Raw genomic sequence first — 45,329 nt, 5'->3', positions numbered from 1 at the left:
CCCCCGGCCAGGCCCCCGGCCAGGCCCCCGGCCAGGGCTTCGCCGCCCGTCACATCGCCCGTGCCTGCGACGACACCAGGGCCGAGGCCACCATGGACATCGCCGCCGCGTACCCGCGGCCGGACCTGCGGCATTGGTGGCGCACCGCCCGGCTGGAGCGGCACAGCGGCCGCGTCGTGGTGGTCGACGCCTGGACGCTCGACCCGACCGCCGAGCCGCCTCCGACCCACGTCCACCTGCTCGTCGCCGGTCAGGTGCGGCTCGGCGACGGGCGCGCCGAGGTCACCGCGCTCGACGGTGCCGGCCGGGTCGGGCTGAGCTGGCGCCCGGCGTCCGCCCCCTGCACAGCGACGGTACGCCCGATCGAGGACCCTATGCTCTTCGACGTGTGGGGAGCGCGGCTGCACCGGCTCGCGATCGACGTCACCGCGTTCGGACCGGCCGGCGAGTTCGTCCTCACCGTGGAGGCGCTTCCGCCGCACGAAGTGTTCTTCGGAGGTGCCCCATGACCAAGGACAGTCCCGCTGCCGGCACGACGGAGGCTCGCGGACCGCTGCAGGTCGCCCGCCGCCAGCATCTGCTGGAGGCGCTGCAACGCGACGGGGCGATGCGCATCTCCGACCTGTCCCACGCGCTCGGCGCCGCACCGGTCACCATCCGCCGCGACATCGCCCAGCTCGCCGCCGAAGGTCTGGTCAACCGGGTCCACGGCGGGGTCGCGCTGGTCACGCCGGGCGACACCCCGACCGCCGACGAGGCACCCGGCGCGGGCCTCGACTCGCTCGACGGACGCTCCCTCGGCATGCTGGTGCCCTCGCTGGACTACTACTGGCCGGACGTGGCCCGCGGCGCCGAGGAGGCCGCCCGCGAGCTCGACATGCGCGTGGTGCTTCGCGGCTCCTCGTACGACTCCGAGGACGACAAGCCCCAGCTGGCCCGGCTCGTGGAACGGATGGCCGTCGACGGCCTGATCATCGCGCCGCGCATGGACGCGCCCACCTCCGAGCGCACGATCGAGTGGCTCGACCAACTCGGCTTCCCCGTCGTCCTGCTGGAACGCACGGCCACGGTGGGCAGCCACCACGCCGTGATGGAGTCGGTGGTCACCGACCACGCGCTCGGCGCGGCCATGGCGGTGCGGCACCTCACCTCCCTCGGGCACCGCAAGGTCGGCCTGGTGGTCGCCGCCAACAGCCCCACCAGCCGGCACGTCCGGCGCGGCTGGCTCGACGCCACGGCAGAGTGCGGGCTGGACCCGGACGCCACCGTCGCGGCCGCGGTGCCGGACGCCCGCGCACCAGAGCGAGACGCCGCGCTCGACGCCGTCCTCCACCAGTGCCAGGTGACCGGCACCACCGCACTGCTGGTGCATGCCGACCCCGAGGCGATCGCGCTGGTGCAGCACTGCGAGGAGCGGCACCTGGCCGTGCCCGGCGATCTTTCCATCGTTGCGTACGACGACGAGGTCGCCGAGCTCTTCAGCCCACCGCTGACCGCGGTACGACCGCCACGGCGCTCGATCGGCCGCGCCGCGGTGCGGCTGGTCGCCGACCGGCTCACCGACCCCGAACGCCCCGCACATCGGGTCGTCATCAGCCCGTCCCTGCGGGTCCGCGAGTCGACCTCTCCGCCGCGCGCGTGACGGGCCGCCCCGGCCGGGGCCGCGCCGCACGCGAGGCCCGACCCGGTCGACGTCGCCGCGGCGTCCCACCCAGCAGCGCGGCGTGATTTCCCGTGCCCGCCGAGCCGCGCGGCACGCACGCTCCGGTACCGAGCACAGGCTCGGTACCGGAGCGTGCGGTCCACGCTCGGCGGTGACGTCGAGGCGACCGTCAGGCGGCCGTGCGCGACCACTGCTGGTTGGTGCCGGTGTGGCAGGTGTACTGGGTGAGGATCACGCCGTCCGCGGTCGACGCGGACGGGACGTCGACGCACTTGTTGCTGTGTCGTACGCGGAGTTGGAAGTAGCTGCCGTTGGTGAGCATCTGGAACTGCTGGTTGGTGCCGGTGCCGCAGGTGTACTGGATGAGTTGGGCGCCGTCGGCGGTGGAGGCGCTCACCACGTCGATGCACTTTCCGCTGTGTCGGCTGACGATGCGCCAGTAGCCGTTGCCGGCGTCCTGGAATTGCCACTGCTGCCAGGCGTTGCCGCCGTAGGTGTACTGGCCGATGCGCGAACCGTTGTCGGTGTTCGGTGATTGGACCTCCATGGCCTTGCCGCTGTGGCGCACATTGATCCGGTAGAACGTTCCTGTCGTTGGCGGAGGTGTCGTGGGGTCGCTGCCGATGGTGTCGCCCCAGCCGTAGCGGATCCGGTCGGCGCCGGAGGTGTTGCGGACGGTCAGGTTGAGGTCGGTGCCGCTGCCGCTGAGGGAGAACATCGAGTACCAGTCGTAGCCGATGGTGCCGGGTTTGCCACCGAGGGCGGGCCAGTAGGTGCCGCCCATGCCGTTGTCGCGCATGACCTGCGCCATGGCGCGGATGTAGCGCACGAAGTTGTCGGTGCTGCTCGCGTCGGCGTAGTTCCGGCCGTCGTTCATGGGCGCGCCGAACTCGGTGGCGACCGCCCGGGAGGCGCAGTTGCCGAGGCGGGTCTGGATGTGGCTGCGGAAGGCGTCGTAGGTCATCGCGCCGTAGAAGAAGGCGTAGTAGTGGAAGGAGAGCAGCGTCGAGTTGAAGCGGGTGTCGTTGCAGACGTCCCGAAGGTCCTGGCTGAAGCCGGTGCCGCCGATGAGCACCCGGCTGGGCGTCGCGGAGTAGTGGTAGCTGAGCCAGTTCGCCGCGACGTTGCGCCATTCCGTCGAGCTGTAACCGTGCGGTTCGTTCATCGGCTCGAAGTAGACGTTGGTGTTCGTGCCGTAGGTGTTGGTCACCGTCGACCACATCGTGTTCCACGCGGCGAGGTTGGTGATCCTGCCGCCGGAGGCGGCGCCGTCCTCCCAATAGGCGAGGATGACCTTGAATCCGCGGGCGGTGGCGGCGTCGATGGCGCCTCGGTAGGCCTCCCACCAGGCCGTGCCCACCGTGTGGGTGTTGATCGGCAGCCGGATGGTGTTGACCCCCATGGTGGAAGCCATGTCGTCGTAGAGGGCATTCGCCTTGGCCCGCACCGTCGCGTTGCTGTCGGACGAGCTGAGGCCCTGCACGACGAGCGGGCCGGTGCTGAAGTTGTCACCCAACACCGCCCAGTTCATCCCGCGGAACTGGCTGGTCGCGGCAGCCGCCGGCGACGACGCGACCACCACCACGCCGCCGCCCACCACCACGGTCAACGCAGCCACCAGGGTGACCAGCAACCGGGTCCTTGTCGTGAAATGTCCAATCACTAGATTTGGCCTCTCTGGGCTCCGACATCAACCTGATGTCTTCTGGGTTACATCGGTATCGGAACCGCCAACAGGACACCAGCCTTCGAACCCATACGTTCACGAACATTCGGATTCGTACACGGGACCGGTACGACCGCCGCCGATCGCACGGCGATGGCGGTTGTCAGGATGTCCGGCGGAAGGTGGCGTCGGCGCGGTCCGTGTCGGTGCCGATCACGTCGATCCGTAGTACGTGGTTGCTGTGCCTGACGTACCGGTCGGGGAAGTTGTAAGGACCGGTCGGGGAAGTTGTAAGGACTCCTTACCAGGCTGGTTTATGCTTCATGCGATGGACCTCGGGGACCGAGGGTCCCAGTTCAGGTTTCTGATCCGGGACCGGGACACCAAGTACACCGCTATCTTCGACGACGTGTTCACCGCCGAAGAGATTGAGATCCTGCGTAGCCCCCCGGCGCACCGCGCGCCAACGCCCACGCCGAACGGTGGGTACGCACGGTACGTCGGGAACGCCTGGACCGGATGCTGATCTACAACCCGCGGCACCTGCGGATCGTGCTGGACGAGTACGTCACGCACTACAACGACCCATCAGCCCCATCAGGGTCGGGCACAACGCCCACCGAACCGCGAGACACCACCTCCACCGGTGGTCGACCTGGCCACGATCCGGGTACAGCGGCGGAAGATCCTCCACGGCATGATCAGCGAATACTCGCAGGCAGCGTAGCCAGAACCAGGTTTACGAACGGCACAGGTGCGAGGGCAGAGGTGATGGTCGCGTCGGCGGTACCGGTCAGCTGGTGGGCTGGAAGACGGCCCGTACGCATCCGTCGAGCTTCTGTTTGAACATCTCGTAGCCGCGTGGAGCTTCGTCCAACGGCATGGTGTGCGTCGCGAGGTGCTCGGTGACCAGTTCGCCGCGGGCCATCCGCTCCAGCAGCATGGGAATGTAGCGCTGTCCGTGCTGTTGGGCGCCGCGCAGGGTCAGTCCCTTGTTCATCAGCGCGCCGAGCGGGAACTTGTCCACCAGGCCGGCGAACACGCCCAGGACGAACACGCTGCCGCCTTTGCGGCAGTTGTAGATCGCCTCCCGGGCGGCGATCGGTCGGTCGGACTCGATCCGCAACTGTTGCTTGACCTGGTCGTACCAGAGTTGCGGACCGTTGCTGTGTGCTTCCATCCCGACGGCCTCGATGCAGACGTCCGGGCCTCGACCGCCACTGCGCTCCAGCAACTCGGCGCCGATGTCCTGCTGCTCGTAGTTCAGCGTCTCGACGCCGAGATGCGTCTGGGCCATCTGGAGCCGGTTGTCGAGTCGGTCGATGACGATCACCCGGTCGGCGCCGAGCAGCACGGATGCGCGGGCCGCCATCTGTCCTACCGCCCCGGCGCCCCAGACCGCAACGACATCGCCCGGTTTCACCCCGGCGAGGTCGGCGCCCATCCAGCCGGTCGGGGCGGAGTCGGAGGCAAACAGCGCGCGTTCGTCGCTCACCGCGTCCGGGACGGTGAAGGCGCCCTGGTCGGCGTAGGGGACGCGGATGTACTCGGCGTGGCTGCCGGCGAAGCCCCCGAGGGCGTGCGAGTAGCCGTAGCAGCCTCCGGGCGCTGAGCCCCAGACGTTCTCGGTGATCGCCGGGTTCGTGTTGCCGTTGTCGCACAGCGAGAACTGTTGTTGCTGGCAGTACCAGCATTTGCCGCAGGAGATGAACGAGCAGACGACGACCCGGTCGCCTACTTTGTGGTTGCGTACCTGCGGGCCGACCTCGACGATCTCGCCGAGGAACTCGTGCCCGAGGACGTCGCCGCGTTCCATGAACGGGATGTACCCGCCGAGCAGGTGCAGGTCCGATCCGCAGGTCACGGTCCGGCGGACCCGGACGATGGCGTCCTGCTCGTTGCGGATCTTCGGGTCCGGAACCTGCCGCACCGCGAGTTCGTTGGCTCCCTCCCAGACCAGTGCCTTCACAGCCGTCCCTCCCGCCGACCCTGTCGGGTGGCCATCTGCAGTGGCTTGTTCAACGGAGTCGACTCGGTGGTGGGCGGATAGTCCGGGTGGAGAACCTCACTGGTCTCGATCAACTGTTTCGACTCTCGCAGCGCGGCCCGGATCGCCTGTTCGGGATCCCGGCCGGCGGCCCGCCGGGCGGCGGCGGCAAGAGGGAGTCGGGCGCCGTCGCGCAGCCGTACGGCGATCTCGGTGCCCCGGCCGCCAGCAGCCGGCCGGACCTGGATCTCGACGGCGTCGCCGAGCCCGGCCAGCGGCTCGGGGAACTGTCCGCCCGGAGCGACGTCACCGGCCGGTCGGTTCACCGTCGCCACATGCCACCTCGGCCCGCGCCGCCGTGCCTGACCCCGTTGCCACTGGTCGTTGCTCCGGCCAGCCCCGCCGAGCAGCCGCCGGGCGACCATCCCGCCGGCCAGCGCGACCGCTCCACCGATCAGCCACCGCATGTCCGCCCCCGTCGCTTGATCTGCTCGTGTGAGTGCCGTCGGTAAACGGCGTCCTTCAGACGCAAACCATCTCATATCGGATGGTCTCGTATGTGTGATTCGGACACTCGATGAGTTCCGTCAGCGGTCAACTGACCGCCGTCTGGGCAAGGCGGTGACGGATGTCTCGTGCCGGTTGGTTCGGACGGAGCCGCGCCGGACCGCCGTGGAGTTCGTGGAAGGGATGCTGTCGGGCGCGGAACGCAAGAGCTGCTGGTCCCGGCGGAATGGGCGGGTCACGACGATCCGCAGGCGATGCCGCGGCTGCCTACGGCGGTGTGGGAGAACGAGAAAGCCATGGCCGGTACCGCCTGCGGCTCGTGCGGCGGCGACCTTCCTCGGGTAACCAACCCGAGGGAGGCGGCACCCACACCGGGTACCGCCTCCGCGTCTCATGCGGCCAAATCGTCGTCAACGTCCGCCGTCCGGGTGCAGCAGCACCTTGGTCCAGCCATCAGCGCGGACATCGAAGTTCCGATACCCCTCCGGTGCCTGGTCCAGCTTCAGCTCGTGCGACACCAGAAAAGAGGGTTCGGCCTTGTGGTTCGCGATGAGGTTCATCAACTGCCGGTTGTAGTTCTTCACGTTGCACTGACCGGTGCCCATGCTCTGCCCCTTGAACCAGAACATGCCGTAGTCGAACGGCGCCTTCCCCTGCTTCTGTAGATCCGTGCGCCCGTCGTACAGGTGCAGGTCGGATCCGCAGATGTTCGTCGTCGTGATGCGTACCAGGGCGTCCGTCGGTCGCTCGATCCTGGCGTCCGGCACCTCCTAGACGCTGACCATCCGTGGCCCGTCGTACACGACCGTTTTCATCCACTACCCCGTGTGAAGATTCCGCCCTGCGGCGACTCCGAGACCGTCTGGCGGTCGAATTCTTGCAATCCGCTTCGCCCCAGACCTCGCGATTCGCACTATTGGTTCGGTTGCGCGGAGCTGGTTACCGTGGCCGTCGGTGGGTAGCCACCAGCCGTGAACAGGCCAACCGACGACATGGGCACCCGGTCGGACACCAGCCGTGCCATAGCGTTCAGCGATGCCGTCTTCGCCATCATCATCACGCTGCTCGTGCTGGATCTCCGGGTGCCAGACGTATCGCCCGGTCACCTGCTGTCGGGGCTGCTGGGGCAGTGGCCGAGTTACCTCGCCTATCTCGCCTCGTACGCCTACGTCGCCATCGTCTGGCTGAACCACAAGGGTTCGTTCAATCGCGTCAAGGAAAGTGATCGGGGCCTGCACTGGGTGAACCTCCTCGTCCTGTTCAGCACCGCGCTGCTGCCGTTCCCGACCGCCGTCGTCTCGCACGCGCTTCAAGAGCACGACCAGCAGGACCAACGCGTGGCCGTCGCCTTCTACTCGCTGATCGGCGCGCTGCTCTGCGCCAGCTGGCTGGCGTTCTTCCATTACCTGGCTCGGCGCCAGGACCTGCTCGAAGAGAAGGTGAGTGAACGGCATTTTCCCGCCGAGCGGCTGCGGGCACTCGTCGGGGTCATCCTCTATGTCGCCGCAGGGCTCATCGGGTACCTGGTCGCACCGCTCGCCGGCCTGGTGATCTTCGTCCTGCTGCCGGTCTTCTACGCCGTCACCAGCGCCGGTCTGTACCAGGTGCCTCTCATCCGCCGGCTCGCGCGTCGCCCCCCGCCATCGGGGAGCTGACGGTCAGGCGACCGGCTCGAAGACGGCGCGGGAGCTGATCACCCGCAAACGGGCTGAGATCGTGTGCGGTGTTCGCCGACGAGCCGCTGCTGGGATGTCACGGTCGGCGGCCGACCCGTGCTCAAGCTGTTGACCGCCAAGGCCACCTGTCGGACCCAGAGCAGGTCTTCCCTGATCGGGGGCCGGGACAGCGGTGACGTCGGGCTACGCGACGAGCCGCCACCGGGCAACCGCCGACCGCTGCTGACCCGGCCATGGCGACGGCCGTCGAGTTGGCCCGGGCCAACCCCCCGGGAGGGGTGCGCGAGCGTTACACCACCGTCAGCCCGCCGCTCACCGCCCTGCACCGCCGGATCGCCGATCGGACGGCGCCGACCTCGACCGGCGCCGTCTGCCGAAACGGTCGGTGACGCTACAACATCTCCAGCGGTTGTGGGCTGACCGGCCGCGGGAACGCCGTGTCGAGTGCCGCCACGTCCTCGTCAGTCAGATGCAGGTTGCGCGCGTCCGCGTTCTCCCGGGTGTGTTCGGGCTTGGACGATCGGGGGATGGCCGCGACCATCTCCTGCCGCAGCAGCCAGGCCAGCGCCACTTGAGCGGGCGTGGCCCCGTGCCGGGCGGCGACCTCCGCGACCTGGGGGTGGCCGAGCAGTCGGCCCTGCTCGATCGGCGAGTACGCCATCACCGGGATTCGGTGCTCGCGTAGCCACGGCAGGAGGTCGTACTCGGGACCACGGCGGGTGAGGTTGTACAGGATCTGATTGGTCGCGCAGGAAGTCCCGCCCGCCTCGAGTAGCTCCGTCATGTCGGAGAGATCGAAGTTGCTCACACCCCACTGCCCGATGTCACCGGCGCCGACGAGTTCTGCGAACGCCTCGATCGTCTCGTCGAGTGGATGCGTGCCGCGCCAGTGCAGCAGGTAGAGGTCGATGTGGTCGACGCCGAGTCGTTGCAGGCTGCGGCGGCAGGCCTGCACTGTTCCCCGTCGGCTGGCATTGGACGGCAGCACCTTGTCGACGAGAAAGACGTCGGCGCGTCGTCCGATGATCGCCTCGCCGACGAGTTCCTCGGAAGCGCCGTCACCGTACATCTCCGCAGTGTCGATCACGGTCATGCCCAGGCCGAGCCCGGCGCGTAGGGCGGCTATCTCGTCTCGCCGCCTCGCGGGGCGCTCGCCGAGGTACCAGGTTCCCTGGCCGAGAACGGGCATCGTCTGGCCGGACGGCAGCTCGATCACGTCGGCAGCGAGGGTCATGAGGGCCTTTCCGGGAGCCCGGGATACCAGGGTCTCGGCTGCGTTACCCGCTGCGACAGGCGGCACACCCTCGTAGCGCGACCTCTCCACCCAGACCCGTCGGTGTGCAGCGGGCATGTGGCCCGATTGTCCGCCCTCGAGCGGTGTTTGCTGGCCTGTTTGCCGGTGCCCGCACCGGGAAGGCGACCGCGAGCGAGCGATGCGCCGCCGACGGGGCGGCGCCACGAAGGGAGCCGCAAAATGGCGCAGAGCCAGCAGCCACTGACCGGCAAGCGAGTCGCTTGTCTCGCCGCCGACGGGGTGGAGGACGTGGAGTACACCCAGTCCCGGGCCGCCGCGGAGCAGGCGGGGGCGGAGGTTCACCTGATCTCGTTGAAATCCGGCGAGATCCAGTCGATGAACCAGGACATCGATCCCGCCAACCGCTATCGGGTGGACCGGACCGTGAACGAGGCCGACGCGGCCGACTACGATGCGCTGTTGCTGCCAGGCGGGACGGTCAACCCCGACCGGCTCCGGATGAACCCGCAGGCGATGGACTTCGTCCGGGCGTTCTTCCAGCAACAGAAGCCGGTGGCGGCGATCTGCCACGGCCCCTGGTCGTTGGTCGAGACCGGGATCGTCAACGGCCGGACCGTCACCTCGTTCCCCAGCCTGCGCACCGACATCCGCAACGCGGGTGGGACCTGGGTGGACCAACAGGTGCAGGTCGACAACGGCCTGGTCACCAGCCGCAGCCCCAGCGACCTCCCGGCCTTCTGCGCCAAGATGGTCGAGGAGTTCGCCGAGGGCAAACACATCCGCCAGATGGCGACAGCCTGACCCGGTGGGACCCAGAGCCGGGAGGATCAGCCCGGCCCTGAGCCCTCGCCCGGCGGGTATCCCGCCAACCGCAACGGGCTTGCGCCGAGCAGTGATATTGGCTCGGCACCGGATGCAGAGTCGTACCGTGTCGGCGTGGGCCGCCCCGACCATCGCCCGTACCACAATCCAACAATGAATCAACGACTCAGGACACTGGGGGCCGAGGCGGCCAGACTGCGACCCTCGGCGCCATCGCCATCGCCATCGCCATCGCCATCGCCATCGCCATCGCCATCGCCATCGACTTGGACCACGATGTCCCGTGGACCGTCCTCGCCGACTCGGAAGGCAACGAGTCCTGCCTCCTCGCCCTAGGCTGACCCAAAACGGCGATGCCGGCAGCGAGGAGGTTCCGCCGGACCTGCACCAGATCAACGCCGGGCGGCATGGACTCCTGCGCGATCACGGTCACGGGTGTGTCGCGATGCGCATGCTTGCCGAAGTACCGGTCGCCGACGATGCCCAGCCCCACCCGGATCCGGACCTCCTCGACCAGTTCGCCCGACAGCGCCGGCGCCGAACCGTCCGCGAGCCGGCGACACACCGTTGTACGGGCGAGGCCAGCAGCTGGACGATCCACGACATGGCAGCCAGCGTCACCCGATGACCTTGGGCGCTCGCATCGGTGCACCATCCAACGGATGTGCGGCCGGGGCCTCCCCGAACGCCTGGCGCAGGTGCAGGGCGACCTCCTCTTGGGCGTGCCCGGCCTTGTCCAGCACCGCGGCAAGGCCGAAGAAGTCGTGCATCACTGCCCCGTAACGGACCGACGTGGCCCGCACGCCGGCGGCCTCCAAGCGGGCGCACCACTCGTCACCCTGGCTCTGCAGCACGTCACGGTCGGTGGTGACGGTCAGTGTCGGCGGCAGACCGGCGAGGCCCTGCGCGGAGAGCCTGAGCAGATCGACCCTGGGGTCCTTCAGACTGTCCGTCACGCCAAGGAAGGCGTGCATCATCATCCAGGACAGCAGTGGACGATTCAGCGGTCGTGCGTCTGCGGCGTCCCGCATGGACGCGCCGTACTGGGCGGTGGTGGTCAGCGGACATACGAGCACCTGCGCCACGGGCAATGGCTCACCTGCCTGCTTGAGCTGACCGCAGGTCGCGGCTGCCATGTTCGCCCCGACGCCCTCGCCACCGATGGCGATGCGTGACGGGTCGCCGCCGAGGCCGGTGGCGTTGGTCCGGAGCCACCGGTAGGTGGCCAGCACGTCCTCGTGAGCGGCCGGGAACACGTGCTCGGGAGCCTTGCGATACTCCGGCGACACCACGATCGCGCCCGTCCGGTTGACCAGGGCGCGGCAGGACGCGTCATAGTCGTCGTTCGTGAACAGGACCCAACCGCCACCGTGCACCCACATCACGATGGGCACCGGATCGGAGGTCTGGCCGAGCGGCTTGTAGACGCGTACGACCAGATCACCACCCGGGCCGGGTACGGTGACGTCCGCTGCCGATCCGACCTCCTCGGGGTCCGTCGGCCGCCCGTCCTGCTGCAGGATCTCTATCGCCGTGTCGGCGAGGCTCGGCTGCTGGCGGGCCTGCTCGAGGGTGAGGAGTTCGTACGGGGCCAGTACCAGTCGGGACCAGGTGTCGAGGATCCGCTGGGCCTGGGTGTCGAGCAGCCAGGAGGCGTCGGTCGACAGGACGTTGCTGCGTCCGGACACCCGGTCGCGTACCTTGTCCATGAACCCGGCGCCCACGTGCATGAGCCTGCGACGGCGTCCGGTCGGCGGGACGGTGGGATGCGAGCGGACCGGGACCGACCGCTTGGCGGCGAGGTACCGCTCGCCGAGCCGACCCATCTCCTCCGCGCCCACCGCCCGACGCAGCGCCGGCAGGAACTCCCGTTCCTCCTTCTCGATGTGGTGCCGGATACCGCCGATGAGCTTGTTCAGCGCCCGCTCGAATTCGCGGCTGCCAGGATCCGCATGGTCAAGCAGGACGAGCAGCCTCTTGAGGGCCTGGTGCTCGTCCCGCCCCTCCTCGGCATCCACGGCGGCGCCGATCTCGGCCAACGCCGGATACAACACCTCCTCCTCGGCGTGGGCGTGCAGGGCGCGGCCGTAACTCACCTGGTCGACCAGCATGCGTCGGTCACCACGTCCGGCCCCGAGGTGCTCGAAGAGGCGGTTCGCCACCACGTGCTCGTCGGCGATCAGGTGGTCGAGGTCGCCCGGCAAGGTCGCGTACGGCAGCGTCATCGGACACCTCCTCCTTTACACCTACCGCAACCGGCACCGCCTTCGCGGCATAACCTGGCATGTCACCAGGAACCCGAACCGGCGGGTCGAGGGAAGCCGACGTCGCCGGGTTCTCGGCGAGATCGTCCAGTACCTTCCTGCCGTCTGCCTTTCTCGATATCCGTGGTTCGCCACCGGATCTGCTGGCACCCTGAACCCCGGGGAGCGGCGGTCGCGAGCCTGGGAGAGGCGGCGTCGGGATCACGGTGGACGACTTCTGATGCGTACCGCGTTGATCGTGTTGGCCGCGCTGGCCGCAGCCGTGGTCGTGGACCTGGTCTCCGGTGTGCTGGTCCGCCGGGTTGCCCGTGGCCGCTACAAGTGGCTGCTGGAGCCGCTGCGGCACGCCTGCCGCCGCCCGGCAGCCACGGTTCTGCTGGTCGGGGCGCTGTACTACGCGCTGCCACCCGAACCGGCCGGTTGGCAGCGTTATCTGCGGCACTCCATCCTGTTGATCCTGATTGCCGTCGCTGCGTGGCTGGTGATCAAGGCACTGCACGTTGCCGAAGCAGTCACGTTCAGCCGGCTGCCGACCGATCCGGTCACGAGCCGGCGGGTCCGGCGGGCCCGGACCCAGATCCGTCCGGTGCGGCGGCTCACGGTGGCCGTCGTCACGATCCTCGCGGTCGGCCTGATCATGATCACCTTCCGGCCGGTACGTCTCTTCGGCGTCTCCGTTCTGACCTCGGCCGGGGTGGTCGGCGCGGTGATCGGCCTCTCCGCCCGGACCGCGCTCGGCAACGCGTTCGCCGGCATTCAGGTCGCCTTCGCCGACGGACTGCACGTCGGCGATGTGCTGGTGGTGGACGACGAATGGGGCCGGGTCGAGGAGGTGAAGCTGACCAACGTGGTGATCCGGCTCTGGGACGACCGGTTGCTCATCCTGCCGACCACGTACTTCACCGAGCGGCCGTTCCAGAACTGGACTCGGAACGAGTCACGGGTGATCGGCAAGATCCAGTTACCTGTCGACCACACCGCCGACCTCGATGACCTGCGCCGTGAGGCACGCCGACTGGTCGAGTCCTCATCGCTGTGGGATCGAGACCGATGGGTCCTCGAGATGGTCGACGTCACCCCACAGACCGTTGTCATCCAGGTGCAGGCCTCGGCCGCCGATGGCGCCAGCGCCTGGGACCTGCGCTGCGACCTGCGCGAGGGACTGATCCGCTACCTGCGCGACCAGCATCCCCAGTGGCTGCCTCGTACCCGCAGTGAGTACCAGCCGTGACCGGCGGTTCCCGCGTGGCCGCCCGTGTGCTGATGAATGACGGCGCCTACCGGGGACCAACTGGATCATGCCGACAGGGACGGGCGGCGATGGGCGTCGACCAGGACTGCACCGAGGCGGGGGATGAATTCGCCCAGCTCACCCATACCCGGTTCCAGGGCCAAGCGGGAGTTGCGGGTATGGGTAACTCTGCCCGAAGGCAAGCCGTCGACCACGAGGACGGAGAGTCCTCGCCCGCCATGTGGCACGCCGGTCGATGTTGTGGCCTTCGCGCGAGGCTGGTGGAGGGCCAGCGAATGAAGGCGGGACGTATCCACGATCGGCTGGAAATCGATCGTCGCCAGCGCCGGCGGCACCTGCGGGAGCGCGCTGCTCGGCAACGCGACTCGCGGCCACGTTCGGGCTGACCGCGCCGAGCGCCGGCCAGGTGGACTCGCGGCCACGAGGTCTCCGGATTTTGCCTCTCCTGCTCGTTGAAGCAGAATCCGGAGAGCTCATGCGTCCTCAGCGGACGATCTGCTCGGCCGGCCAGGTCGAAGGATCCTTCATGTCCTTGCTGATCGCCAGGCCGGTCAGGATCTGGCTGGCCGTCGCCTCGTCGTAGCCGGTCACCGTGAGGTCGAGCGGCACCCCGTCGTAGTCGTCAGAGGTGAAGGAGCCCTCGCACACCGTCTGGGTCGGCGGGCATCGGCGTTCGGTCCACAGCACCTTGTGCCCAGCGACGGTGCGGTTGGGCTGCAGCGGCCCTGACGGGGCTCCAACGGCCGGATCGCCTGGCGACCTTGGCGAGGTGACCGGCCGCGAAGTCCCCCCGACCGACACGGTGAAGGTGTTGCCGCGGTCGTCACCCCAGTTCGCCGAGGAGAAGGCGTACGGCTGGTCCGTGGAGATGCCGGCCTGGAGGCCGGCCAGCCGGACGTTGGCCGGGGCCCAGGTCAGCTGGAACGGCACGACAATGCGTTGGGCCTGGTCCAGGCGCAGCGCGGCCACATTCGCCCACAACTCCGTCTCACCGTGCTCCGTCGCCGCGAACATGCCGACCCACAGCCCGTCCACCGGCTGCCACAGCACGCCGAAGTAAGGGAACTTTCCGTCCGGAAAAGTGGCGGCGTAGAGGGTCGCCGGGTTGCCGTCGACTGTCGTGGGAGTACTGGTGGTGTGCGGCGGAACCGGGCTGGACGAACCGGCCGGGATCATCGACACCTTGGAGCCGGAGTTGGCCGTGTCCTCGGCGGGGCCCCGGGAACGACTCACGGTCACGGTCAACCCGCTGCCGGCGCCAATGGTCTCGGCGCCCGCGCCGGTGTTGGTCGAGTAGGACACGTCACCCACCGGCCAGGCCGCTGTCGGCACCGAGAAATGCACCAGGTGCGGGTCGGTACCCACGGCAGAAGGCTGATCCGCCGCGCCTGGTACCCCGTCGGCAGCGGGCATCTGCGGCACCTCATAGGTATCCACAGTCGCGGACGGTCCGCCGACCGGAGTCTCGGTACCTCGCATCTGCGGCACGGCCACGACGCCCGCGGCCACGGCGGCCACGGCGGCGATGCCCATCGCGGCCGCTGCCCGGCGTCGGCGGCGTAGCGCGCGGCGGCCGGCGTCCAGGGCCGTTTCTCTGGTGATGGAGAGCGGCGGCTGGTCCGCCAAGGCTCGTTCGATCAACTCGTGGAGGTCGTTCATGGTCAGCCTCGCTCCTTCGATGCGAGAAATTGGTTCCCCAGCAGATTCCGGAGGGTCTGCAGACCGCGGGCGGCCTGGCTCTTCACGGTTCCCTCGGAGCAGCCGAGCGCCTCTGCGCACTGCTCGATCGACTGGTCCTCCCAGAAGCGCAGCACCACCACGGCCCGTTGCCGCGGCGGTAGCGCGGCGAGCGCGGAGAGCAGCACCATCCGGTCGTCGGCGGCGTCGCTGCTGTCCGCGCCCGGCCGCTCGGGCACCCGGTCGCTGAGCCGTTCCCGGCGGAACCGGGCCAGCCGGCCATTGTCGGCCAGTACTCGCAGGACGATGCGCCGCACGTAGGGCTCCACCGCGTCGACCCGATCCAGTCGTGGCCAGGCCAGATACAGCTTTACCAGCGCACTCTGCACGGTGTCCTCGGCGCGGTGCCAGTCACCACACAGCAGGAAGGCGAAGCCCACCAACGGCGCGGCGCGCGTCGCGACGAAGTCGCCGTACTGTCGCTCAGCCTCGGCCTGCATCCCGTCCCCCTTCTTCGGCCCTGCCGGTATCCACGGGGGCGGCGGCCGGAAAGGTTGCAATCAGCGGAAAACTACGCACAGCAACGGCGCTGCCCGACTCCTGGTGGCGGAACACCACCGAGCCCGACAAGACGATCTACACCATGTTGAAGGCCGACACCATCCCAGCCGACGACCTGCTCAGCCGAAGGTCGAGCGCTCACCGCCGAATCAGATCGACAGGAGGCTCCACCGCAGCATCATCGACGTGAGCTGGGTCCGCCGTTCCGGGTCGTCCGGTGGATCCTTGAATACCAGTAGATTCCGCGTGTAGATACGGCGTGTATAGTGTCGCCGTGGACAACACGACTGCGTTGCTCGGCCTGTTGGGAACAGGTGCGAGCCACGGCTACGACCTGAAGAACAGCTACGACCGCTGGTTCGGCATGAAGAAGCCACTGGCGTTCGGACAGGTGTATTCGACCTTGACGCGGCTGAGCCGTAACGGCTGGGCGGAGATGGTCGGTGAGGAGGCGGGGTCCGGGCCGGACCGCAAGCGGTACGGGATCACCTCGGCGGGCCGCGGTCGTGTCCAGGAGTGGATGTTCACTCCCGAGGTGCCGTCCGAGACGCTGCAGAGCAACCTCTTCGCCAAGACGATCATCGCGCTGCTGCTCGGGGACCCGGCCGGCCGCGTGCTTGACCTGCAACGCGCCCAGCACACGGCTCAGATGCGAGAGCTGACCAGGGAGAAGAAGGGCGCTGCTCTGGAAACGGTGCTGACATGCGATTACGCCTTGTTTCACATCGAGGCGGATCTGCGCTGGATCGATTTGACGGTCTCGCGTCTCTCCCAGCTGCGAGCGGCGGTGGCGGGATGAGCGAGGCGAAAGTGATGGGGTCGCCGTCGCTGTCGGCCGCGGGCGGGTCGGTTCCGCTGCTGCGGGCGCGCGGGCTGCGGCTGTCGTTCGGGTTCACCGAGGCCCTGCGCGGTATCCACGTGGACGTGCACGCCGGGGAGGTCATGGCGATCACCGGGCCGTCCGGCTCGGGCAAGTCCACGCTCCTGCACGTGCTCGCCGGTGTCCTGGTTCCCGATCACGGCACCGTCGAATACAAGCAGGTCCGCCTCACCGCCCTCGACGAGGCGGGCCGCTCACGGTTACGGCTCGGTGAGTTCGGGTTCGTGTTCCAGTACGGCCAGCTCCTACCCGACCTGTCCGCAGTGGACAACGTGACGATTCCCCTGCTGCTGGCCGGCACCAAGCGTCGCGAAGCGCTACGACGGGCCGAGGTATGGCTCGAGCGGCTCGGGGTGGCCGAGCACTCCGGCAAGTTGCCAGCACAACTGTCCGGCGGCCAGGCACAGCGTGTCGCCGTGGCCCGGGCGCTGGCCACCGAGCCGGCCGTCCTGTTCGCCGACGAGCCGACCGGATCACTGGACTCGCTCGCCGCCGAGAACGTGATGCTCGCCCTCACCGAGGCGGCGCGGGCGACCGGCACCACGGTCGTGCTCATCACCCACGACCCGCGCACGGCCGCGTACGCCGACCGGGAACTGATCGTCCGCGACGGGCAGATCACGTTCGGAGGGCCGACCGGATGAGCGTCTTCTCGTTGGCGAGGTTGGTCACGGCCGGCGACCGGGGTGCGCGGATCCGGCTGGCCGGTATGGCCGCGGGTGTCGCGGTCGGCGTCGCGTTGCTGCTGTTGCTGTGGGGCGCATATGACGCGCTCGCGTCCCGCGCCGAACGCTCGACCTGGACCACGCTGAGCGCCGGGGTGTCTCCCCAGCAGGTCAGCGACCCCGCGGCGGCTGCCCCGAGCGATGACACGGTGCTGGCGTCGAGCACCCCGGACTACTTCATGGGACGGACGATCACCCGGATCGACGTCGCCGCGTCGCCAGGCTCGACGGTGGCCGTGCCTGGGGTCGGGCGTGCTCCGCTGGCCGGCACGTACTACGCCTCCCCGGCGCTGGCCGCCCTCATCGACGCCCACCCGGCCGACGAACTCGGCGCCCGCTACGGCACGAGGGCGGGCGTCATCGGTCACGCGGGACTGGCAAGTCCCGACTCGCTGGTCGTCGTGACCGGTACGGCGGCTGGTGACCTGAATCCGTCGCGAGGCGGCAGCGGGGCGGACGAATCCCAGTTCGGCGTCTGGTCCGTCGCGGGGTTCGGTGGTGCGGCGTATCCGAACGTCGCCTACCGTACGGTCGCGATCATCGGCGCGATCGCCATTCTGCTGCCGGTCCTGATCCTCGTCGGGGTGGTCACCCGCCTGGGCGCGGCTGAACGCGCCGAGCGCTTCGCCACGCTACGCCTCATCGGCGCCACACCCCGTCGGGTCGCCGACATCGCGGCCGCCGAGACTGGCGTGACCAGCCTCGCCGGTGCCTTCGCAGGTGCCTTGTCGGCCTGGCTGCTCAGCCCGATCGCCGCGAGGATCGAGGTGGGTGACGGCCGGTTCTTCCGTACGGACCTGACCGTGGCGCCCTTCACCGTGATCGCCGTCGTCGCGGGCGTCGTCGCCGTCTCCACCGCCGTCGCGTGGTGGCGCACCGCCCACGCCGGGATCGGACCGCTCGGCGTCAGCCGCGAGCAGTCCGAACGCCGTCCCGCAGCCTTCGCCGTCGTACCGCTGATCGCTGGGACGACGCTCATGCTCGGCGTCACGCTCACGTCCGTGCTCGGCTCACCGCTCTACGGCGTCGAGATGCTCCTCGTCCTGGGTTTCCTGCTGATCTCGCTCGGGCTGGTGACCTCCGGACCGGTGCTTACGTACTGGGTGGCCCACCTCGCGGCACGCGGAGTCCGGGGCACGGCCGGGGTCATCGCGATGAACCGGATCCGCCAGCACCCGCGGGCCACCTTCCGCGCGGTCAGCGGCCTGGTCGCGGCCGTCTTCATGGTGTCGGTGTTCGCAGCAGCCGTCACCACCGTCACCGCGCAGTCCGCGCAGGCCGACGGCTCCGATCGGCTCGCGAAGTCCACGGTGCTCGCCTATCTTGCTACTCGGCCGACCGAAGCCGACGCGGCGATTACCCAAGCGTCCCGGGTCGCCCACACTCCGGGAGTCACGGTCGCGGCGATCGGTCACCACCACCCCGAAGAGGGAGTCGTCTTCGCCGCGTCCGACGCCGCGCGGCTCGGGCTGCCCGTCCCGGCCGGAGCCGACCATGTGCAAGTCGCCAGCGACTACTTCGAGGGCGGACCGCCGGTCGTCTCCGCGACGGCAGCACCCGACACCGCGCCGGCAATCCTCCTGATCGCCACCGACGGCACGGCGAGCTCGACCGAACGCGCCCGTACGGCAGTTCTCCGCAGCGGAGTTCGACTGGCGCTGCCGCCGGCCACGCGAACCGAGCTGGCGGCGTCAGCACTGCAGACGACGGCGAACCGCTACGCCGGCCTTACCGGCCTTGGCATGCTGGTCGCCACCATCATCTCCGCGGTCTCGCTTGCGGTCTCGACCACCGCCGCCATCCTCGATCGGAAGCGGGTGCTCGGCCTCCTGCGGCTCACGGGCATGCCCGTCTCGACCTTACGGCGCGTCATCCTCGCCGAGACCGCGCTTCCCCTCGCCACGGTCTTCGCCCTCTGCATCGGGCTCGGGTTCCTGGCCGCCTGGTGCGTCGTCGCCGGCCTCACCGAGGGACGCCGTACAGTCTCTTGGCCGGACCGGTCCTACTTCCTCGCCCTCGCCGCGAGTCTCCTGCTCGCCGCCGCCGCGGTGGCCGGAACATTCCGCACGGCGCACAAGAACACCGAAATCTCGGTGACCCGCTACGAGTAGCTCTTCCATCCTGCTCTGCCACCAGCGCCGCGGCCAGCAGGGCGCGAACCGGGCTACTCGCCCACGCGACGCCGGAGGACCTGATCCTGCAGGCGCTCACGAAGAGCGGCTTGCTCGGGAGTCTCCGGCTCGTCGGCCTGCCGGATCCGGGCGGGCTTGGGCCGCAGCGGCAGGTCGTCGTCCCCGGCGACCTGGCCTTCGAGGGTCTTCTCCCGGATGTAGTTGCGCTCGATCTGCCCGGCGACGGCGAGGACGGCGAAGAACATGGCACCCATGCCGTTGGGGTCGTAGATGCCGGTGAGCGGGCCGGTGAGCCACTTCGAGCTGGATACCGCTGGCCTGGAGCTCTTCGACGATCCCCAGGTAGACCGCTCGACCCCGATGCAGGCGCCGTTCGACCATGATGCCGCCCGCAGCTACCAGGACCGGGCGCGTCAGCTCCGCGCCGCCGGACAAACGCATCCAGCTCGCCATCACACGCGACCGCATTGCACCAATCGGCGAAATTTTGCTGTTTGGCGCAGGGCTTGTCACCACCACGCGCTCGCCTACAGAGCCGCCCCGCGGCGCTGGGACTCGCCGACATTGCATAGAGGCGACGCTTGGCAACCGGCTATAAAACTCGCGCTACAAACGAACGTTGGAGCTGGCTGACAGCGCCAAGCGCCCAAGAACGGAGCAGATTAATTGGGGAGTCGGCAGCGGATCAACTCCCACATGAACTGCTCCATACCTGGTCACGCACCGGCCCCGGCTCATTTCAAACGGAAACGCACAGCCGTCTTCCCGGCTATCCGGATGCCGAGATTCCGGGGGTGCCGGTCGAGCTGTGGGTGATGCAGTGCCGGTCGTTTGCCCCGCCCGGGTCGGAGGAGGAGCGGGGGCGGCTGCTGGCCGCGACGGTGAGTGTGGCGGGCTCGGCGGCAAGGCCGATGTCGGCCCGTGGGGCGACGTCGGCGGTGTCGCCGGCGGCACGGCCCGATCTGGAGCGGGCCGATCTGGAGCGGGGTACGGCACGTCCAGGCGGTAAGGCTGCGCGGCCGGCACCGACCCCGCCGGCCGGGTGCCGCCCGGGTCGCCGACGACGAGGACGAGGAGCATAACGAGGCGCTGGACGCCGATGATCCGCCGGACGATGCGGATCCGTCCAAGCCGTTTCGGTGCCGGCCGGCACAGCACGGGTGCCGTTCGGTGAGGCGGAGCAACTGCCGCCGGTGGAGGCCGGGAGGTGTTCCGCCAATACCTGTATGACCTGGCCGATGCCGGTATGACCAGGGTCAGGCAGGGGGAGTTGGGGGAGGTGTTGTACCGGACCGCGTACGGGGCCTCCTGGTTGAAGAAGGTGCTGACCGAGTTCACGCTCGGCAGACTCGGCGGTCAAGGCCCGCACCCAGGCCGTCAACCAGCTCAAGGCCGTGCTCGTACGAGCCGGCCCGACGCTGCGGGAGTCGCTGAACGGCCTCGGTCGCGTCGCGCTGATCCGCGCCTGCGCGACCTTGCCCACCACCACCCAACACAGCACCCACGCGGCGACCAGCACCGTCCTGCGCAGCCTGGCGCGCCGCGTCCTGGCCCTCACCGACGAAACCCGAGCCCTGCAACAGCAGATGAGCACCGCCATCACCGCCTGCGCCCCGCAGCTGCTCGACCAGTACAGCGTCGGCCCGGCACCGCCGCGGCGCTGCTCATCACCCCCGGCGACAACCCCGACCGGCTGACCAACCAGCCCGCGTTCGCCGCCCTCTGCGGCGTCAACCCCATCGAGGCGTCGTCGGGGAAGACCACCCGACACCGTCTCAACCGCGGCGGCGACCGACGCGCCAACAGCGCCCTCTACATCATCGTCCTGACCCGACTCGGCCGCGACCAACGCACCCGCGACTACGCCACCAAACGCTCAATCGAGGGCAAATCCACCAGGGAGATCATCCGCTGTCTGAAACGCTACGTCGCCCGCGAGATCTTCCCCCTCATCACCGCAGCCCTGCCGCCAGCACCAACACCGATCCAGACGAGTTGACAACCGTAGGGGCGTCATCACGCTCCATCGCCAACTCCGCGTTCTCCCGCCGCAGCCGGGCCAGCTCCACCCGCTCGTCCTCGGCCAACTGCCCGGCAGCGGCCCCACCGCGAAGCTCGCGGTCCCTCTTCACCCAGTTGGCCAGGGTTCCGCTATTGATCCCAAGGTCACGGGAGACCTGAGCGATCGACTTACCCGTCTCCCGTACGATCCGCACCGCGCCCGCCTGGACCGCCGGATCGAACTGCCTTCTCGTCTCAGCCATGAACCTCTATCCCTCAAGTTCTGGCCTCCACGCTACGAGGGGAAGGGCATAGATGAGCTTGACCGGCTCGAGGAGGCCAGAAGTGATCAAAACCTTCGCTGGCGTGCCGGCTACACCCTCGCAGTGCTCGACGACCTTTTCCAAGATCCTGACGGGCAGCCCGTCCTCTACCAATGCGGCGCGGAGCACACGACGTGGGAAGGTCGAACCGCAACAATCGAATTGCTGTTCGACCCGATCGGGCACCCACGACTCCCGGAAACTGACGACGAGATCATTGACCGGCTTGTTGCGGCTCAACCGCTCGCGGGCCGCGAGATTACGCTGGTCACTTACGACACTGGCATGGCGACGCGGGCGCGAAAGGCAGGGCTCCGTGTAGTGAAGCCGCCCCGCGACATCGGCCCGGAGCTCGAGCGGCAGCCCAGGCAGCCCGGGCGGCCCAAGCAGCGCGGACAGCAGGACAAGAGGGAGCCAACTAGATCGGAATGACCGGCAGTTCGTCTGGGTTCCCGTACGCGTCCGGCTGGGCAGTGAGCACGTATCCGTCGGAGTCGACCGCCAGTAGCAGTGCGGCGGCGGCGTCGACCTGCCCCAGATCCCGGGCGAGGCCAGCGAGCGCCAGCCAGTCGTCCGGGTTCGTGTCGACGACCACAACGCTGGGATGTCCGGCGAGGAGGCTCACCGTGGGGAGCTGGTCGTCAGGGACCTGTCGGTACGCCTCGGCGAGACAGGCGACGGGGAGGGCAACGACGGCGTCTTCCTCGCCAACCATGGTGATCGCTTCACCGACGGCTATCGAGGCTCCGGCGTAGGCGGTGATGGCGGTGGTGTCGAGAACGACCTGGATGGGCGCGGTCACGCGACGCGGCGCCCGCTTGGGCGACCCATTCGCTCACGCAACTGCTGTCGCCGTTCGGGGGTCCATTTGGCGTCGGCTTCGGCGAGGCGTGCACGGGCTCTCGCGACGCCTTCGTCAGTGATGTTGAAGCCTTGGTCGGCGAGGAGTTGGCGGCCTTGTTCGCGGACCATGCGTTGGCGGATGGCTTCGGCGACGAACGCTGAGGCGTTGGGTTCTTGTTCGAGGCGTTGCGCGACGTCGTCTGGGAGGCTGACCGTCACCCGTTGAGTCATACCTTATAGTGTACGGGATCATACTAGCCGTGAACAGGGCAAGTCCGCCGCGTCGTTCGACAGCCTTGTACCTGCCGAAATGTCATCCAGGCAGGTCAGGCGGGCGATCTGGTCCGGGGCGGTGATCGTTCGGGTAGCGGGGCGAGTGGCCGGGCGTTGGCGACGCCCTGGGCCAGGCAGGCGTCCTTGCCGCCGACGAACCCGACCTGATGCCAGCCGTCCGGCAGCGGGCGCTGCTCGGGCCAGATCGAGTGTTGCTCCTCGTCGTTGCGCACGACCTGGTAGGACTCGTGCTCCACCTGCTCGTCCATCGCTTCCTCCTCGGATGCCGCCGTGCGGACACGCGGCGGACGGACTGGCAGCCGGTGACGGTCAGTCGCGCACGCAGAACTCGTTGCCTTCCGGATCGGCCAGCAACGTCCAGACGTCGAACTCGCTGATCACGGAGGCGCCCAGGCCGACCAGGCGGGCCACCTCGGCGGCTCGGTCGTCGGCCCGCAGGTCGACGTGAACCCGGTTCTTCGTGGTCTTCTTCTCCGGAACGAGCTGGAACCAGAAGCGCGGGCGCACTCCCGGATCCGACTCCACCAGCACGCTCGGATCGTCCTCGGGGTCGTCGATGCCGTTCTCCCGCAGCCGCTTCAGCTCGGCCTCGTCGTACGGGGCCACCCGGTACCCGTCCAGGGCGGCGGCCCAGAAGCGGGCCTGCGCGGCAGGGCGTTCGCAGTCGACGACGACATCGTGCAGTTCTGCCATGATGGGGAGTCTTTCATGTGGACAGATCCGGCACGACGGCTCGCGTGGCGCCGTGCAGCTCCCCGATGCCGGTACGCGGATCGCGGGCGAGCGAGCCCAGCACCAGCCCGTACCGGTCGGTCAGCTCGGCCGCCGTGGCGGCCGGGTAGGCGTCCGTGGCATGGCTCACCGTGCCGTGCAAGCCGTCGGGCCGCCGCTCCCTGGCGAGCGTCAGGTCGAAGTCCGCGTACGCCGTGTCCAGCTCTAGGTCCGGAACAAAGTAGCCGAGATGAGTGCCCGTGTAGTCGCAACCTCGGCGTGGCGGGTTGCTGGCAATCCCACAGCCTGCTCGTTCGGGCATCGCTCTATGAGCGGTCAGGACGGCATCATCCATCCACCGAATACTCCTACAACGGTCATGCCCTCATCGGACCCGAGCGTTGCGGTGTCATGAGCAGGAACAAACGCGGTCGACCCGGTTGCCAATGGCTGCCTGCCGCATTCGGCACTGTCGACCCAGCCGCCACCCGAGATCACCTTAAACCCTTCCATGTCGCCGTTGCCGCTAATCGACACCTCGGAGGCAGGAGGGAGTGCGATGACAGTGACGACTACTCCAACGGGCAGGTCTTGGACCTTCGTGACGATGACTCCGTCGGAGCCTCGTGGGTGCTGACCACTCTGGAGCTGCTGATGAACGGCCCTGGCCATAACCAGATCCTAATGGCCCGCCCCATTGAGCCTGCTACAGCGGCAAGCCCGGTTCTGCCGCGATCCGTGCATTCGAGCACTACCCGCCGGCATCTGCCGTGTTGGCTGCGCATGCTGCTCACCTCGCCAAGCAGCCGCCGACAGCGAACCGATACGTCGATGCCGCGATCATCGCCGACCATCTGACGGCCAAGCCCCCGACCCGGTGCGGCTGCACTACTCAGCAGCGGGACCGCATCGTGCAGCAGTACCTCGCAATACTCGACCGGCCGGATTGGCGCGCCGCGGTCCGTGAGGGTCGTGGCATGAATAGCGATTTCTTCGCCTGGTTCACCGGCCACGTAGCGGCGCGGCTGCGTCTCGGCGCGGTTTCTGACGTCGCCGAGAATGGCGGACGATGAATCGGCGCCACCAGTCGCGCCGCGCGTCCCGGTTCGACGCAGGTGGGCCGCCGGTACGCACATTTGCCGCAGAGCGGGCGCGCCGGACACCGACGTCCCGTCACTCTCCGTACGCCATCGTTCAGTTTGTCAGACGCACGCTCGTGCCGATGAGAGAGTATGTTCCCCTGAATGTCCTCGGCAACGCCTGGCGGTCTTTTCAGTCGGCTTCGATGGCTAGGGTCAGAAGATTCGCGCGTACCTTTTCCAGCAGTTCGACCAACGTGGCTCGTTGATCGGTCGCCATTCCGGCTGTTGCGGTCTCGGCGAGGGTGCGCCAGGCCGATTCGATCTCCGAAATGCCAGTCCGACCTTTGTTGGTCAACACAATACGGGTGGCACGCCGATCGCCCGGCACGGATTTCCTGACGAACCAGCCGCCGTGCTCAAGACGGCTGAGGCTGCGCGTCACCGTCGGCTGCTCCACGCCGAGCCGAGCGGCGACCTCGGAGACCGTCATGCCTTCGGGCTCCTGCCCCAGCATCCACAGCAGGACGTCCTGCCCCGGGTGCAAGGCGAGTCCGGCCAGCACGTCAGCCTGCGCGCTCCGGTACAGCTTGGCCACCTTGACCAGGGCCTTGTTGGTTGCCAGGACTTCCGCGAGTTCCACCTGGGCAGTGTACGAGTTGACGAGGCACCCACCCTTGATCCATAGTCGGCTAACCTATAGCCGACTATGGAGTGGTGATGGAAACCGGTCTGTTGAACAAGGTCGCCCTGGTCACCGGCGCTTCCGGCGCCATCGGCAGAGCCGCCGCACTGCATCTGGCTGCCGAAGGCGCCTCCGTCGCAGCGTCCTGGCATACCAACCGCGACGCCGTCATGGACGTCGTCGACGCCATAACGGAGGCAGGCGGCCATGCCTGCGCCGTTCAACTGGATCACGGCAACCTCGTCACCGTGCAGGGCGTCATCGAGCAGATCACCGAACGTCTCGGGCCGATCTCCGTCCTGATCGCCAACGCCGTACAGTGGCCCTCCTTCGACGCCGATGAGATCGGCGGCCTCACCACGTCGCTGGCCGTCAACACGGTCGGCCCGGCAGCTCTGATCGATGCGGCGTTGCCAGCCATGCGCGCCGCCGGCTGGGGACGCATCGTTGCTGTGTCGACTGACATTGTCGAGCAACCCATGGCAGGTCCGCTCGCCTACGCCACAGCGAAGGGAGCACTCGAAACCGCCGCGCGAGTACTCGCCGTCCGGGAAGCCCGTCACGGCATTCTGACGAACATCGTCCGTCCCGGCTTCACCCTCACCGACAAGGCCTTAAACGCTCCATTTCTAGGCCCAGAAGCGGTCGCGGCAGAATCGGAGAAGACTCCGACCGGCCGCATCTGCACTCCCGAAGACATAGCCACCGCGATCACCTATCTGGCCTCGGCAGCCAATGGCCACATCAACGGGCAGACGCTGTCACTGGCCGGCGGCCGCGAACTCGTGCGCTAACCCACACGCACTGTCATGCCGCAGGTCGTGCGCGCCAGCCAGCCGGGAGCCGTCACGCCCCGTGGCCGGCCTCTCGCGCCGGCCGATGTCCGCAACCGCCGAATTGAGGACGTCGCTCGATGTCCCGGCGGCCCTACTCAAGCGCCGCTGCGGCCGTGATGCGCTGAGGTTTCACGTAGAAGCGCATCACCGGTCCGGTAAAGCTCGATCAGTAACGGCTTAAGCATCTGACCGGCGGCGGTGAGTCGGTAGACGGTGTGAGACGGGAAGCCCTTCTGGCGGCGGCACTCGACCAGATCGTCCGATGTCAGCCTGGCCAGCCTTTCGCTCAAGACCTTCGCGCTCAGCGCTGGCAACGCTGCCCGCAACTGGCCGAACGAGCGGGGTCCATGCATCAGCTCTCGCAACAGGAGCGTCGCCCACCGGCCGCTGACGGCGGCGAGCGCCACTTCCACGGGGCAGGTTGGCTCGGGCTGTCTTGTCTCACCGCGGGTGTCCGGGACCAGATCGCGATCCCAGCCGCTGCTTACCGCTTGGTTACCTGCGGCGGGCTCGGTTTGACTGACCGCATGACCTCCGACTTCACCATCCACCCTGACAGTGTCGCCCTGACCGACGACGCCAGCCAACACCCCTGGATCTTCGCTCAAGCCTTCAACGCCGGTAATGCCGCTGCGGTCGAGCAGGTCTACGAACCCGAGGGTGTCTTCGTCGCCGCGCCGGGCCAACCTGTCAACGGCGCTGCCAGGGCGGCGGCCAACCAACGCTTCCTCGATCTTGGCCTGCCGATCGACATTCGTCCACGGCACGTCTACGTGGCCGACGACATCGCCCTGCTGATCGTCGACTGGACGATCGACGGCCAGGGCGCCGATGGGCAGCATGTGCACCTAGAAGGCACCGCCACCGACGTGGCACGCCGTGGCCCCGATGGCTGCTGGCGGTACGTCATCGACAATCCATTTGGTACAGCAGGGGTGTAGGCCGACGTCGTCGGTTCGGGTGGGAACGCTCGACAACAACAGGTCGACCGCAGTCTCAACGTCTCGGCGCCTTGACACAACGCCGCGACCCAACGCCCTGTCATGCCGCCGACCGGGCACGTCGGCGCTGGCGCCCCACCACTCTCCGTGCGCCGTCCTACAACTTGTCGGACGCACGTTCGTGCCGATGAGCGCGCACCTGATCTTTATTCCGTGGCCGGGTCCCGGCGCTGGCGGCGCTCGGCGAGTTGCTTCAGGTTCAGCAACTGCCGTCGAGCCATGACCAGGTCGCCGACGGACAGTCCGGGGGCGGCCCAGCGGGGCCCCTGCATGACGACCTTGAGCAGCAAGCGCGTCCTGTCGTGCTCCTGGGACACAAGGACGTAGGACATGAAGGCACCCATGATGGTGCCCGTCAACTGTTCGCCGGGGTCGACCGAGACGATCCTGCCCAACTTCCGTCCGCCAGTAGCGGTAAATGCTTCTCCGACTTCAGGCTCGGGTAGGCCCACCAACTGCCGAGGTGAGCGGTGGCCGAGGTTGTCGATCCAGTCATAGGAGTACGGCGCAAGCCTCACTTGGGCTACCCACGGCCACACCGCTGCGGCGGGCGCCTCGACCCGCACCCCCCGCCACGCCTGTAGCGCGGGAGAGGTGACGAAGGCGTCGCACGGATAGGAACGCAGTGTCTCGCTGTTAGTCACGCCCCACCGGTCACCCATCATGCGTCCATCTTCCATCGCATCGGCAAATCCCGGGCATCTGATCTGCCGCCGAGCGGTCGCGCTGGACTCCGGCGCCCCGTTACTCTCCGTACGCCATCGTCCAGCTGCCAAACGCGCGCTCGTGTCGATGAGCGGTCACCGTGCGAGGGCGTGGTGGGCTCGTGTGGTGTTATCGCTTAGTGGGGTGGAACGAGGCGGCGTATGAGATTCTCGGCGGTTCCGATGAGTCGGCGGAAGCACGTGACGAGCTTGCCGAACTTGAAGGATGGATTGGAGGACCACTCCCGGAGTCCGTCCGCGAGTGGTACCTGCTCGGCGGTGATCGACGTCTGACCTCGATCAGCTCGACCCTGGTCACCCAGACACGGGACTTCACGAGCCCGAGGGTCAGTCGCCTCCTCGACAACGGATACCTCCTGCTAGAGACCGACACCCAGCACTGCTGTCGGTGGGTCGTGGCGGTCTCGGCAGCTCACGGCGACCCACCGGTGTATCTGATCGACCCAAACGACGACACCTGCACGACGCGAAGCCGCTACGCCGCTACGTTCTCCGACTACGCCTTCACAGCATCCTGGGACGCGACCCTCTGGAAGGGAGTGCTGTCGGCCGACTTCGACCATCCCCTTCCACCCGATGCGCTCGACACGCTCAGACTCCGGCTCACAGCACTCCCGACCACCCACGGATGGGCCATGAACCAGGGTTGCGACGCGGTGTACCGATTCAGCGGCCCCGCAAAGGTCGCCGTCGCCGTCACGGGGAGTACGGCTTTGTGGAGCGCGATCGCGGCACCGTCCACCGCTCGACGAGACGCCTTAGCCACGCTGATCGGCGCCACGCCGGGCGACTCACCTTGAACTTCGAATACCTCCGGCCCGGTACGGCTGGCATTGAACGCGTAGATCAAGACGTTGATCTGCCGCAGAGCACGCGTGGCGGCGGCTGCGCACGGGTCACAGAGCGTGGCGACGTACGTTCGGTGCGGCGTCCGATCATGCCGCCGACCGGGCGCGGTGTCGCGCCCGGACGCCGATCACCACGTGTATCGCCCTCCCTCCATTTTGGGCATCCTGCCTTGCGGAATTGAGTGCGGTTGACAAGCGGCGTCGACGTCGGCGGCTGCTGGTGGTGGTGGTCAGGTTTCGAGGGAGGGAGGAAGGCTGGTCATCCGACGAGAGGCCCACACCTGCTGCCAGGACGAGCATTGATCTGATCTAATGCCAGTCGTGTCCAGGCCGGATCAGGAAGACGGGCCCACGGGCCAGCCTCCTCGTGCCGACGCGCCGCAGCGCTCGTCGGCTCCCGGCACCGTTCAGGCCGCTGCAATCCTGCTCTACGTCGGCGGCGCCCTGACAGTGTTGTCCGCGCTGACCGGCCTCGGGTCTGACACCTTGGGCGGTCTGCTGCGGTCCGGGGCGTACGTGTTACTCGGATTGCTATACCTCGGGCTCGCACGTGCCGTGCAGGGAGGCCGGCGGTGGGCGCGGCGAACGGTCCTCGTCCTGTGCGGGGTCGGGGTCGCCCTCGCGGTGGTTCGTCTGGTCGCTTCGGGTGCATCGTCGGCTGTTGGCGCGTTCGCGTGGCCGGCGGTGTATGTGATCCTGCTCAGCACCGACACAGCACGGTCATGGTTCCGCCCCCGCAGGGCTCGGACCCGGCCGCTGACAGAACAGTGCCGCCCGGGTTGAAGAGGGACCGGACGCAATACGGCCTCGGCACAGGAGCGCCCGAATGCTGCGCCCGGCGGTGGCGGAGGTGCCGCCGCCCTTGCCGTCGCCGTCGCCGCCGCATGCGGCCAGCGCGGCACTCAACGACACCGCTCCAGCCGAGGCGAGCAAGGTTCGGCGGCTCACCGGGAACTGTGGGGACGATGTGGCCATGGTGAACTCCGTCAAAACGGCAGAGGGACCGGCGTGCCGGGCAACGGCGTGCTGGGGACAGGGGGGTATCGAGAGAGGTGCGGGTCCGCGCGGGTGCTACCGCCGCTCGTCAGCGACGGCCGGTGCGGGCCTCGGGTGACGTGCCGCCGTAGGTGGACAGACCGACGCTGATCAGGGCCGGGTGGATGGGACTTCGCTGCCGGCGGGCTGACCGTGCGGGCCACCGTGGGCATGGGGGATCGCTCGGCGGCCACGTCCCGGGATCGGCCGGGGCGGCGGTGGTGCCGTCGAGGCGCGGACGACGAGCTCGACCGGTTGGTCGGCCGCCGGTGGAAGCTCGACGTCCGGCTTCTCGATGACGTGTACCAGCAGCGCGAGGCCCTGCCGGGCGACCTCGTCGAACGGCTGCCGCACGGTGGTGAGCGGGGGAGTGACGTAGGCGGCGACCGGGATGTCGTCGAACCCGACGACGCTGATGTCCTCGGGCACCCGGCGCCCGGCCTCGAGCTGCGCGCGGATGAGACCGATCGCCATGTCGTCGTTCGCGGCGAACACCGCGGTCACGGTGCCGTCGCCGGCCAGTTCCCGGCCGGCCGCGTAGCCGGACGCGGCCGACCAGTCGCCCTCGACGACCGGCGGCTCGTCCGCGCCGTGGGCTCGCAGCGCCTCGCGCCAGCCGGCGAGACGGTCCCGTGTCGAATACCACCGCTGCGGGCCGGCCACGTGATGGACGGTCGCGTGCCCCAACTCCAGCAGGTGCTCGGTCGCGGCCCGCGCGAGCAGGCGCGCGCCGACCCTGGCGGTCACCACCTGCGGCGCGGCGAAGTTGGGCGGCGCGCCGAGGACCAGGACCGGCACGTCGACGCTGATGAGGCTGACGCCCTCGTCGATCGGCTCGGAGATGACGACGCCGTCCACGCCCTGGTCCAGCAGCGATGCCAGGGCGCCCGCGATGCCGCCCGGGTCGCCCTCGATCGTGGCGGCCACCCGCAGCGTGTAGCCCACCTCGCGGACCGCCCGCTCGATGCCCACGAGCAGCGACGCTGGCCCGTACAAGGCGCTGCCGAGCGTCACCACGCCGATCGACCGGGTCCGCCCGGAGGCCAGCGCCCGGGCCGCCTGGTTGCGCCGGTAACCGAGCTCCTCGGCGGCGTCCAGGACCCGTCGGCGCATGTCGGCCGAGACATACGGCTCGTCGTTGAGGACCCTGGACACCGTCTTCTGGGAGACGCCGGCCAGCCGCGCGACGTCCACGCTGCGCGGCGTCGGAGGGCTTCCACCCGGCCTCGCCAGTCGCGTCATGGCACCTCCCAACGCCGGCCATAGTCCTGTATGATTGCGCTGTCATGTCTGCGCAATCAGATGCTCGCGGTCAAGAGCCCGCCAACCCGCCCGCGACGCGTGCGAAGCACGTTCCTTACTGACACCCTAACCCCAGTTTCGAACCGAACAAGCCGGGCCGGGCCGCCCGCCGACTTCGTCGGGGATCGCAGTGCTGTCGCATGCCTTCGACGTGCCACGCGGCCGGGCGTCGCACTGGCGAATCGGTTCGCTGCTCGATCGGCGCCGCGTCGGTGGGCCGGCGACACGAAATGCCTGAGCGCGATGCCTAACACGCCGGAATGGTCGTACTCATCGGCCGCCACTTGGAGCCTGCGAGGCGTCAGGAGCAGGAAGTAACCGCCTTGAAACCTTGACTCCACGCTCGATACGCCCGTTAATACATATCTATGTATCCGGGCCGTAACCACCCCTTCCGAGTGGTCGGCGACGCCGGCAGATTTGTCGAAACGGTTCGAGTATCGGCCTTGAGGCTGTGCCCTGAACCGGTGTTGCGGAGCTGGCGGATGAGTCACAGGAGGTTGGCATGCATCGTTCGAACGCCCGCCGGCGCGGCTGGTTGCCGGCAGCGGCTGGAGGGCTGGCCGCAGCCGTGGCCGCCGGGGGCGTGGCCCTGCCGATCCACGGGTCGGCCCTGGCCGCGCCGGGCCCGATGGGGGCCGTGGCGGCCGCCGGTGTTGACGGTGTGGCGGCCGGGAACGCCGCGATCGCCTCGGTCGACCTGAGCGGGACGTGGAGCTTCACGCCCTCGGGTCGGGGGGCGACCTCGATCGCGGTACCCGGTGGCGGCTGGTACAAGCAGGGCTTCACCGACGTGAACGAGGCGGTGTACTCGCGCAGCATCACCGTGCCGGACTCGGGGCAGCCGCAGTCGACCTGGATCGAGTTCGGCGCCGTCAATCACCAGGCGACACTGTCGGTCGACGGCCGCGTGGTCGCCACCCAGACGACGGCGTTCACCCCGTCGAACTTCGACATCAGCGCATACGCGGCGCCCGGCACCACCCACACGATCACGGTGAACGTGAAGGGCCGCGGCGCGTTGAAGGCATCCAACGGCCGGTACCTGGTGCCCGACGCCGCCACGTGGTCCGAGGCGATCCCCCAGGGGATCTTCGGGTCCGCGTTCCTGCGGGTGTACCCGGCGGTGTACGTCAGCGACACATTCGTGCGTACGTCGGTGGCGAACAAGACGCTGACCTACGACGTGACGGTGCGGAACACGTCGGGCAGTTCCCGGTCGGTGACGTTGACCGGGTCGCTGTCGTCCAACAACGGAACGGCTTTCAGCTACCCGGAACTGCCCAGCCGTACGGTCACCGTGGCGGCCCGCTCGACCGTGACCGTGACCGTCGGGCCGGTCGCGTGGAACCTCGACAGCACCTCGTACTGGTGGCCCAACGTGCCGTACCGGTCGGGGTACCGGGCGCAGCTGCACGGGCTGACGGTGCATGCCGTCACCGACGACGGCCGGACGAGCGACGCCGAGTACCGGTTCGGGTTCCGGGAGGCCACCCAGAACGGTGACTACTACTACCTCAACGGCGTGCGCGTGAACTTCCGCGGCGACAACCTCCAGGGTGGCGACTATGACCGGATCAACAACGGCGGCAAGGGCGACGCGTACCACACCCTGCCCGGCTTCCTGCCCCCGTCGTCCGGCAACGGCGGCTGGCCGCAGGCGGTGGACAACTACCAGCGGCTGAACTACAACGTGGTGCGCATCCACCAGGAGCCCGGAAGCCCGTACATGTTGGATGTCGCCGACGAGATGGGCCTGATGATCATCGACGAGGTCGCGATTCGCGGCTCCCAATCCTCGCAGGAGTGGCAGAACTCCGTCGGGCGCGAAAACATGATCAACCACGCCCGTGCGCTGGTCCTGCGCGACCGCAACCACCCCGCGATCATCCGCTGGAGTCAGAACAACGAGCCGAACCAGAGCGGCCAGGATTCCGAACAGTTCGAGAAGGACCTGTACGCGGCGATGAACGGCGCCGACGGCACCCGGCCGATCATTGTCGAGGTGGGCGTCGGCGGGAATGTCAGCCTGTATCCCGGGATGACGTACGCCAACTTCGCGGTGATCCCGCACTACGTCGACGGCTTCGGCAGGTACGGGGAGGGCCTGATCACCGTGAATGGGCGGCCCGACGGCGAGGGCGAGTACATCTGGCCGGCATGCAACAACAAGCAGGGCTTCGAGTGGTTCGCCACGGCAACCCTTGCCAAGCGCGGCAAGGGCGCCACCGACCTGCGCCCGTACACGCTGCTGTCGGCCTGGGCCAGCGTGGTGCCGGGCGTGCGGACCACCGACTTCACCCCGGAGGAGGGCGGCCACCCGATCTACGGAGTGGACAACCTGCCCGACCCGTGGAGCAACGCGCAGATCCAGCGCGTGCAGGCGGCGTTCAACCCGGTGGCCGCGGTCGACCTCCCCTACTGGTCCGCCTCCGGCAATTCGGACTCGAACGGCACCTTCCCGCTGCCGCAGGCGGTACCCAGCTACGCCCGCAACGCCACGGTGACCCGCAACATCACCGTGTTCAACGACGACCTCACCAACGCCTCGGTGGGCTTCACCTGGACCGCCCGGCTCGACAGCCCGACCGGCGCGGTCGTCGCGTCCGGCAGCACCACCCTGACCATCCCACTCGGCTCACGGGTCACCCAACCGGTGTCCTTCACCGCCCCCGCCACCGGCAACCGCGTGTACCTGCAGTTGTCGACCACGAAGTCCGGCAGCACCGTCTTCACCGACGCGGTCGAGTACTTCACCCTCGGCGGAAGCGGCGGAACAGGACCCGCACCAGGCACCTACCGCATCGTCAACCGCAACAGCGGCAAGCCCTTGGCCATCGCCGGCAACTCCACCGCCGACGGCGCCAAGACGGTCCAGCAGAGCGGCACCCCCACCTGGACGATCAGCACCACGCAGGATGCCTACACCCTGCGCTACGCCGCCTCCGGAAAGGTGCTCGACGTCAACGGCGGCAGTACCACGACGGGCCTGCAACTGCAGCAGTGGTCGGCCAATGGCGGCACCAACCAGATGTGGTACCTGCGGCCCACCGGTGACGGCTACTACACCATCGTCGGCCGCAGCAGCGGACTGGCAGCCGACGTCTACGCCGCCTCGACCAGCGACGGGGCGCAGGTCGTGCAGTGGACCGCCAACGGCGGGACCAACCAGCAGTGGCAGTTCGTACCCGCCTGACCAGTGGCAGAGGTGAGTGTCAAGTTCGGCCGCCGGTAACCGGCTGCCGATTGTCGCGCCGACTCGGGGGCACGGTTTGTGCGCCCGAGTCGGCCGCGATCCAATCACGGTGGAACACGAGCTACCGATCCGGACAGACGCCAGCCTGATCCACTCGCTACCCATACGTGAGCCAGGCCCGGGCGTCGCGGCTGAGTGCACGGACGGTCGAACGCGCGTACTGGCAGATGGAGTCCGCTGGCTACTCCCGAACCACCTTGCGGACGCCAACTGAGCCACCGACATGGTCGGGTTCTACGGCCTCGACAACCGCCCCCGACCCACCGGCCGGCTCATTCTGCAAGCCCTTCACGACCTCCGCCTCATCCCCGCCCACCACCAGCAACCACCCAAAATCCCCTACCCCGGATGGCTACACGCCCAACTGCTCTGCGAGCGAGTACGCCGACCGCTGACCGGGTACCCGTCACCTGCCTGCGGTGGAGGGTCTGACCACGGTTACGGCGCGGTGGGCTCGGCGTCGGGGTGGCCGAGCAGGAGAGAACGGGGGCCCGGCCGTCTCACTCATCGGCTTCGAGGGCGAAGGTATTGCCGTCTGGATCCTTGAACCATGCGATGCGTCCACCGCCGGCCCGAGCGGTGATTCCCTTGGCGTCGTGTTCGAACTGGTCGTAGCGGATGAACTCGACACCGGACGAGACAAGTTCGTCAACGATCTGATCGATGTCGTCGACGTACCATGTCGCCAGTGTCGCCGGGGTCTTCCCAGCAGTGACCGACTGGTACACATTCAGTGCCGGCACGCCACCAGAACCATAGACGCGGCTGCCGTCGGCGATGCTTGCGCTGGGGCCGGACTGCAGCGCCGGTAGCCCCAGTTTGCCTTCGTAGAACGCGACCGCCCGCTGTATGTCAGACACGGCGATCGAAGTTCTGAGGTGATGCGTGCTCAACGGCATGAACCACTGTCGCACACGCGGGTGGGCCGGGCCGGCCAAGGCGCTTCTCGAAGGCCTCGGCGAGTCCGTGGGACCACCCGCACTCCGGCGTATCGGCCGTCGACGGCACGGCAGGTAGGCCACGAGGCGTGACGACGCCGCCTGGGCAGGTTGCGGGTCTGCTGGACCACCCACTGGCCGGCGGGGTGCCCGGTGATGCCTGGTAGGTGGACCTGTCGTGTGGCCACCTCCATGACCACCAGCACGTACAGGCGTCGCAGCATGATCGTGTCGATCCAACCGCCGGTGCCAGTTCAGCAACGTCGCTGGGGTGACGATCCGGTGTGTTCGTATCCGGCGGGGCAGTAGGCGGGCGAGGGCGGACAGGATTGCCCGGTCTGGCCAGGACAGCCGCGGGCGGCCACGGATCTGCCGGTTAGCGCCCGACCTCGCCAGCGTCCTGCCAGGAGGAGCAGGTGCCAGCCTCAGTGCTGACCCATCGGCGGATCGCCATGGAAGGATGACCTCTGTGACAGCCGTCAGAGGGCTACTCCTCTTCGTCATTGTGGGCGTACTCGCGATGGTCGGCGCCGTCCTGGCGAACTGGATCCCTCGGCCTGCGGCAGTGCGGACCCGTTGGGCACTGGCTGGTCTGGCCGGGGTGGTGCTGGCGAGCGCGGTCCTCGGCCTGCTGACGGGGGACCGGCACGAGGCGCTTGGCCGGGTGCCGTTGACAGACTGGGTGGCAGACGTCAACAAGATCTGCGTAGCCGTAGACCCTCGGGCGGAGGATGCACGCAAGCGCGGCGAAGACGCGAACAACTCGCAGTCCCAACCGGAACGCCTTGCGGCTCTGCGGGATCTGAGAGCCGCGCATTCCGACCTACACAAGGAGGTCAGCGCCCTCCCCCTGCCCTCGGACCCGAACGACAGAGACACGGCGAAGGACTGGCTCGACGTGTACGGCGTCCGACTCGATCGGTTGACGGACTTCGTGAAGCTCATGGAGGGGTCTCCACAGGACGCGTTCGCGATAGGACAGGCGGCACAGTTGTATGCCGAGGCGACCACAACGGCAAGGCGCAAGAGCGAGGCCCTGAAAATCTCCTGTGCATAGTCGACCGTGGCTTGTACGGTGCCGGAGACCGCCACGGTGGTCTGCGCGTACATCATGGTCGACGGCGGCCTGTTGGGCACCGAAGCTGTTCGGGGGAGCGATCGATGCGACGGTTGGGCGCCATACTGATGGTTCTCGCACTGACCGGCGGGCTGGTCGCCTGCGGTGCCGACGAGGACGCCGGGCCGCCCCCGGTCCCTGACACATTCGTCGTCGAGGGCACGTCCCGGCTGTCGGATCCATTCGGCGACGTCGAGCTTGAGTCGTGGGAATTTCCCTATTTCGCCGTCCTGACCGGTACGGAGTACGCGGTCGCGTTGAGTCGTTACGCCGTGGCCACCGAGCTGAACGAAGAGGCGATCCACGAGCTGCACCTGCGAGGCGATACGAGAAACCCGCCCTGGCGGGCCGGTAAGGGCCGAGAGTTCCTGTTGGTCCACCTGATCGAGCCCAAGGATCGGAAGAGCCCTACTTCCACCCGGTTCCCGACCGCGGCGGTGTTGGTGGACGGCCAGGCTCGGCAACTCGGTGAGACCGCAGTGCGGCCGAACGCGATCATCGTCGTGTCGGTACCGACCGGAGCGGACGCCACTCTCGCCGTCACCGAGGCCGGGCAGACCCAGTCGATCAGCCTTCGTACCGGCAAGCTCGTCGGCCCGTCGCCGAAGCCGACGACGCCGAAGCCGACGACACCGAGCCCGTCCTCGCAGCCTGCGGTCGGGCCGGTCCTGGCCGGCAAGGCGCGGCTGGCGGACTACGTGGCCGTCCCCGGCCACGGGCCGGGTCTGGGCTGGGACGCCCTGATCGACGTCTCGATCGAGGTGGAGGTGCGGCCCCACGACGAGGAACGGGGCCAGGCCCCGGCCGGCGCCCTGTGGGCGCACGTCGAGGTGAAGCTCTCCGGCAACCCCACGTATGTCACGTTCAACATAGACCTGCCCCGGAGCCTGACCATCCGGACCGCCGGCGGGCAGGTACTGCGGATCCCGGCCGGAACGAAGATGCGGATGCCGAACTTCCTGATGGTCCCGGGGGTGGTGCCGGATCCGACGCTGACGGTTCCGGACACCTGGTCCATGCTCTTCCAGGTGCCAAAGAAGACACGGAAGTTGTCGGTGACCTACCGCACCCGGGGCAACGCCATCGACAGCAAGGGTAAGAAGGTGACGTTCAACCGACGCGAGAGCCTGAACAGCGGCACCATCACGCTGAAGTGACGGCTGTTCGGCCCTGGCCGTACCCGCGTGTCGGTCGCTGCCGCAGATGACGACTACTCGAGTGCGGATCCGTCGCCGAATATCCATCCGGGGTACCGCTCGCCGAGGTACCCGACGTGGGTCCCCGCAGGCCCGTCCAGCGGGAGCGTTGAAGGATCCCGGCCCTCCAGGCTGTCGTCATGACGGCGCGTCACGGAGTCATCGACCTGGATGTGCCTGATGACCGTCTGGGCGCCGATGACGGGAGCGGGCCTGCGGGGGCCTGGGAACGACGAAAGGCTGCCCTGTACCTGACCGCCGTCTTCGTACTGGGCGTGACGCTCGGCGGCGTCGGCGGCGTTGATCGCATCCGGTGTCTTCGAGGTCCATCGCGAGGTTCCGGGCGGCCTGGGTGACCCCGCGGGTGCCGAGAATCGCGTCCGTGCTGGTCAGGCGACGTTCCCGCCGTGGTCCGGTTCTACGACGCACTGCTCGATCGCTTCCCGCCGCTAGAGAGTCTCAGCGACGATGACATCGACCGGCTCGTTGACCATGCTTGCGGCTCGTCGCTTGTGACTGTCCGGTCCAGACACTCGGATGGCCACCGATGGACTGCGAGTCCTCTATATCCGGCGCACCGCCCGCCGGCACCGTCCGGCAGGTACGTCGGCAACGCCGCGCCCAGCGACGAGCACTCGGGCGGGGTGGTGCCGATGTTCTCCACGACCGGTGTGCGGCCCGTGGCAATTCGCGGTGAACGGAGATTTACGTTCATGTTGTCGTGCCGGTCGGATCGAACTGTCACACTCCACGCCGTGGCTCTTCTGGTGAACCGTCGGCAGGTGTTGACCGGGGCGGCCACGGCCGCTGGCACGACCGTGCTCGCGGTGGCCGCGCAACGGGCGAGGCCCGCCCACGGCGCCGACACCACGGCGCCGTTCCTGTTGGGTGTGGCAAGCGGCGACCCGCTGCCGGACGGTGTGGTCCTCTGGACACGGCTGATCCGGGACCGGTACGCGGCCTGGTCCGGCCGTCCGGTGCCTGTCGGCTGGCAGGTCGCCCGGGACGAGCGGTTCCGTCGGGTGGAGCGTTCCGGCGTCGCGGTGGCCGACCCGCGGCTCGCCCACTCCGTGCATGTGGACGTGCGGGGGTTGGAACCGGGGCGGGAATACTTCTACCGCTTCCGTGTGGCCGGGCAGGTCAGCCCGGTCGGCCGTACCCGGACCGCTCCGCACCCGTTCTCGCGGCCGGACCGGTTGCGCTTCGCTGTGGCAAGCTGCCAGGACCTCCAGAACGGCTACTGGCCGGCGTACTGGGCGCTGGCCGACGAGGACCTCGACGTGGTGCTCCACCTCGGCGACTATATCTACGAGTACGACCCGAACAGCCGGTTTCCGGACCGGGCCCATGTCGCGCCGCAGACTCTCGGCCTCGACCAGTTGCGCACCCTCGACGACTATCGGAACCGGCACGCCCAGTACAAGAGCGACCCCGCGCTGCGCGCCGCGCACGCCGCCGCCGCGTTCGTGGTGACCTGGGACGACCACGAGACCGAGAACGGCTACGCCGATCTGGTCGACGAGTTGGACGGCGGCCCTGCCCACCAGAACCCGTACGAGTTCGCCCGGCAGCGGGCGGCCGCGTACCAGGCGTACTACGAGCACATGCCGATCCGGGCGCACCTGCGCCCCGGCAGCGACGGCCTGCGCATCTACCGCCGGTTCGACTTCGGCCGGCTCGCCCGGGTCAGCGTGCTCGACACCCGCCAGTACCGCACCGACCAGCCCGGCACGGGCGATCTGGGTCCGGAGCAGCCGGGCCGCGACAATGTCACCGGTACGCTGACCGGCGACGCCCAGGAGCGATGGCTCACACAGGGACTGGTGCACTCGTACGCCCGGTGGAACGTGATCGCGCAGCAGGTCATGATGAGCCGGGTCCGATTCCCGAACCCGACCGGACCAGTGCCGCCCTCCGTGGTCAACCTCGACCAGTGGGACGGTTACCTGCCGCAGCGCGACCGGCTCCTGCGGCTGCTGTCCGACGCGCGGGTCGCCAACCCCGTGGTGCTGGCCGGTGACATCCACTCGACCTGGATCAGTGACCTGAAGCTCGACTTCGACGACCCGGCGTCGCCGACCGTCGCCACGGAGTTCGTCGGTACGTCGATCAGCTCCGACTTCCCGGCCGCGTTCGACGCGCCGATCAAGCAGGCCAACCCGATCCTGAACCCGCACGTGCGCTACTTCGACGGCCTCGGTCGCGGCTACCTGCGTTGCGACGTCCGGCCGGACTCCTGGCGTACGGATGTGCGGGTGGTGGAGACCATCGAGCGGCGCGAGTCGCCGGTGCGGACCTCCGCGTCCTTCGTCGTGGAGAACGGACGGCCCGGCGTCATTCCCGGCTGAGGCCACCACCGTGTCACGAACCTCCAATATTCTGACAACGGCGCGTTTGCCTGATGGTGCAGGTAGGGCAGTCAGGGCACAGCCCCGCCGCTCGATGGAGGACCCGCCCGGTTTGCGTTCGCCGGGTTCCGGTTCCCACCATGGGGCCAAGGGATCGAGGAGGCCCGCGGCAGGTGGCGGAGCTGGTCGATGTACCGGGTTGGTTCATCCCTGCCGCGATCGCCGGGCGTACGGTGCTCAAGCTGGTCGACCCGCCGGCTACGCCGGCTGCTTCAGGCCGATCAGGGTGCCGGCCGGTCTGGAAGTGCTGGACTACCGACACCCCGTACGACCCTGACCGGAACCGAGCATTCCAGCAGATACTAAACCAAGATCGACAAACGGCGGCTTGATATAGGGCAATTCATTGCCGCTCTCCCGCGGGATTGCCCGACATCAGGCAGTGGTCGTTGCCGCAGTAGCCCGTTGCGGTTTGTCATCTGACAGCGTAGGCTAACGGAATATATCGAGATCGGTCTATTGATTTCGACCTGGGTAGTTCAGCGATGCGCGGACTACCGCCCCTGAGCAACCGCGTACGCGTCGACGGTCAGCTCAGGCACTCCTCGCCTATCCCAGGTTAATGTCGCATGCCTCACGGCATTCGGATGTCTTACCGAACTTCGCCGATCGGTTCGGCTGGCGGTTCGCCGCACCATCCGCCCCGGCCTCCTCGGCGACGCATTCTGGGTCCTGCCTGCCGGTGGTTACCCGATCCGACGACGAAGGGAAGAATCGCTATGAGTAAGAGGCGTATGCGGTGACCGCTGTACCGGTTCCCCGTTGGGTTCGGCAGCCCGTGAGTTACGACCGTCCGCTGCTGGTCCACGTCAACACCACCTCGACCGGCGGTGGGGTCGCCGAGTTGCTCCACCGGCTCATCCCGGCACAGAACGACGACGGCACCGCAGTCGGGTGGGCTGTGGTCTCTGGCAATCCGGAGTTCTTCGCCCTGACCAAGACCCTGCACCACCTGCTGCACGGGAAGGGGGATCCCACACCGCTGGCCGGTGTCGACGCAGGGACGCTGTACCGGTCGGTGCTACGGCCGCAGGGCCTCTGGCTTGCCGGGCAGCTACGGGAGGGTGACACCGTCGCCCTGCACGACCCGCAGACGCTGGGGATGGCCCCCATGCTGGCCGCGCGCGGGATCCGAGTCGTATGGCACTGCCACATCGGCACGACCGACAGGTCAGCAACCAAGCCGGATTACGTGTGGCGGTTTCTCGCCCCCGAATTCGATGACGTGGACGTCGTGCTGGCCACCCGACCCGAGTTCGGTCCGCCGAGGTTCGCCCGGCGACGGCACGTCGTCGCCCCGGCGATCGACCCCGACTCGCCGAAGAACCGGCCGCTTACCGCCGCCGAGGTCGACGCGCTGCTTGGCGGGATCGGGCTGGTCGGACCGGCGGCCGGAGACGACTTGTCCGCCACGCTTGACCAGGTCGGGCCGGTGCCGCCGAATGCGCCGATCGTGCTGCAGGTGTCGCGGTGGGACCCGCTGAAGGACATGATTGGAGTGCTGCGCTGCCTGCCTGGCCTGCCGCAGGACGTCCACCTGGTGTTGGCCGGGCCGGATCCGTATGAGGTGACGGACGATCCGGAGGGAGTCGTGGTCTTGGCGGAGGTCCGCGCCGCGTACCGCGATCTGCCTGAGCCCGAGCGGCGGCGGGTGCATCTGGTGAACCTGTCGATGCGGGATCCCGAGCGGAACGCCCTGCTTATTAACGCCCTGCAACGGCGGGCCGACGTGGTGCTGCAGAAGAGCCTTGAGGAGGGCTTCGGCCTGACCGTCACCGAAGCCATGCACAAGTATCGTCCGGTGGTGGCGTCGGCGGTCGGCGGCCTGGCCCTGCAGGTGGTCGACGGGGAAACCGGGTTGCTCGTCGACCCGACCGATTACGCGGGCGTGGCCGCCGCCGTACGCCGCCTGCTCGTCGATCGTGACCTTTGCCGCCGGCTCGGCGCCCAGGCGGCAGCCGAGGTGGCACGTCGCTACCACATTTCACGACTGGTCGCGGACTACCGCCAGGTGGTCCGCCAACTGCAGACAGGAGAGGAAGTCTTCTCCTGATCGCGTAGGACGACGTCGCATCCCACAGACGCGGCCGCCGCCGTCCGGCGTGACGGCCAGGTGGAACTTCGCTGCCGTGGTTGCCGACGGTGAGCCGCGCCTCCCGCGAAGCGAGTCTGGCCGTGAGTCGCACCCGAGTCGGGCTGCCGTGCTGCGGCCGTTCGTCAGGCCCTCCTGGGCGGTGCGCAACAGGGCCGTGAGTGTCTTCACGTCGAAAGACGGCGTGTTCCTCGCCAGTCACCGCCACGTCGATGGTCGGGCCATCGACGTGGCGGGCTGCGGTAGACGCCAACTCCGGCGCAACTCCTCGACCTCGGCCGTGGACCAGCGCCGCGTCGAGGCAGGTATGGGTTCGTATGGGATTTCCCCACCCGGCCTGCCGCCACGCGACTCTCATCACCAAGGCCCGCCACGGGGCGGACGCCAGGTGGTTCACATGCTCTGGGAGGAATCGATGATGAGGCTGCTACCGCGTAGACATCGAGCACGGCTCGGTCTGATAGGCATCACGACCGCGGCGGTCCTGCTGACGATGGCGCCCCGCATCGGCGGAGAGGGAGAGCCGTCCGGCACTCAGGAAGAGCTCAAAGCCTGGCATTCTAGGATGGTCGAGGCATCGCAGCCATCGGCGCACGGGTGCTTCACCGGGGCCTATCCCGCGGTGATGTGGTGGGAGACCGCCTGTGTGGACCCGCCGTCGGTCCCGATGTCCCCGAAACATGTACCGGCCGCGCGGCGGGACGTGGGTGGCGGGATCAGCGTCGTGACGGAGAGGCCTCCGGGCGCCGGTCCCATCACTCACGCGTACGGCACGTTCGAAGAGGTCCATCTCCCACAGGCACTACGCGTGGATTCCGTCCCGCCCAGAGCCCAGCCTGGAGAACCGCCCAGCGGGCCGGTGATGGCGAACAGCTACTCGCTCCAGCTCAACACCAACTACCTCAGGGTCGAGGAGTGCGGCGATTCACCGGCCCCCGCGGGGTGCTGGGGCTGGAAGCAGTTCGTCTTCGCCAACGACGGCAGTAAGCAGGACGCCGAGAATCCGCCTGCAGGTCCCAGCAGGCTCTACGTCGAGTACTGGTTGCTGCATTACAACCCGGACACGAGCCAGGGCCAGACCTGCCCTACGGGTTGGGAGGAGGTCCCGGACGACGGTGAGATCCACTGCTCGCTGAAACGCAACGCGGGGGAGCTCCCGTACGTCCCGATCGTGAACATTGACAAGGAAAGCTTCCGGCTGGAGGCCTCGACGGAAACGGTTGACGGGGAGGTCGTCGACAAGGTCAGGTTCAACAATGGGGACAGGAACATCTATTCGGCGAGTGGTGTGGACATCCTCCACGTCCTGCCGCCGGAGCCGGGCGAGCCGGACCCGGGATGGACGCAGGTCGAGTTCAACGTGTTCGGCTATGGCGAGGGATCCACCGCAACCTTCAACCAGCAGGCGAGTTTCAACCTCCGCACCACGATAGTGGACGGCAGCCCCGCCAAGCCCAAGTGCCGGGACTTCGGCTTCAGCAAGGAGAGGAACAACCTCAACTTCGGACCTCCGGGCCCGGTCGCCACGTCCCCGGCACCAGCCCTCATCATCAACGAGTCGCGCCAGGGTCCGGCGTCGGTAGCCTGCGCTGTCGCCGTGGCTGTCGGCGACACCCACCAGTACACCTTCGCCGGTACGTTCTACGACTTCCAGGCTACGGGTGATTTCGTCGAGGCACGGGCCGGTTCCACGTTCGAGGTGCAGACACGCAAGGAGTCCGGTGCCCCGAACTGGCCCAACACGTCGGTCGACAAGTCAGTCGGCGTGAGGATGGGCAACTCCAGGCTGGCGGTGTGCGGCGGGACGCGCCTGGTGGTGAACGGGGCGAACACCAGCCTGCCCTCCGGCGAGGCACTGCTGCTTCCCACCGGAGTGACGATCGACCGCGTCAACAACGTCTACACCTTCAGAGACCCGTCCGGCAACAGCGTCCGCGTCACCGCCGTCAACGGCAACGTCCCGTACATCGACCTGGGCATCGGCCTCGGGCCTGAGACGGCGGCGGCGCGTGGCCTGCTGGGCAACCACAACGGTGACCCCCACTATCTCGAAACCAGCGACGGCACCCCCATGCTCGTCCCGCTTTCCTTCGTCGACCTCTACCAGGTGTTCGGCAACAGCTGGCGGGTCAGCCCCACCGCCACACTGCTGCGTCCCTGCGACACCGTCGGCGTGGGCAACCCGACAGCGCCGTTCTATGCCGGCAACCTCGGTACGGATGTCCGTCAGCAGGCGCGGAACTTCTGCGTCGCGCGGGGCGTCGACCCGCTGTGGCTTGACACGTGCTCCCTGGACGTCGCGGTGCTCGGCGCCAACGCCACAACCGTCTATGTTGGACTTCGCGCACCCGTGGTGGACGCCAACCCCAAGCAACTACCCATTCCCTGCGTACCTTCGACCACGCATCCCACCTGTCCGACACCGATATGCGTACCCGGAGCGGCGGGATGTCCCAGGCCCGGCAACTAACGGGACCACCTCCGTAACACGCGAGAGCCCCGGGGGTGGGAGCCACCGACCGGGCATCCCCGGGGATCTCGCTCAGGTGCGGATGCCGGCGTTGTCGAGGGCGGCGAGGCAGGCTCGGATCTGATCGGCTTCGGGAGTGCCGAGGTCGGTGTAGAGGGCCAAGGCGTGGTGGTAGTGATCCTGGGCCTGGTGGGGGTGGTCAAGGGCGCGGTATGCGTTGGCGAGCCCGGCGTGGGCGCGGGCCTGCTGGTCCCGGGCGCCGATATCGGCGGCGATGGCGTGGGCGGCGGTGTGCTGGGTGAGCGCGTCTGCGGGGTGGCCGGCGGCGAGCTCGGTCTCGCCGAGGCCGTTCAGCGCCCATGCTTCGCCGTGTCGGTCGCCGGTCACCCGCAGGATCGTCAGGGCATGCTGGTGATACTCGGCGGCCCTGGTGAACTGTCCGAGACCGGTGTGCAGCGTGCCCAGGCCGTCCAGGGTCCAGGCTTCACCGTTGCGGTGACCGGCCTGGCGGAACAGGGTGAGCGCCTGGGCGAGGTGTGCGGCGGCGGCCCCGTACCGGCCCGACCTCGTGTCGACCTCCGCGAGGTTGGCCAGCGACACCGCCTCGCCGGTCCGGTCTCCGGTCTGTCGGTACAGGGTGAGCGCCTGTCGAAGGTGCTTGGCCGCTTTGCGGTAGTGCCCCAGCCGCTGTTCGACGTCGCCGAGGTTGGTCAGTGTGCGGGCCTGGCTGACCTGGTCGCCGGCCCGCAGGTGCAGGGTCCGGGCGTGCGCGAAGTGGGCGGCGGCCTCGCGGTAGTGCCCCAGCCGCTGTTCGGCGACGCCGAGGTTGGTCTGGGTTCGGGCCTGCCCGGACCCGTCGCCGGCCCGCCTGAACAGGTGCAGGGCCTCCGTGAAGTGTTCGGCGGCGATCTGGTACCGGCCGACCCAGAGGTGGGCGACGCCGAGGTCGGTCAGGGCGTGGGCCTGTTCGGTGATGTCACCGGTGTGCCTGGCCGCGTGGTGAGCGTGGCTGTGGACGGTGACGGCGTCGCTGTTGTGGCCGCCGGCGAGGTAGCGGTAGAGGATGCGGGAGAGGCGGGTGGTGTGGGTGGGCCAGCCATGG

The 45,329-nt window shown here is 68.4% G+C and carries 44 protein-coding genes and 3 pseudogenes; 24 read left to right on the top strand and 23 right to left on the bottom strand.

Features of this window, described 5'->3' with window-relative positions; translation table 11 throughout:
* Window positions 1-509, top strand: a pseudogene (locus tag I0C86_RS39780) (hypothetical protein); the annotation flags it as partial.
* Window positions 506-1,642: a substrate-binding domain-containing protein gene (locus I0C86_RS39775; protein ID WP_196206478.1), complete on the top strand. Its 1,137-nt coding sequence runs from the start codon at window positions 506-508 to the stop codon at window positions 1,640-1,642. The pseudogene I0C86_RS39780 and the gene I0C86_RS39775, both read left to right, overlap by 4 nt.
* A gap of 190 nt (window positions 1,643-1,832) precedes the next feature.
* Here I0C86_RS39775 and I0C86_RS39770 read toward each other — a convergent pair whose 3' ends face one another.
* Window positions 1,833-3,296, bottom strand: a complete 1,464-nt coding sequence (locus I0C86_RS39770; RefSeq protein WP_230395570.1) for an RICIN domain-containing protein — start codon at window positions 3,294-3,296, stop codon at window positions 1,833-1,835.
* 196 nt (window positions 3,297-3,492) lie between these two features.
* Window positions 3,493-3,591, bottom strand: a pseudogene (locus I0C86_RS44690) (AbfB domain-containing protein); the annotation flags it as partial.
* 66 nt (window positions 3,592-3,657) lie between these two features.
* Here I0C86_RS44690 and I0C86_RS44200 point away from each other — a divergent pair.
* Together I0C86_RS44200 and I0C86_RS44195 are read left to right on the top strand one after the other, a co-directional pair.
* Entirely contained in the window at window positions 3,658-3,855 is a 198-nt protein-coding gene (locus I0C86_RS44200; RefSeq protein ID WP_230395569.1) for a hypothetical protein, read from the top strand.
* Window positions 3,837-4,175 (top strand): annotated as a pseudogene (locus tag I0C86_RS44195) (hypothetical protein); the annotation flags it as partial. The gene I0C86_RS44200 and the pseudogene I0C86_RS44195, both read left to right, overlap by 19 nt.
* Here the strand turns inward: I0C86_RS44195 and I0C86_RS39755 are convergent.
* From I0C86_RS39755 to I0C86_RS39745, 3 genes are all read right to left on the bottom strand, one after another.
* Complete coding sequence (locus tag I0C86_RS39755) at window positions 4,123-5,298, bottom strand: zinc-dependent alcohol dehydrogenase (RefSeq protein ID WP_196206476.1); 1,176 nt, start codon at window positions 5,296-5,298, stop codon at window positions 4,123-4,125. The pseudogene I0C86_RS44195 and the gene I0C86_RS39755 overlap by 53 nt on opposite strands.
* The gene (locus tag I0C86_RS39750) at window positions 5,295-5,783 is read right to left on the bottom strand and encodes a hypothetical protein (RefSeq protein ID WP_196206475.1); all 489 of its coding nucleotides are present in this window, start codon (window positions 5,781-5,783) and stop codon (window positions 5,295-5,297) included. The genes I0C86_RS39755 and I0C86_RS39750 overlap by 4 nt, the downstream gene beginning before the upstream one ends.
* A 450-nt stretch (window positions 5,784-6,233) precedes the next feature.
* On the bottom strand, window positions 6,234-6,590 hold the full coding sequence (locus I0C86_RS39745; RefSeq protein WP_196206474.1) for an MDR/zinc-dependent alcohol dehydrogenase-like family protein: 357 nt from the start codon (window positions 6,588-6,590) through the stop codon (window positions 6,234-6,236).
* Window positions 6,591-6,794: 204 nt separating this feature from the next.
* Between I0C86_RS39745 and I0C86_RS39740 the strand changes: the two genes are divergently transcribed.
* Window positions 6,795-7,478: a TMEM175 family protein gene (locus I0C86_RS39740; protein ID WP_323374142.1), complete on the top strand. Its 684-nt coding sequence runs from the start codon at window positions 6,795-6,797 to the stop codon at window positions 7,476-7,478.
* A gap of 254 nt (window positions 7,479-7,732) precedes the next feature.
* The gene (locus I0C86_RS39735; protein WP_196206473.1) at window positions 7,733-7,888 is read left to right on the top strand and encodes a hypothetical protein; all 156 of its coding nucleotides are present in this window, start codon (window positions 7,733-7,735) and stop codon (window positions 7,886-7,888) included.
* 2 nt (window positions 7,889-7,890) lie between these two features.
* Here I0C86_RS39735 and I0C86_RS39730 read toward each other — a convergent pair whose 3' ends face one another.
* Entirely contained in the window at window positions 7,891-8,733 is an 843-nt protein-coding gene (locus I0C86_RS39730) for an aldo/keto reductase (protein WP_196206472.1), read from the bottom strand.
* Window positions 8,734-8,973: 240 nt separating this feature from the next.
* Between I0C86_RS39730 and I0C86_RS39725 the strand changes: the two genes are divergently transcribed.
* Window positions 8,974-9,555: a type 1 glutamine amidotransferase domain-containing protein gene (locus I0C86_RS39725; protein ID WP_196206471.1), complete on the top strand. Its 582-nt coding sequence runs from the start codon at window positions 8,974-8,976 to the stop codon at window positions 9,553-9,555.
* A gap of 187 nt (window positions 9,556-9,742) precedes the next feature.
* Here the strand turns inward: I0C86_RS39725 and I0C86_RS45305 are convergent, their stop codons facing one another.
* The gene (locus I0C86_RS45305) at window positions 9,743-10,141 is read right to left on the bottom strand and encodes a hypothetical protein (RefSeq protein ID WP_196206470.1); all 399 of its coding nucleotides are present in this window, start codon (window positions 10,139-10,141) and stop codon (window positions 9,743-9,745) included.
* A 52-nt stretch (window positions 10,142-10,193) separates the two neighbouring features.
* Entirely contained in the window at window positions 10,194-11,801 is a 1,608-nt protein-coding gene (locus tag I0C86_RS39715; RefSeq protein ID WP_196206469.1) for an alpha/beta hydrolase fold domain-containing protein, read from the bottom strand.
* A 259-nt stretch (window positions 11,802-12,060) separates the two neighbouring features.
* Here I0C86_RS39715 and I0C86_RS39710 point away from each other — a divergent pair, with 259 nt between their 5' ends.
* The gene (locus I0C86_RS39710) at window positions 12,061-13,071 is read left to right on the top strand and encodes a mechanosensitive ion channel family protein (protein ID WP_196206468.1); all 1,011 of its coding nucleotides are present in this window, start codon (window positions 12,061-12,063) and stop codon (window positions 13,069-13,071) included.
* A 504-nt stretch (window positions 13,072-13,575) separates the two neighbouring features.
* On the opposite strand, the gene I0C86_RS39705 is transcribed toward I0C86_RS39710, so the two are convergent.
* Window positions 13,576-14,751, bottom strand: a complete 1,176-nt coding sequence (locus tag I0C86_RS39705; RefSeq protein WP_196206467.1) for a hypothetical protein — start codon at window positions 14,749-14,751, stop codon at window positions 13,576-13,578.
* A 2-nt stretch (window positions 14,752-14,753) separates the two neighbouring features.
* A complete protein-coding gene (locus I0C86_RS39700; RefSeq protein ID WP_196206466.1) occupies window positions 14,754-15,269 on the bottom strand; it encodes a SigE family RNA polymerase sigma factor in 516 nt (171 codons plus the stop codon).
* 335 nt (window positions 15,270-15,604) lie between these two features.
* On the opposite strand from I0C86_RS39700, the gene I0C86_RS39695 reads away from it, so the two are divergent.
* From I0C86_RS39695 to I0C86_RS39685, 3 genes are read left to right on the top strand one after another with little or no spacing between them, the layout of a single operon-like run.
* Entirely contained in the window at window positions 15,605-16,129 is a 525-nt protein-coding gene (locus tag I0C86_RS39695) for a PadR family transcriptional regulator (RefSeq protein WP_196206465.1), read from the top strand.
* Window positions 16,126-16,854, top strand: coding sequence for an ABC transporter ATP-binding protein (locus I0C86_RS39690; protein ID WP_196206464.1), 729 nt, complete (start codon window positions 16,126-16,128; stop codon window positions 16,852-16,854). The genes I0C86_RS39695 and I0C86_RS39690 overlap by 4 nt, the downstream gene beginning before the upstream one ends.
* A complete protein-coding gene (locus I0C86_RS39685; RefSeq protein WP_196206463.1) occupies window positions 16,851-19,046 on the top strand; it encodes an FtsX-like permease family protein in 2,196 nt (731 codons plus the stop codon). Before I0C86_RS39690 ends, I0C86_RS39685 begins: the two co-directional genes overlap by 4 nt.
* Before the next feature lie 53 nt (window positions 19,047-19,099).
* Here I0C86_RS39685 and I0C86_RS44185 read toward each other — a convergent pair whose 3' ends face one another.
* Window positions 19,100-19,321 (bottom strand): recombinase family protein, encoded by a 222-nt coding sequence (locus I0C86_RS44185; RefSeq protein WP_230395568.1) that lies wholly within the window; start codon window positions 19,319-19,321, stop codon window positions 19,100-19,102.
* 1,140 nt (window positions 19,322-20,461) lie between these two features.
* On the opposite strand from I0C86_RS44185, the gene I0C86_RS44180 reads away from it, so the two are divergent.
* Together I0C86_RS44180 and I0C86_RS45670 are read left to right on the top strand one after the other, a co-directional pair.
* Window positions 20,462-20,764: a hypothetical protein gene (locus tag I0C86_RS44180; RefSeq protein WP_230395567.1), complete on the top strand. Its 303-nt coding sequence runs from the start codon at window positions 20,462-20,464 to the stop codon at window positions 20,762-20,764.
* On the top strand, window positions 20,674-21,066 hold the full coding sequence (locus tag I0C86_RS45670; RefSeq protein WP_407676403.1) for a transposase: 393 nt from the start codon (window positions 20,674-20,676) through the stop codon (window positions 21,064-21,066). The genes I0C86_RS44180 and I0C86_RS45670 overlap by 91 nt, the downstream gene beginning before the upstream one ends.
* Here the strand turns inward: I0C86_RS45670 and I0C86_RS39670 are convergent.
* Window positions 21,020-21,331, bottom strand: a complete 312-nt coding sequence (locus I0C86_RS39670; protein ID WP_196206461.1) for a transposase — start codon at window positions 21,329-21,331, stop codon at window positions 21,020-21,022. The genes I0C86_RS45670 and I0C86_RS39670 overlap by 47 nt on opposite strands.
* 123 nt (window positions 21,332-21,454) lie before the next feature.
* On the opposite strand from I0C86_RS39670, the gene I0C86_RS39665 reads away from it, so the two are divergent.
* A complete protein-coding gene (locus tag I0C86_RS39665; protein ID WP_196206460.1) occupies window positions 21,455-21,823 on the top strand; it encodes a hypothetical protein in 369 nt (122 codons plus the stop codon).
* Here the strand turns inward: I0C86_RS39665 and I0C86_RS39660 are convergent.
* The 5 genes from I0C86_RS39660 to I0C86_RS39640 all read right to left on the bottom strand — a co-directional run bounded on the left by I0C86_RS39660 (window position 21,810) and on the right by I0C86_RS39640 (window position 23,561).
* On the bottom strand, window positions 21,810-22,193 hold the full coding sequence (locus I0C86_RS39660; RefSeq protein ID WP_196206459.1) for a hypothetical protein: 384 nt from the start codon (window positions 22,191-22,193) through the stop codon (window positions 21,810-21,812). The two genes, I0C86_RS39665 and I0C86_RS39660, sit on opposite strands and share 14 nt — an antisense overlap.
* The gene (locus tag I0C86_RS39655; RefSeq protein WP_230395566.1) at window positions 22,190-22,465 is read right to left on the bottom strand and encodes a hypothetical protein; all 276 of its coding nucleotides are present in this window, start codon (window positions 22,463-22,465) and stop codon (window positions 22,190-22,192) included. The genes I0C86_RS39660 and I0C86_RS39655 overlap by 4 nt, the downstream gene beginning before the upstream one ends.
* A gap of 95 nt (window positions 22,466-22,560) precedes the next feature.
* On the bottom strand, window positions 22,561-22,776 hold the full coding sequence (locus tag I0C86_RS39650; RefSeq protein ID WP_196206458.1) for an MbtH family NRPS accessory protein: 216 nt from the start codon (window positions 22,774-22,776) through the stop codon (window positions 22,561-22,563).
* A gap of 61 nt (window positions 22,777-22,837) precedes the next feature.
* Window positions 22,838-23,221 carry a VOC family protein gene (locus tag I0C86_RS39645; RefSeq protein WP_196206457.1) on the bottom strand — a complete coding sequence of 128 codons (384 nt, stop codon included), beginning with the start codon at window positions 23,219-23,221 and terminating at the stop codon, window positions 22,838-22,840.
* 13 nt (window positions 23,222-23,234) lie between these two features.
* A complete protein-coding gene (locus I0C86_RS39640) occupies window positions 23,235-23,561 on the bottom strand; it encodes a hypothetical protein (protein ID WP_196206456.1) in 327 nt (108 codons plus the stop codon).
* A gap of 448 nt (window positions 23,562-24,009) precedes the next feature.
* Between I0C86_RS39640 and I0C86_RS39635 the strand changes: the two genes are divergently transcribed.
* Window positions 24,010-24,312, top strand: a complete 303-nt coding sequence (locus tag I0C86_RS39635; protein ID WP_196206455.1) for a hypothetical protein — start codon at window positions 24,010-24,012, stop codon at window positions 24,310-24,312.
* Between the two features lie 199 nt (window positions 24,313-24,511).
* On the opposite strand, the gene I0C86_RS39630 is transcribed toward I0C86_RS39635, so the two are convergent.
* Window positions 24,512-24,961, bottom strand: a complete 450-nt coding sequence (locus I0C86_RS39630; protein WP_196206454.1) for a MarR family winged helix-turn-helix transcriptional regulator — start codon at window positions 24,959-24,961, stop codon at window positions 24,512-24,514.
* A 77-nt stretch (window positions 24,962-25,038) separates the two neighbouring features.
* On the opposite strand from I0C86_RS39630, the gene I0C86_RS39625 reads away from it, so the two are divergent.
* Complete coding sequence (locus tag I0C86_RS39625) at window positions 25,039-25,797, top strand: SDR family NAD(P)-dependent oxidoreductase (protein ID WP_196206453.1); 759 nt, start codon at window positions 25,039-25,041, stop codon at window positions 25,795-25,797.
* A 137-nt stretch (window positions 25,798-25,934) separates the two neighbouring features.
* Here I0C86_RS39625 and I0C86_RS39620 read toward each other — a convergent pair whose 3' ends face one another.
* Window positions 25,935-26,252 carry a winged helix-turn-helix transcriptional regulator gene (locus tag I0C86_RS39620; protein WP_196206479.1) on the bottom strand — a complete coding sequence of 106 codons (318 nt, stop codon included), beginning with the start codon at window positions 26,250-26,252 and terminating at the stop codon, window positions 25,935-25,937.
* A gap of 114 nt (window positions 26,253-26,366) precedes the next feature.
* Between I0C86_RS39620 and I0C86_RS39615 the strand changes: the two genes are divergently transcribed.
* A complete protein-coding gene (locus I0C86_RS39615) occupies window positions 26,367-26,780 on the top strand; it encodes a YybH family protein (RefSeq protein ID WP_196206452.1) in 414 nt (137 codons plus the stop codon).
* Between the two features lie 206 nt (window positions 26,781-26,986).
* Here the strand turns inward: I0C86_RS39615 and I0C86_RS39610 are convergent, their stop codons facing one another.
* Window positions 26,987-27,505, bottom strand: coding sequence for a polyketide cyclase (locus I0C86_RS39610; RefSeq protein ID WP_196206451.1), 519 nt, complete (start codon window positions 27,503-27,505; stop codon window positions 26,987-26,989).
* A 179-nt stretch (window positions 27,506-27,684) separates the two neighbouring features.
* Between I0C86_RS39610 and I0C86_RS39605 the strand changes: the two genes are divergently transcribed.
* Entirely contained in the window at window positions 27,685-28,365 is a 681-nt protein-coding gene (locus tag I0C86_RS39605) for an SMI1/KNR4 family protein (RefSeq protein WP_196206450.1), read from the top strand.
* A 1,194-nt stretch (window positions 28,366-29,559) separates the two neighbouring features.
* Here I0C86_RS39605 and I0C86_RS39600 read toward each other — a convergent pair.
* On the bottom strand, window positions 29,560-30,690 hold the full coding sequence (locus I0C86_RS39600; RefSeq protein WP_196206449.1) for a LacI family DNA-binding transcriptional regulator: 1,131 nt from the start codon (window positions 30,688-30,690) through the stop codon (window positions 29,560-29,562).
* Window positions 30,691-31,255: 565 nt separating this feature from the next.
* Here I0C86_RS39600 and I0C86_RS39595 point away from each other — a divergent pair.
* A complete protein-coding gene (locus tag I0C86_RS39595) occupies window positions 31,256-33,946 on the top strand; it encodes an RICIN domain-containing protein (protein ID WP_196206448.1) in 2,691 nt (896 codons plus the stop codon).
* A gap of 560 nt (window positions 33,947-34,506) precedes the next feature.
* Here the strand turns inward: I0C86_RS39595 and I0C86_RS39590 are convergent.
* A complete protein-coding gene (locus tag I0C86_RS39590; RefSeq protein ID WP_323374140.1) occupies window positions 34,507-34,866 on the bottom strand; it encodes a VOC family protein in 360 nt (119 codons plus the stop codon).
* A 547-nt stretch (window positions 34,867-35,413) separates the two neighbouring features.
* Here I0C86_RS39590 and I0C86_RS39585 point away from each other — a divergent pair.
* The 5 genes from I0C86_RS39585 to I0C86_RS39565 all read left to right on the top strand — a co-directional run bounded on the left by I0C86_RS39585 (window position 35,414) and on the right by I0C86_RS39565 (window position 44,227).
* Window positions 35,414-36,001, top strand: coding sequence for a hypothetical protein (locus tag I0C86_RS39585; protein ID WP_196206446.1), 588 nt, complete (start codon window positions 35,414-35,416; stop codon window positions 35,999-36,001).
* 104 nt (window positions 36,002-36,105) lie between these two features.
* A complete protein-coding gene (locus I0C86_RS39580; protein ID WP_196206445.1) occupies window positions 36,106-37,218 on the top strand; it encodes a hypothetical protein in 1,113 nt (370 codons plus the stop codon).
* A 794-nt stretch (window positions 37,219-38,012) separates the two neighbouring features.
* Window positions 38,013-39,605, top strand: a complete 1,593-nt coding sequence (locus tag I0C86_RS39575; protein ID WP_323374139.1) for an alkaline phosphatase D family protein — start codon at window positions 38,013-38,015, stop codon at window positions 39,603-39,605.
* A gap of 838 nt (window positions 39,606-40,443) precedes the next feature.
* Window positions 40,444-41,718 (top strand): glycosyltransferase, encoded by a 1,275-nt coding sequence (locus I0C86_RS39570; protein ID WP_196206443.1) that lies wholly within the window; start codon window positions 40,444-40,446, stop codon window positions 41,716-41,718.
* A 436-nt stretch (window positions 41,719-42,154) separates the two neighbouring features.
* A complete protein-coding gene (locus tag I0C86_RS39565) occupies window positions 42,155-44,227 on the top strand; it encodes a hypothetical protein (protein ID WP_196206442.1) in 2,073 nt (690 codons plus the stop codon).
* 72 nt (window positions 44,228-44,299) lie between these two features.
* Here I0C86_RS39565 and I0C86_RS39560 read toward each other — a convergent pair.
* Window positions 44,300-45,329 (bottom strand): tetratricopeptide repeat protein (locus I0C86_RS39560; protein ID WP_196206441.1); only part of this gene is annotated, 1,030 nt, incomplete at its 5' end.

Origin of the sequence: Plantactinospora alkalitolerans, from assembly GCF_015690345.1 — a bacterium.
Lineage (GTDB): Bacteria > Actinomycetota > Actinomycetes > Mycobacteriales > Micromonosporaceae > Plantactinospora > Plantactinospora alkalitolerans.
The sequence above is the reverse complement of the archived record's forward strand: the minus strand, read 5'-3'. Positions and strand labels throughout refer to the sequence as shown.

Coding starts and splice junctions, on each gene's coding strand:
- I0C86_RS39750 (WP_196206475.1), bottom strand. CDS start 5,783: ATGCGGTGGCTGATCGGTGGAGCGGTCGCGCTGGCCGGCGGGATGGTC.
- I0C86_RS39610 (WP_196206451.1), bottom strand. CDS start 27,505: ATGATGGGTGACCGGTGGGGCGTGACTAACAGCGAGACACTGCGTTCC.
- I0C86_RS39715 (WP_196206469.1), bottom strand. CDS start 11,801: ATGACGCTGCCGTACGCGACCTTGCCGGGCGACCTCGACCACCTGATC.
- I0C86_RS39685 (WP_196206463.1), top strand. CDS start 16,851: ATGAGCGTCTTCTCGTTGGCGAGGTTGGTCACGGCCGGCGACCGGGGT.
- I0C86_RS39655 (WP_230395566.1), bottom strand. CDS start 22,465: ATGACTCAACGGGTGACGGTCAGCCTCCCAGACGACGTCGCGCAACGC.
- I0C86_RS39775 (WP_196206478.1), top strand. CDS start 506: ATGACCAAGGACAGTCCCGCTGCCGGCACGACGGAGGCTCGCGGACCG.
- I0C86_RS44200 (WP_230395569.1), top strand. CDS start 3,658: ATGGACCTCGGGGACCGAGGGTCCCAGTTCAGGTTTCTGATCCGGGAC.
- I0C86_RS39600 (WP_196206449.1), bottom strand. CDS start 30,690: ATGACGCGACTGGCGAGGCCGGGTGGAAGCCCTCCGACGCCGCGCAGC.
- I0C86_RS39580 (WP_196206445.1), top strand. CDS start 36,106: ATGCGACGGTTGGGCGCCATACTGATGGTTCTCGCACTGACCGGCGGG.
- I0C86_RS44185 (WP_230395568.1), bottom strand. CDS start 19,321: ATGGGTGCCATGTTCTTCGCCGTCCTCGCCGTCGCCGGGCAGATCGAG.
- I0C86_RS39690 (WP_196206464.1), top strand. CDS start 16,126: ATGAGCGAGGCGAAAGTGATGGGGTCGCCGTCGCTGTCGGCCGCGGGC.
- I0C86_RS39705 (WP_196206467.1), bottom strand. CDS start 14,751: ATGAACGACCTCCACGAGTTGATCGAACGAGCCTTGGCGGACCAGCCG.
- I0C86_RS39650 (WP_196206458.1), bottom strand. CDS start 22,776: ATGGACGAGCAGGTGGAGCACGAGTCCTACCAGGTCGTGCGCAACGAC.
- I0C86_RS39710 (WP_196206468.1), top strand. CDS start 12,061: ATGCGTACCGCGTTGATCGTGTTGGCCGCGCTGGCCGCAGCCGTGGTC.
- I0C86_RS39725 (WP_196206471.1), top strand. CDS start 8,974: ATGGCGCAGAGCCAGCAGCCACTGACCGGCAAGCGAGTCGCTTGTCTC.
- I0C86_RS39615 (WP_196206452.1), top strand. CDS start 26,367: ATGACCTCCGACTTCACCATCCACCCTGACAGTGTCGCCCTGACCGAC.
- I0C86_RS39670 (WP_196206461.1), bottom strand. CDS start 21,331: ATGGCTGAGACGAGAAGGCAGTTCGATCCGGCGGTCCAGGCGGGCGCG.
- I0C86_RS39565 (WP_196206442.1), top strand. CDS start 42,155: ATGCTCTGGGAGGAATCGATGATGAGGCTGCTACCGCGTAGACATCGA.
- I0C86_RS39735 (WP_196206473.1), top strand. CDS start 7,733: ATGGCGACGGCCGTCGAGTTGGCCCGGGCCAACCCCCCGGGAGGGGTG.
- I0C86_RS39625 (WP_196206453.1), top strand. CDS start 25,039: ATGGAAACCGGTCTGTTGAACAAGGTCGCCCTGGTCACCGGCGCTTCC.
- I0C86_RS39640 (WP_196206456.1), bottom strand. CDS start 23,561: ATGCCCGAACGAGCAGGCTGTGGGATTGCCAGCAACCCGCCACGCCGA.
- I0C86_RS39730 (WP_196206472.1), bottom strand. CDS start 8,733: ATGACCCTCGCTGCCGACGTGATCGAGCTGCCGTCCGGCCAGACGATG.
- I0C86_RS39645 (WP_196206457.1), bottom strand. CDS start 23,221: ATGGCAGAACTGCACGATGTCGTCGTCGACTGCGAACGCCCTGCCGCG.
- I0C86_RS39700 (WP_196206466.1), bottom strand. CDS start 15,269: ATGCAGGCCGAGGCTGAGCGACAGTACGGCGACTTCGTCGCGACGCGC.
- I0C86_RS39595 (WP_196206448.1), top strand. CDS start 31,256: ATGCATCGTTCGAACGCCCGCCGGCGCGGCTGGTTGCCGGCAGCGGCT.